The following is a 57,543-nucleotide window of genomic DNA, read 5'->3' as shown; positions in this document are numbered from 1 at the left end:
CTTCATCGTGTTTTTCATGTTGCGGTGCCTGGTGCAGTACGCCGTGGCGGTAGGGTTCGCGCTGGTGGTGGCCAACGTGATCCAGATCTGGTACCTGGCGGGACCGGCGGAGCGGAACGTGGAGCTCACGCTGTGGCTGGTGGATGCGACGCTGATCGGAGTGCTGGTTACGCTGGGAGTCGAGGTCATCTACTACTCGCTGCATCGCCGCGATGACCTGATCGATGGGCTGGACGCGCGGCTCGGCCTCCTTGAGGACCTGATGGACTGCTACTCCCGGGGCGGACCAGTGGCTGCGGCAACGAAGAGCAAGCTGGCGCAGTACGGGATTATCGGGGTGGGCGCGCTTCGCCGCCATGTAGCGCGCGGTAATTTTACGGCGGGGTTCCGCGCGAGGATGAGCGCGTTGGTGTCGCTGGTGGGGCGTTCGATCGACTTTGCCGCGGCGCTGGCGAGCACGTATCCGACGCTGCCGGTGGTGAACGAGGTGCGCTTTCGCCGCCTGCGAAGCACCATCGCGGAGATTCGTTCCTGCCTGCGGACGGCAGGTACGCCGTGCGAGGATGCGATCTTCGAGCCGAGCCCCACGGCCGGCACACCGCTGCTCTCAGAGATTGAGTCCATGGTGTCGCTGATGCCAGCGCTGTTCAGCAAGGACAGCACGCCGGATCCCGCGCTAAGCCTCATTGAAGATAGCAAAGAGGACAATCGCATCTTCATTCCGGATGCGTTCACGAATCCTGAGCATCTGCGTTACATCCTCGGCGGCACGCTGGCCGCGATGCTTTGTTACATCTTCTATACGGTGCTGGACTGGCGCGGGCTATCGACCTCGGTGACGACGTGTGTGCTGACTGCGGCGAGCTCGATCGGCTCCTCGCGGCAGAAGCAGATCCTGCGGGTGGCAGGATTCCTGCTGGGCGGCGTGGTGGCTGGGATGGGAGCACAGATTTTCGTTCTGCCGTACATCGATTCGATCACGGGCTTCACGGTGCTGTTCGCTTCGATGACGGGGGTTGCGGCGTGGCTTGCTACCTCCAGCACGCGGCTGTCGTACGCGGGTCTGCAGTTTGCGTTCGCGTTCTATATCGTGCACCTGAGCGAGTTCACGATCCAGACAAGTCTTACGGTGGCTCGCGACCGCGTGCTGGGTGTCTTTCTGGGCATCACGATGATGTGGCTGGTCTTCGAGCGGCTGTTTCCGCGTTCGGCGGCCGACGAGATGGTGCGCATCTTCATCGTCAACCTGCGTCTGCTGGGTGATCTCGTCTCCTGCAGTCCCGGAGCGGACGATCCCGCGAGCATTGTCGCTGTGCGTAAGCTGCGGCAGGATATCTATCGCCACTTCGGCGAAGTGAATGCGCAGATGGATGCGGTGCCGTTTGAGACGGGATCGGTGCGTGAGGGAGATATGGCCGCGCGTGATCGCATCCGGCGCTGGCAGGCCTCACTGAGGAGCTTCTATGTGCTGGAGCTGCCACTGCTGCAGTTCCGCGTCTTCGGCGATCTTGAATCGAAGACGAGAACATTTGCGGGCCTGGAGAATGAGGTGCGCCTGGGCTGCGCGCGCATCTTCAATGCAGTGGCTGACGACCTGCAGGAACAGATGACCTCGCGCGAGCATAAGCCGTCGACTCCGGTGGAGGTGCTGGAGCATCTGGAGGCAGGGATGCGCGGGCGCAATGTGGAGTTCTCCGAGCGGGAACAGGCGCTGATGCGCTTGACGCGCACGATCTCTCAGATCGTGGACCGGCTGCAGCATGAGGTCTCGACCGAAGGGCTGTATGAGGTGCGGCCGCCCGAACCCGCAGTGACGGCGCTGGTGGGGACCGAAAGCGTGTGAGGAGTTTGTCCGGAGTAGAGAGATTGGTGGGCAGTGAGGGATTCGAACCCCCGACATCCTGCTTGTAAGGCAGGCGCTCTAACCAGCTGAGCTAACCGCCCCGAAGGGTGCTTCCAGTGTACCTGAGGGAATGAGTTTCATGGCCCGACTTGTTTAGGATGGGGGCATGAAAGCTCATACCGAATACCTGACATTCAAGACAGCCGAGCGCTACGAGATGGTGCACATTACCGCGGAGGTTGAGGCGATTGTGCGCCGCTCCGGAGTCGATGACGGGTTGTGTTTCGTGTCTCCGATGCATATTACGGCTGCGATCTACGTGAACGACTTCGAGGATGGGCTGATCGAAGACATTGGGACGTGGCTGGAGAAGCTCGCTCCTCGTTGGCCGGGATATAAGCATCACCGCACAGGCGAAGACAACGCCGACGCCCATCTAAAGGCGCTGCTGCTGCACCACGAGACGACGTTGCCGGTGACACACGGCAAGCTCGACCTGGGAACGTGGCAGCGGGTGTTCTACGCGGAGTTCGATGGGCAGCGGTCGAAGCGGGTGATCGTGAAGGTGCTGGGGGTAGAGCGGTAACCGTCGGGATTCGTCAGAGCGAGATGATGTTTTCCGGTCTGTCCGTTTGTGCCTCGCGCGTCCGGGTTAGGCGTGCTGAGGTGGCCGAGAAAACGATTCCAGGGTGGTTACAGCGAATTCGCGGATTGAAATCTGCGAAGCATGATTTCGCTGTGATATAAAAATCCCGCATTTCATCTTGATGAAATCTTGCACCAGGCATCACGTTTCCTGGAGGATCGTTGATCCCGTTGAGTTTGCCTTCGCGAACAGTTCTTACTTTGTCTCTTGGCGCCATCTGCCTTTTGTACAGCGCGATTCAATGGGCACCCAGGGGCAGTGGGTCGCCGAACAGGATCTTCTCTCCGAAGCGAGTCGTGTCCCGGAGTTACTTCCTGGAGATGGTCTCGAGAGTCTCCGCGGTGGAGACTGCCTTTTGCGATTCCAAGGAATCGCATGTTGTTTTTTATGACGACTCAGACGTTGTTGTGCCTTACCTGGACGATGCATCGCTGCACTGCACGAGGATTCGGAGCACGGTAGTTACACCACTGTCCGCGGCTCAACTCAGCAGATGCGATGCTCTGGCGATACGAGAGTTACATCCGACCGGGATTCCCGTAACGCGCGAGGAAGCTCTTGGGCCTCCAGGCGATACGAATTCGCAATGGATTCAAGTTGCGAATTGGCTCTCTGATGACGGGGAGTTTGGATTCGCAGCGTATCGGCATCGTTGCGAGGCGGCGCAGGTCAGGGGGCAACCACAATGAAGAGAACCTGGGCCGATTATTCGTGGATTGCGCTGGGCGCGGGAGTCCTCGTCTTCACGCTCTCGATGTGGAACCGGCTGACGTTTCCAGTCCCCTGGAACGATGAGGCGCGCTTCTATGTTCCCGCCCTGTGGTGGGCGAATCACTTTAATCTTGAGCCTGCCAGCCTGAATGCTCCAATGGGGATCTTTTGGGTGCCGGATGGCTTCACCATACTTCTCGGATCAGGGTTGACTCTGTTCGGTAAGAGCATCTATACGGCGCGACTGATCTGCGAAGTCATGGTCTCGGTTTCCGTGGCTCTATGGAGCCTTTCTTTTCGGCGCATCGCTGGATCTTCCTATGTAGGAGCGCTCTGCACGATCCTTATTGTTTCTCCGTCCGTGGTCTTTGCCGCCAATATGGTCAGGATGGAAGCTCCACTTATGTTGCTCCTGGCCATCGTCGTTCTTGTGTATCTCAACGGGGCCCGTGCCGAAGCGCTGTCTCTTCTCCTGCTGAGTGTTCTGATCCATCCGGCTTTTGCCGTGGCGGCGTGTGCTTACCTGCTTAGCCTTCTCCTGCTTCCGAGACGCTCAAAGTCCAAGCTCGTGGAAGGCAAGTGGAGCTATATCTGCTTAGTCGCGACGGTCATTTTGTTCGCGTGTGAGGTGATTCGTTACGTTCATCATTACGATGTATACAAGCTGCATATGGCGTTTCAGGTCTCGCGCAAAGCTGGCCGCGACGTCATGACGGTAATGCTGTCAAAGGCGATGTTGGTGGATATGGGATATTTTGCCCTTGTCGCGGTGTCAATGTTCCTGGCTCGCGGAGCACGCTGGAGTCCCACGATTCTGGCGCGGCTCCCCATCGTTGCGATCGGCGTCGGCGTGATGCTCTATGCGGTTTTTGGCTTTGAGATAGCTTACGGAGTGTATAGCTTCGCGCTCGTCCCCGCGCTTTTTGTAAGCGTCGCCTCGGGGATCTATCTTGCCGGAGTCGATTCGACTCGAGGAGCTTCCGTTAGGAACGTCGCTGCCATGGATTGAGGTGCTGAGAGTCGTTCTCGCTCACAGGGCGATAGCCATCAGGCGTTGACGATCTCTTCTTCTAGCGATTGCTTCTCGAAGAGGTCGGCGTAGTAGCCGTTGCGGGCGATGAGATCGTCGTGGGTTCCGAGCTCGGCGATGCGGCCGTCTACGAGCACGGCGATCCGATCGGCGTTGCGCGCTGTGGAGACGCGGTGGGCGATGAGGATGGTGGTTCGGCCCTGCATCTTGTTCTGGAGAGCGTTGAGAATCTGCTCTTCGGTGTAGGTATCGACCGAGGCGAGAGCGTCGTCGAGGATGAGGATGCGGGGTTCGCGGAGGAGCGCGCGGGCGATAGCGGTGCGCTGCTTCTGGCCTCCGGAGAGCGTCATGCCGCGCTCGCCGACGACGGTCGAGAAGCCGCGGGGGAACTCGAGGATCTCGGCGCCGATATGGGCGGCTTCGGTGGCGGCGAGGATCTCGGCTTCATGGGCGCCTTCGACGCCGAAGGCTACGTTCTCGCGCACGGTCTCAGAGAAGAGGAAGGTCTCCTGCGGCACAAAGCCGATGGCGCGGCGCAGCATCTGGAGCGGGTAGTCGCGGATGGGGCGGCCGTCGAGGAGCACCATGCCGGGAGCGGCGTCGCTGAGGCGGGGGATGAGTGAGACGAGCGTGGTCTTGCCGCTGCCGGTGGGGCCGGTGATGGCGAGGCTTGAGCCCGCGGGGATCGTCAGCGAGATGTCATGCAGGATTTCGGAGCCGGTGGGGTACTGGAAGCTGAGGTGGTTGAAGGCGATCTCGCCATTAAAAAGGGGCTCAGGGTCCAGGGCCAAGGGTCCAGACTGCGATGGGGCGAGGTACACGGGCTCCGTGCCGACGCGTGCGGAATACAGGGGTTCCTCGCGCTGCTCGGAATGACGGTGCTGCAGGAGTGCCGGATCTGCTTCGCTGTCGTCGATCTCCGGTTTCTCGATCAGGATCTCGTTGATGCGGGTTACGGAGGCGGCTCCGCGCTGCACGAGGTTCACCACGTAGCCAACGGCGATCATGGGCCAGGTGAGCTGGACCATGAAGACGTTGTAGCTGGCGAACTGAGGCACGGTGATGTGGTGCAGCAGGACCTCGCGACCGCCGGCGAGGAGGGTGATCATCAGCGAGAGGCCGAGCACGAACTCGAGCGTGGGCCAGAGCATGGCCATCAGGCGAGCGAGCATCAGCGAGCGGCGGATGTACTCCTGATTGGCGGTCTCGAAGGAGGCGATCTCGGCGTCTTCCTGGGAGAAGGCGCGGATGAGGCGTGCGCCGGAGAAGTTCTCCTCTGCCTGGGCGGAGATGTCGGAGAAGCTGGCCTGGATGCGTTCGAAACGCTTGTGGATGCGGGCGCCGAAGTACTGCACGAGCACGCTGGCGATGGGCAGCGGGACGAAGGCGTACATCGTCAGGTGCGGGGAGATGCGCAGCATGAACGGCAGGGCCGCCGTGGTGAAGACGATGGTGTTGGCGGAGTACATGATCGCCGGTCCGAGGAGCTGGCGGACCGCGTTCAAGTCATTGGTCGAGCGTGCCATGATGTCGCCGGTGCGGTGGCGCTGGAAGAAGCTGGGCGGCTGCTTCGCGAGGTGCGCGAACATATCGTTGCGGATGTCGAACTCGATCTCGCGCGAGGCTCCGATGAGGATCTGGCGCATGAGATAGAGGAACGTTCCGGAGACGATGGCGACGCCGATGATGCGGGCGGCGTGGTACTCGACCTTGGAGGCCGAGAGGCCGGCCTGGATGTCCTTCACCGCCGCGCCGATGAGCAGCGGGATGATGACCTTCGACGAGTTGTAGATGAGCAGCGAGATCCCGCCCAGGGCGTAGCTCTTCCAGTAGCGACGGAGGTAGGGAAAGAGCGGACTGAGTCTGGGAAACATGAGGGCAGGGATTATGGACTAGGGATTAGGTGTTAGGAACGCGCGGGCCGCCGGCTCCGGTACTCGGAGTAGCGGCGGCCTGCTGGCGGAGAGTTAGGACTTGGGGGTGCTGGCTGGCGGGGGAGTTGTGCTTGCGGGAGGCGCACCTGCGCCGGCGGGTGGCGCCGAAGCGGGCTTGGCAGGCGGAGGCGGAGGGACGCGTACCGGCTCGGGGGCCTTGTCGCTCTGCGCGGCGACTTCGAGGTCGAAGATCAGCATGGCGCGAGGTGGGATGGGAGGCCGGCCGGCTTCGCCGTAGGCGATCTGGTAGGGGATGTACAGGCGGCGCTTGCCGCCCACGCGCATGCCTTCAAAGCCTGTGTTCCACGCCGGGATGACGCGCGCTGCGCCGTATTGCAGGGGGAACGGTTCGCCGCCTGGGTGGTCGTAGGAGCTGTCGAACTTGGTGCCGTCGGTGAGCCAGCCGGTGTACTTCACCGAGAGGAAGGCTCCCCGCTTTACCAGCGCGCCGGTGCCGACGGTGATCTCGCTGTAGAGGAGCGAGATGGTTTCCTTCTTGGGGCCAAGTGCTTCTGCGAGCTCCGGGCTGACCAGCGGCGAGGCGTACTCAAGATGGGTTTCCGGTGTGCGGGTGACGGTGTACAGCGTCTTGACGCAGGGCGTTCCGGCAGGCAGTGCGGGTATCTTCGGGGAGAGCCCAGGCGGCGTGACGCAGCCACCCGCAGGGGCAGCTGCGTGCGCGGGGGCGGCGTGGTGAACGGCAGTCGAGTGCGCGGGGGTGGGAGTCTGGGCCGCGAGGGTGATTGCGGCCGAGGTCATTGCCAGGAGTGTGAGGGTCTTCATATCCGCTCACAGTGTAGACCGTCGAGTTAGGTGGGAGTGCGAAGGAGGAGATAACTTCCGGCGATGGCGAAGAGGAGGTCCGGGGACCAGGCGGCGAGGACGGCGGGAAGGGTATTCACATCGCCGAGGTTTTCGAAGATGGCGGCCACCACCCAGAAGGCGATGGCGACACCTATGGCAGCGCCCATGCCGGCGACCGAGCCTCGTTTGCCGGCGGTGAGGGAGAGCGGAATCGCGACCAGTGCGAGGATGAGCGTCACCAGCGGGTAGGCGACCTTGCGATTAAGCTGGACGCGAAAGCGCACCGTATCGAAGCCGCTCTTGCGCAGGTCATTGATGTAGGCCGAAAGCTCGTTGTAGTTCATCTCCTGCGACTGGCGTACGTCCTTCTTGAAGTACGAGGGCTGCTCGCGGATCTCGGGGAAGGTCGAGAGGGTGAAGGGCTGGTAGCTGGAGATGGCCTCCCCGTTGAAGGTGCGCTGCCAGCCGTTCTCGAAGATCCAGGCCGAGAGGTGCTCATCCCAGTGCGCGCTGGAGGCATAGATGCGGCGGGTGAGCGCGAAGCTGCCGGGCTGGAACTCGAAGACGGTGAGGTTGCCCAAGACGTTCTGATCAGGGTCGAAGTACTGGTAGTAGAAGATGCGCGTGGGGCCGTTGTCGCCACTGGACTGCCCGCTCATCCACTGGCGACCGGGGCGAAGGAAGGTCTGTGCGGGTTTGCCTTTGATGATTGCCAACAGGGCGTCCTGCTGGCGGTTCGCGGAGGGCAGATAGACCTCATCGAAGGCGAACAGGCCGGCGGAAAGCAGCGCGGCGATGAGCAGCACCGGCGTGATGATGCGATAGAGGCTCATTCCGGTGGCTTTCATCGCGGTCAGCTCGCTGGAGCGGGAGAGCGAGCCGAAGGTGATGAGCACAGCGATGAGCGAACACAGGGGAGTGACGTTGTAAAGGATGAATGGGATGAGGGTGAACAGGTACTCACCGACCGTGACCAGCGGCGTTCTGTATTTGACGATGTCGCCGATCAGCTCGAAGAAGGTAAAGATCTCGAAGAGGATCGTGAAGCTGGCGAGTACGAGCACGAAGTTGCGCAGGAAGGCGCCCATGACGTACTCGTCGAGGATGAGCGGGAAGTTGATGCGTAGCGCCCGGCGCAGCCAGCGGATGTTGAAGCCGCCAGTGTGGCCGTTGTGGGAGGGCTCGCGACGCCTGCGCGTCAGGCGCTCGAAGAACTGCGCGATGTGTGTGCCTGTCCGTGCCGCGAGATCAAGCGCGTAGCCGCCTGAGGACATCTGCTGGATAAGCACCAGGCCTGCGCCGGCGAAGAGGATGTTGGCTCCCCAGATGCCGAGCAGCGGCGGAATCTTGTTCTGTCGCGCGAGGCCGAGGCCGATGATCCACAGGAAGTAATAGACGAAGACCAGCATCAGCGTGACGACGAAGCCCGCACCCTTGCCGCCACGGCGGGAGCTCATGCCCAATGGAACTCCTACGAGCATGAGCACGATGCAGGCGGTGGGGAAGGCGAAGCGGCGATGCAGTTCGATGGTGTAGATGCGGCTGTCGCGATCGTGCGCCTTGATGCGAGAGGTCAGCTCGTGCATCGTAAGCGCCTGGATGGGCGTATCGAGACGGCTGATGTGCGAGTCTTCCTGCTGGCCGGTCTGCACGGGCATCTCGGTGTCGAGGAAGGTGGAGATGTCGTACTCGGAGGGGTTGTTGACGGCGATGTCGTGGCGGCTGCCGTTGTTGAGTTCGAGGCGCAGAGCGTGCGGGCCGTCGCCGGTCACCATGGCCTCCCGCGAGGTGATGATGTGCGGGTTGGCGGGCTGGGTCAGATCGGCGAGGAAGACGTTGCGCCAGATGGCCGAGCCATCCGTGCCCGGCAGGGTGTCCTGCACGTAGAGGACGTAATTTTTGAGGTCTTCGTAGAAGACGCGGGGCTCGACCTGTACGGTGGCTTGCGAGGTCTTGCTTGCTTCTTCGTACGCGAGTAGTGCACTGGCTGCACGCGGTGCGATGTACAGCGAGTTCACGAGTCCGATGCCCCAGCAGGTGAAGGCCAGCATGCTGATGACGCGCAGGAAGCTCATCACGCCGAAGCCTGAAGCACGCATCGCGGTCACTTCGCTGTCGGCGGCGAGACGGCTGAGACCCAGCAGGATGCCCACGAGGACGGACATGGGGATGGTGAGCGTGAGGAAGCCGGGAAGCAGATAGCCGACCAGGCGCACGATGTCCGCGGGCGTGGCGACGCCGCGTACTGCCAGCTCCATGAGCGGCAGCAGGTAGCGCATGAAGAGGATGAACGTGAAGAGCACCCCGCCGAGGAGGGCGTAGGAGATGATTTCGCGGAGGATGTAGCGGGTAAAGATGCGCACAGAGATGGCCCGCGGAGTGCGGTGAATCCAGTGTAAAGGCTACGCGCGAGGTGTGCGCTAGACCTTGCGCATCTCTTCGCTGACGCTATGACCTTCGGGCGTATCCAGAGCGTCGAGACTGGTGATGACGCCCTCGCGATCGCGGGCTTCACGGTTCTGGCTGAGCTTCCATTTGCCTTCGAGGCGAGCGATGGGGAGCTCGAGGCCGACGATGCCGCGGATCATCGCAGCGATGTAGTCCGGAGGAGCGTCATCCATCGTCCAAGGCGCGGCGGAGGTCTGCTCGTGGAGGTGGGTGAGTGAGGCGAGGTGTGAGCGGAGCCAGGCTTCATCTTCCACGATGCGAAGGGGACCGTAGGCGTGGACGGCGATGTAGTTCCAGGTGGGAACGCTGCGATGATTTTCGGCCTTGGTGGGATACCAGGAGGGCGAGATGTAGTGATCGGGACCGGTAAAGATCGCGAGGGCTTCGACGGTGGGGTCGGGGTCGCGCCATTGGGCGTTGGCGCGCGCGAGATGGCCGCGAAGCGTCGGCGTTTCGGGGTCCTCGGTGTGCAACACCATCGGGATGTGCGAGGCGAATAGGCCCGAGGGGTGCAGCGTGACGATCGTCGCCAGGGGGTGCGCACGCATCATGGCGTGCATCTCTTCGGGGCGATGCTCGGCGTTGAACTTGGGGATGTACAAGGCGTCCTCCCTTTCAGCCTAAGGCATCAGGCGGGACGTCAGCCTCAGGCGCCGCGGAGGCGCAGCGAGTTGGCGAGCACGCTGACGGAGCTGAGGGCCATGGCTGCGCTGGCGAGCACGGGGCTCAGCAGCACATGGAAATGCGGATAGAGCACGCCTGCGGCGATGGGCAGGCCGAGCGCGTTGTAGGCCAGCGCCCAGCCGAGGTTCTGGCGCATGATGCGCGTGGTGTGGCGGGCCAGGCGGATGGATGCGGGCAGAAGCCGGAGGTCGGGATGCAGCAGGATGGCGTCGCCGGCTTCGCGGGCGAGGTCGCTGCCGCTGGCCATGGCAAGACCGGCATCGGACTGCGCGAGCGCGGCTGCGTCGTTGATACCATCGCCCACCATAGCTACTTTATGGCCCTGCTGCTGCATGGTGCGGATAGCGGCGAGCTTGGCGGCGGGCAGCAGGTGGGCCTGCACGTCGGTGATGCCGGCCTCGCGGGCGATGGGGGCGGAAGAGGATGCGATGTCTCCGGTGAGGAGCAGGGGCGTGACGCCAAGCGATCGCAGCGTGGAGATGGCTTCGGCGGCGTGCGGACGGAGCGTGTCCATGGCGTAGAACGCGGCTTGTAATGTGCCATCGAGGAGGAAATACAGTGGCGTGGCGTGCTCCAGTCCTGTCGGAGGTACTGGGGCTGGCGTGGTGCCAAGCAGCGACGCATTGCCCAAGGCGAGGCGATGCTCCTTTGCGCCAAGGGTGACGCTGGCTTCGAGCCCGATGCCGGGGAGCACGCGAAGGTCGGAGATCACGGGAGTGCTCGCGATGCTCTCTGCAGCTTTGGAGGCCGCGAAGGTTACGACGGCCTGCGCGAGCGGATGGGTGGAGAGACGTTCTGCTGCGGCTGCGATTGCGAGGAGTGCCTCGCGTGAAAGCTTCGATTCGGAAGCAAGAATCATTGCCGCGATGGCGGGCTTGCCTTGGGTGAGGGTGCCGGTCTTGTCGAGCGCCATCGTGTCGACGAGAGCGAGCCGCTCCAGCGCCTCGCCGCCTTTGATCAGCAGGCCGAGCTGTGCGGCGCGGCCGATGGCGACGGTGATCGCAGCGGGTACGGCAAGGCCCATCGCGCAGGGGCAGGCGATGATGAGCACGGCGATGGCGATAGCGAAGGGACGCGAGAAGCCTTGATGCAAGCCATGGGTATTGAGCGCGACGGCCCAGGCTGCGAAGGTGAGGCTCGCGAGCGCGAGCACCGAGGGCACGAAGATGGCGCTGGCGCGGTCGGCGAGCTGCTGCATGGGGGCGCGGCTGTTCTGGGCCTGCGCCAGGAGCCGCTGCATCTGGGCGAGTGTGGAAGCGGCGCCTACAGCAGTCGTCCGGAGGATGAGCGCGCCGTCGAGGTTCAGCGTGCCGGCACTGACGCGTTCGCCAACGCTGTGAGTGACGGGCAGGGGCTCGCCGGTGAGCATGGAGGCGTCGATGGAGCTGCGCCCTTGCACGATCTCGCCGTCGACGGGGATACGGTCACCAGGGAGGACGCGAAGCAGGTCGCCGGTCTCAATGGCGTCGAGCGGGAGGACGGTTTCGGGCAGCGAGGAATAGTCGGTTACGCCCACGGGCGGTGTGAGGAGGCGGACGTCCTTCGCTTCGAGGCGGGCGAAGCCTTCGAGGGCGCTGGTGGCGCGGGCTCTGGCTCTAGACTCGAGCCATCGGCCGGTGAGCAGGAAGGCGAGGATGAGGATGACGGCCTCGAAGTAGACATCGGCACCGACGCCGCGGTGGGCGAGGGCCTGGGGAGCGAGGGTTGCTGCGAGAGATGCGGCAAAGGCCGAAAGCGTGCCGATGGCGACCAGGGTGTTCATGTTGGTTGCACGATGCCGAGCGGCGCGCCAGGCGGCGGCGTAGATCTCAGGAGCTCCGAAGAGCATGGTTGCCAATGCAAGCACGGCCAGCACCCAGCGCACGGGCTGCGCGGGAAGATCCATGAGCCACATCGGCATCAGTGGATCGAGTATGCGGGCGGTGAACGCGAGGAGGGGATCGGAGCTGGACGAGCCTTGCAACGTGCCGGTCATTAGCGGCATCGAGAGTGTCATGGCCACGGCTCCCGCGATGAGCGCGAGGATGGCGCGGAGGACGAGATACTTTGCTGCGGGCTCCATGTCCATCGGGGCGTCGATGGAGGCGTCGTAACCGGAGGAGCGCACGGCGCCGATGAGGGTGTCTGGGGAGATGGGCGTTACCGAGGTGACCTGGGCGGTGTTTGCGAGCAGGTTGACGGTTGCGGAATCTACGCCCGGTACGGCGGCCAGGGCGTGCTGGACGTGCGACTGGCAGGAGGCGCAGGTCATTCCCTGGATATGCAGCTGCTGGATGGCGGGCCCAGGTGCGTCGTGTTGGACTTGCTCGGGCATCGCTATGCCGAGCGGGCTGGGTAGCCTGCCGCAGAGAGGGCTGCTGTTACTTCGACAGTGGGCGTATCGGTAGCCACGCGGGCCGCACCGATGCGGACCTCTTCGGCGTGGGTCCCGGGCAGGCCGTTCAACACCTGGGTCACGCGACGCACGCAGCTTCCGCAGTGCATATTTTCGATTTGAAGGTTCAATGTTGCCATTCCAATTAGATGCCTCCGCAGAGGGATCGTCGCACGCGGTGCGTGAAAGGGCCCGGCCAGTCCGATTACGGGACGAAGCGGTAGCCGACGCCGCGCACCGTGAGCAGATGGACGGGGTCGCCGGGCTTGGGCTCGAGGTAGCGGCGAAGGCGAACGATGAAGTTGTCGATGGCACGGGTGTCGGTGTCCTCGCGGACGCGCCACACGTTCTCGAGCAGCTCTTTGCGGGAGATGATCTTGTTGGGCCGCTCGAGCAGATAGCGGAGCAGGTCGCACTCCATCAGGGTGAGGTGCACGGTCTCCTCGGGCGAGCGGACCTGCAGCTCGGCGAGGTCGATGACGCGGTCGCCCAGCGTAACGGTGTCTTCCGGCTCTTCGAGAGACGGCGCGGGTGCGGAGCCTGTTGGTGACGGTTTCTGCCAGTGCATGCGACGCAGCAGGGCGCTGAGGCGAGCGAGGAGCACGTTCAGCTCGAAGGGCTTGGGGAGGTAGTCGTCGGCTCCGGCGTCGAAGCCTTCGACGATATCCTCGGTGCGGCCCCGCGCTGTCAGCAGCATGACAGGAAGGTATCGCCCGGCCTGGCGCAATGCACGCACGATGGAGAAGCCGTCCTGCTGGGGCAGCATCACGTCGAGCAGCACCGCGGCGGGGGCCTCGGGCGTGGTGGTGAGCCAGTGGAGCGCGGCGTCTCCTTCGGATTCGTGGTGGGTGCGGTAGCCTTCGGCCTCGAGGTTGAAGATGAGCGCCTGGGCGAGGTGGTCCTCGTCCTCGATGACAGCGATGAGTGGAGCTTCAGCCTGGGTGTCGTTCGCCATCATGGCCTCCTCGGACGCAGACGTCAGGATACGCTTCCGTGAGATGCAGCTGAGACAGCTTCGGTGTTTGCGCCAGACTGCGCCCGCTTATCGCTGGGTGTCCAAGGGGAGGGATAAGAACATCGTGGTGCCCTTGCCTGCCCCTTCGGAAAGCGCACGGACATTGCCGCCGTGCTGCCTGGCGATGGTGTGCACGAGGAAGAGGCCGAGGCCAGTGCCCTTGATCTTCACCTGGTCGTTGCCGCTGGCGCGGTAGAAGCGCCTGAAGACGCGCTTGAGCTCGCTGGGGTCGATGCCGATGCCTGTATCGGAGATGGAGAGCACCGCCCAGGTGTACTCCTCGATGCCGAGGTGGCAGCGGACGTGGACGCCGTCGGGAGAGTACTTCACGGCATTGTCGAGGAGGTTGAGGACGGCGGTGCGGAGATCTTCAGGATTGCCCTGGACGAAGAGCTTGACGCCGCCGGGAACCTCGTCCAGCAGGATGTCTTCTGTGGGAAGGCGGTTGCGGCGACAGACGACGGCGACGCATTCGGCAACGAGCGGGTAGAGCTCGATGCGGGTGTAGGCGGAGCGCTGGCGATGGCCCAGCGTGCCGGCCTTGAGCACGGTCTCGACGGTGGCGAGGAGGCGGTCGGTATCGGCCCGCATGATGGTGTAAAAGCGCTGGCGCTGGGCTTCGTCGAGGGGGCGGCGCTCGAGCGTTTCGAGGTAGAGGCGGATGGACGCGATGGGGGTCTTGAGTTCGTGGGTGACGGCGTTGAGGAAGGAGTCCTGGCGCTCGTTGCGGCGGATCTCGCGGACGAGGAAGACTGTGTTGAGGACGACGCCGGCGATGAGGATGGCGAAGACGATGAAGCCGATGACATCGAGCGCGAGCCTTCGTCCGCTGAGGTGCACGAAGTAGATATTCAGGATCGCCAGCAGGCCGATCAGGCACGACCCCATCACGATGAAGAACGCTGTGATGCCGCGCCGGCGGGTAAGGTTCATGGGAGAACGTTAGCAAATCCGGGGGCTGAGGTGGGGAAGAAGGAGAATGTGCAGGAACATGGAGTTTTTGCGGAAGCTCATCGATGAGGACGGGGGCTGCCTCGATAATGAGAATCGAACGCACGGCAAGCGACCCCAGGAGGACGAATGGCAGACACGAAGAAAACAATTGAGCAGGCATACACCGCGTTCAACGAGCGGGACATCGACCGCGCTTTGGCACTGATGACCGAGGACGTGAGCTGGCCCAAAGCTTCAGAGGGCGGCAAGGTTGTCGGCAAGGAAGAGATTCGCGCCTACTGGACTCGGCAATGGGGTGAGTTCGATCCGCGCGTCGAACCGCTGGCGATGACCGAGGACGATGGAGGCAAGGTCCACGTGCAGGTGCACCAGCTGGTCAAGAGCCTGCAGGGGGATGTTCTTGCCGACGGCGAGGTGGTTCACGTGTTCACGATGAGCGGCGGTCTCATCGCGGCGATGGATCTCGGGGATAAGGCGGAGGCAGCTGCGGGTCCGTCGGTGGCGTTTGCACATCGATCCTGACGGGCTTATGACCTCAACGCAGAAGGCCGCCCTCACGAGGAGAGCGGCCTTTGTGCTTGCTAGGATTTGAGTGCTACGCCATGTAGGAGCCGGCGGGCTTGGGGTTTTCGCGATCGAACTTCGCGATTTGAACTTTCTTCGCGAGGCCGAGCTTTTCCATGACCCAGATGCCGTAGTAGTTGATGTCGAACTCGTACCAGGTGAGGCCGTGGCGCGCGCTCACCGGGTGAGCGTGGTGATTGTTGTGCCAGCCTTCGCCACCGGTGAGGAGAGCGACCCACCAGCTGTTGCGCGAGTCGTCCTTGGTCTCGAAGCGGCGCGAGCCGAACATGTGCGTCGCCGAATTGACGAGCCAGGTGGCGTGCAGGCCGAGCGTCACGCGGAGGAACGTGCCCCAGAGGACCATGCCGGCGGCGCCGACAACGCGGTGACCTTCGGGAGCAAGCGCGGCGCCGAGAGCCATCTGGAAGAAGCCGACGAGGGTCAGCGGCAGCCAGTGGTACTTGGAGAGCCAGACGTGCATGCGATCACGGGTAAGATCCGGAGCGTAGCGGCCCAGAAGAGCAGTCTCTGAGTGGAGCGAGCGGCCGGAGACGATCCATCCGGCGTGAGCCCACCATGCGCCATCGTGCGGCGTGTGCGGATCGCCTTCGTCGTCGGAGTTCTGGTGGTGCACGCGATGCGTGGCGACCCAGAAGATCGGTCCGCCTTCCAGGGCGAGCGTGCCGCAGAGGGTGAGGAAGTACTCCATCCAGCGGGGGACGCGATAGCCGCGATGGGTCAGCAGGCGGTGATAGGTCATGCCAATGCCGACATTGATCGCGAAGAAGTAAGTGATGACGGCGGCTGCGAGGTTCTTCCACGACCAGAACATGGGCAGCAGCGCAACAATGGCCCCGACGTGGAAGGCGCCCATGAAGATCGCGGTGATCCAGTTCACGCGGCCTTCCTGGTACTGGCGTCCCATGCGGAGGTCTTCCTTGATGCGGCGGGCGTGCTCACGGGCTGCTTCAAAGCCCAGCGGCGACGTGGTCGCGCGGGTGGTTTGGGTGAGCGTGGATTCCTTCGCGGTGGGGGGCTGCTCGAGTGATGCGTTCATAGTGATGTCGGACCGACCTCGTATACTTCGTTACTGTCGTCCAAGGTACGCCCTGAGGTGAGAGCTGGTGTGTAACAGTTTTGTAAGTGAGCGGAGCCGTGTGTTTCCGGGACTTTATGGGGTTTGTGGAACCCTTTCGATCGTACGCGCGCGACGCTCGTTTGCAGGGATTGCGATGCTTTCGATTGCCGGGATGGTGGCCCTTACGGGCAGCGGCTTAGCGCAGCAAGGCACAGTGAACCTGCCCAGCGGAAAGATCCTGCAGACTCCTACGCCTGGATCTCCAGCTCGCGTCAATAGCCTTCCGCTATCGCTTGCGGTCTCGCCGGACGGCAAGTATGTGGCATCCATCAACGCGGGCTATGGCACCTTTGAGTCGAAGTATCGCCAGTCCATCGCGGTGATGAATACGGTGACGGGAGAGGTGCGGGACTTCCCGGATGAAAGGTTGGGTCAGCGTGCGAAGGAGACCTACTTCTCCGGTCTGGTCTTCAGCCCGGACGGAACGAAGCTGTATGCCAGCATGGCCAGCATCACTGCGGCTGAGGGAGGAAGCGCGAAGACGCCGGGCAATGGCATCGCGGTGTACTCCTTCTCCGAGGGAACGCTCAAAGCGCAGGACTTCCTCTCGCTGCCGTTGATTACGTTGGCAGAGGGCCGCACGTCGCTGGTGCGCAAGGGGCACACGACTGAAGGCGTACCGTATCCCGCGGCGATTGCGGCGGTGCCGGGCACGACGCAGCTGCTGGTGGCGGAGAACCTGGCGGATTCAGTGACGCTGCTGGATACGGCGACGGGCAAGGTGGTGCGCAACATCGATCTCTCCGCGGGCGAGATTGTGCCTTCGACTTATCCGATTGCTGTTGCGGTCACGGCGGATGGCAAGCGGGCGTTTGTCGCGTTGTGGAATGCGAGTGCCGTGGCGGAGGTGAGCCTGGCAACAGGCGCGGTGCTTCGCGAGCTGCCTTTGCTGAAGCCGGCGAATCCGATCGATCCAGGTACGCATCCGTGCGCTCTGCTGTTGGATGAAAAGGCCGGCACACTGTATGTCGCGCTCTCGAACCGCGATGCTGTGGCGGCGATTGATATCGCGAAGAACCAGTTCGCGGTGAAGGGCTACTTCGATACGCGGCTTCCGGGGCAGAGCTACTTTGGCGCTGAGCCGGATGCGCTGGCAATGAACGCCGATGGTTCGCGACTGTATGCGGCCAACATGGGCACGGACTCGATTGCGGTGCTCGATCCACACAAGATGCGCAGCATGGCGAAGGCCAAGGGGATGATCGAGCCGCTGGGGTTTGTGCCGACGGAGATGATGCCGATGGCGCTGGCGGAGAGTGGCGGCAAGGTCTTCGTTGCGACGGGGCGGGGCAAGGGGACGGGTCCGAACAACATGCCGCAGCGGGCTGCGCCGGGAGCTCCGACGTCGCGCGACAAGGCGGACTCTACCTATGCTCCGACATTGGACTACGGTTCGCTGGCGAGCATCAGCGAGAGCTCCGTCGAGGGCAATCTGAAGGTTTCGACGGATGCTGTGCTGGGCTCCAACCGCATGAAGGCTGCGCAGCAGCCAATTGAGTTTGCGGGTGGGAAGAACCCCATCAAGCACGTGATCTACATCATCAAGGAGAACCGAACCTACGATCAGGTCTTCGGCGACCTGATGAAGGATGGGCAGAAGGTGGGCAACGGCGATCCGTCGTTGACGATGTATGGTGCGACGATTACACCGAACCAGCACAAGCTGGTGCTGCAGTTCGGCGTGCTGGATAACTTCTTCGACTCGGGCGAGGTCTCGGGCGAAGGACATGTGTGGTCGAACGCGGCGATCGGCTCGGACTACATGGAGAAGACCTGGCAGATCAACTATCGCAGCGCGGAACATACGTACGACTACGAGGGTGTGGTGGCCAATGGCGATCCGCTGCTGCAGCACATCCCGGACCTTGCGGAGCCTTCGAGCGGCTACCTGTGGACGAACTTTGCGAAGCACAACATCAGCCTGTTTCATTTCGGCGAGTACATCAGCTCGACGTTTTGCACGAGCGCGGGCGATGCAATGCCCGGCGACCGCACGATGAACCCGCGCGAGGGCGCAATGACCGGTGGATCGCGGCCGTGCGATCCGGCGTTCATCCGGCCGGGCGAGGAGATCCCTGCGGCCTGGGGCGGCGGAAAAAGCCTTTTCCCGTGGGCGATTCCGCGGCTGGCGCACAATCAGGCGACCAAGCCGGAGCTTGAGGGCCATTACTCGAAGGTCTATCCGGACTTCAATCTGATGGTGCCTGACCAGATTCGCATCAACGTGTTTCTGGAGCAGCTGAAGCTGTGGGTGGCGCAGCGCGAGTCGGGCAAGGACGAGATGCCTTCGTTCATCGAGGTGCGCCTGGGCAACGATCACACGGCGGGCACGCGGCCTGGTTCTCCGGCGCCGAAGGCCTCGGTGGCGGACAACGATCTGGCCATCGGTCGCGCGGTGGATGCGATCTCGCACTCGGCGTATTGGAACGACACGGCGTTCTTCATCCTTGAGGACGATGCGCAAAACGGCGCGGACCATGTGGACGCGCATCGCTCGCTCGCCGTGGTGGTCTCGAAGTATGCTCCTCATACCCAGCCAGCATTTGTGGACAGCACGTTCTACTCGACCGTGAGCGTGATCCGCACCATGGAGACCCTGCTCGGCGCTCCTCCGATGAACAACAACGATGCCTTTGCGCCGATGATCGCTTCGCTATTCACGGGTCCGGGCGATCAGCCGGCGTTCGATGCGGACTACTCCAACCGCGACAACCACCTGATCTACACGATGAACGAGAAGACCGCGCCAGGTGCGAAGGCGTCGCTGAAGATGGACTTCTCGCGCGCGGACCATGCCGACCCGATGAAGCTGAACCTCATCCTGTGGCAGGACGCGAAGGGCAATACACCGCCTCCGGCGATGATCCTCGAGAAGCACAAGAAGACGAAGGACGATGATGATAATTAGTTAGTGAATAGTGAATAGTGAATAGTGAGTAGTGAATAGTGAGTAGTGAGTAGTGGAAAAGGACTTGCGAAGGCGGGTCTTCTCGTTGGGGATGAGGTGACAAACAGCAGATCCCCTTTGGGAATGACAACAAGAAGAGCAACCGCGAGTGCGAGCCTCGAAGGCAAGTTGGAGCTACGTCAGAACTGGAAGTAGAGGAACGACTTTGTATCGCCGAGGTTGGCTAGCACGGCGAAAAAGAGCACCGCCATCGCAAAAGCCCAGCGGAGGTTGGGTGTCCAGCGCATGTGGTTGAACCAGGGTGTGGGTGCGGTGGCTCCTGAGGGCTCTTCGCCGAGGATCTGCTGGGTGTTGGGCAGGTACCAGACGATAGGGAAGAGAGCGAAGCCTGCGGCAGCATCGAGCAGGCTGCTGAAGTGCCCGGCGCCGTGCAGGAAGAACAGCGAGCCCAGCATCGAGGTCGCGGCATGCAGCGTGTCGGCGCGGAAGAAGACCAGCGCCAGCGCGACCTGCAGGTAGACCCCGATTCGCATCAGCAGGATGGTGAACTCGCTGCGGACCTTCTCCGGCATGGTTTTGTCGCGCTGTCGGAAGCTGCGCCACGCGAGGTTCGCCGTGAGATAGAGCCCGTGCAAGAGACCGAAGATGAGGAACTTTGCCCCTGCGCCGTGCCACAGCCCGGTGAGCAGCATGGTCACGAGGGTGGGATAGGCTGCCATTGCGACGAAACCTTCGGGTGTGGCGAGCGCCTTGCGCGAGACTTTCTTGCCGGCCAGGGTGCGCTTGCGCTGCACGTGCAGCAGGATCGGGTTGTAGAGGTAGAGCGTGATGTAGCGGGTCAGCGTCATGTGCCAGCGCTGCCAGTACTCGGTGACGCTGGTGGCTTTGAAGGGGGAATCGAAGTTGAGCGGGAAGCGGATGGAGAAGATGCGCGCGAGCCCCAACGCCATGTCGGAGTAGCCGGAGAAGTCGAAGTAGAGCTGCATGGTGTAGAGCACGAGGCCCCCCCATGCGGAGGTTGCGCCCTGGGCTCCGGCGCGTGCAAATGAGGCATCAGCGCCTGCCGCGAGGTAGTCCGCGATGAGCACCTTCTTGCCCAGGCCCATCAGGAACCAGGTAAGGCCGAGCGAGACATCGGCTGGTACCATGCGGTACCGCCGGCCGGGAGCGAACTGCGGCATCATCTCCTTGTGGTGGAGGATGGGCCCCATGATGAGGTGCGGGAAGAAGGTGACGAAGAGCACGTAGCTCAGCAGATCCTGCCGCTCCGCTTGTCCTTGCGAGAGGTCCACCAGATACGAGATCTGCGTGAAGGTGAAGAAGCTGATGCCCAGCGGAAGCAGGATGGGATGGGCTTCGGGAGCAGGAACATGCAACGCGTGCAGCAGGATCAGCGTGCGATAGAGGTACTTGAAGTAGAACAGCGCACCCAGATTGAGCGCGATGCCGAGCACGAGCATGCGACGGCGCGTGGAGGAGCACTCCGGCGCCCTGGCGATGGCCGCTGAGACCGCGTAGTTGACCAGGATCGATGCCAACAGGAAGAGCAGGAAGATGGGCTTCCACCAGGCATAGAAGACCAGCGAGCAGAGCGAGAGCCAAGCAATGACCGGTCTTCGCCCCAACCTCCCCAGCAGGTGGAAGCCCGCCATCGCGATGGGCAGAAAAACGAAGATGAACCGGTAGGAGTTAAAGAGCATCGTGAGTGTCTGCGCAGGGCCGGGTCTAAGGAGCCTGCCGCTTCTCTGACGAAGAGAACGCGGCGGAAGACGGTCGAAGCGAAGCGGGCCGCAGCCATGCACCCGAAGCCGTGGGCGTGTAGCTGCCGGATGAGCTTACGGAAGGGTCAGCAATCCTGAAGCGCTCAGCAGGGCGACACCGTCGATTGGCTTCTTCGCCGTGCGAGATGCGGTTCTGGCTCCGGGAGGCAGGCTGTCGCCAACCTCGATGAACCGTGGAGACTCCCTCCGGGTATTGATCTCCGGACGCTCCAAGGCAACCTCATTCAGCTGTTGCGAGAGCCATCCACTGACCATTCGCGAGCCGTCCGCGGTGTAGTGGCGACCGTCGTTGAAGGCGGCGATGGGAAGAGCGTGGAGCGGGTTCGAGGTGATGCCTTCGAGCTGTGTGGCGTAGGCCTGCAGGTTGCTATCGCACGAAGGAATTGGGGCGACATCGACCAGGACGACGGCGGCACGGTCCGCGTAGCGTCGACGAAACTCATCGGCGAGCGCCCGGGAGAATGCGCCCTGGGTGGGATCGGTGAAGGGGGCGTCGGTCTCGCAGTAGGTTCGGGCCGGGGAGGGCGGCGTGAAAAAGGTGGTGTCGGTACGAAGCTGCAGGCGGTCTTCCTCCGGCTGAAGGTGGGTTGCGTGGAACCAAGCGTCGCGGAGGGCATAGTAGGCGGTGAACCCTGCGGCATAGCCGGCAAAGTTGGCGGCCTCGTGGGGGTGCGAGATGAGAACGCGGCGGGCTTCTTTCGGCTGTCCGTGCCGGAGCAGTTCTAACAGGCCCTCGGCGTAGATGGTGTGGTGCCAGACACGGTTCGCGGCCTGGAAATCATCAGGAGAGAGCTGGACGACCAGTACCTTGGGCCGCTCATTCTGGGCGAGAAAACGGTCCAGCGTGAGGTTGCCGGTCACTGCCAGCACGGCGTTGGTGACGGCGATGTTGCAGGTATGAAAGCCGGTTTCATTTTCGACCACGGCCGGATCGACGCCTGTCATTGCAGTCGAGTCGCCAAAGACAACGACGTCGCAGTGGCGATCCTGCATGTTGAAGACGGCGTCGTTGGAGCGCACCCAGAAACTGGCGCCATGATTCATGAAAAAGTTGGATCGACCGAGCCCGATGAATGCCGGGATGGCCAGCAAGGGAAGCACCATCATCGCAAGGCAGTACACCACTGAGGGGTCCAGGGCTGGCCTTGGCAACTGCTCCGGTGTTGGTACAGGGGTCGTCTCGTTACGCTCCAAAGCAGCACTCATGCAGGGGTGTGGGAAGTGAGGTCATTCTATGGGAGCCCTTGTCGGGGTCAGTGTTCTAAACCGCTCAAATATCGAAAGATATTGCAACTTAACCCTTAGTTTGCGAATCGTCGCGCGTTTCGCGTGATCCGTCACTGGGCAGTTAGACGCGAAGAGCCGGCGCGGGATTACCGGAGTCCCGCAAGCAAGGTCTGGAAAACTCGGGGATACTTTGGGCGGATCAAGATTGCCCGGATGGGCACGGGAGGGCGTTTCTCTCAGGGGTGGGTGAGAGGAGAGGTTCGGCGTTCCAAGTGGGGCTATTTTAGGTTTTGCGGGGGGTGTTGCGAGGAGCGCGCACGAGCGAAGGTGTAGGAACGCTTCAGTTCCAGTGCCGATGCGGGAGTGTGGACAGGCATTGATGTGAGCCTCCAGGGCAGAGGGCTTAGGTCAGCGGGAAAATCGCTGGCTTGAGACCTCTGCCCTTTTGACAGCCAAACGTCGGCGCTGGTTAGGTACCAGTGAGCGGTTAGCGGAGGAAGACGCTGAGTTCGGAGGCAGCGGCGCGCAGGGGCGGCAGGAACCGCGTCTGCATCTCCAGCATCGGCATCCGTGGCGCGTGACCGCTGAGATTGACGGTTGCCACGACACGGCCGTTTCCGGCGAAGACCGGAACCGCGATCGAGCGCAGACCGACTTCATACTCCTGGTCGCAGAGGGCATAGCCGTTGCGGCGCACGTTGCGCAGGATCAGCCGCAGCTTTTCCTTGGAGTTGACGGTGCGCGGGGTGTACTGGACCAGCTGCAGGCGAGCGAGGAAGTGTTCCAGCTGATCCTGAGGCAGGTAGGCCAGCAGGACCCGGCCCATGCTGGTGCAGAAGGCCGGCAGGCGTGAGCCGATGTGCAGGTCGACGCTCATCACGCGGGTCATGGTGGTGCGCGCGATGTAGACGATCTCCTCGCCGTCCAGCGTGGCGACGGAGAAGCTCTCCTTGAAGGTCGCGGACATGCGTTCCAGGATGGGCTGCGCGGCGTTGGCCAGGGTGCTGGAGGCGGTGTAGGTGTTGGCCAGGGTGAGCATCTTGGGCCGCAGGGAGTAGCGCTGCGTCTCGTCAGCCCCGGCGAAACCCAGCTTTACCAACGTATAAAGGCAGCGCCGCACGGCGGCACGGGAGAGCCCGGTGCGCTGGCTGAGCTGCGAGATGGTCATCTGCGGCGACTGGGGCGTGAAGGCCTCGATGACGACGAGCCCGCGGGCCAGGGAGGCCATGAAGTTGGGATCGCCCGAATAGGTCTCCAGCGCGACACCGGGGAGCACGGGCTTGCTGGAGGGTGATTTTTCTTGAGGCGGGAGCAGAGCGGCGGGAACGGGAGCGGCCAGCGATGACAAGGTACGGATCCTCCGACACGGGAGCGGCGCGGTCCCGGTGATGACCGATTGCCGCTCTGTACTCACGATAAACGCACGAGGAGCCGAAGCGCAAGAAGGGGGCCGGAGGGAGACTCCCGGATTGCGGAAGCTCGTCGGTTGAGGCCGCAGGAATGCTGGAACGCGGGTGCTTTGTCTATCTGCCTGGAGTCGGCCTATTGCCGCAGCTCCCACAGCTCCTCGTTGCTTGAGAAGCGATGGATGAGGGTGTAGTGGGATTCTACCCAGGAGTAGAGGGGATCGAGATCGTGCTGACCGGTGGGGTTCGTGATGGGGTCGTTTACGGGAAGGAGGGTGATGTAGCGGATGTGGTTTTTCTGGACTGCCCGGATAGCATCGAGGAGGAACTCAGGCCGGGTCAATGGGGCCATCCGAAGAAAATCCATGTATGCAGGGCTGTCTAAGCCGAGAGGAAAGTAAAGATAAGCTGCATCTGCCTGGAAAAAAGGTTCTCCTGGGTGCGTGAGCCGGGCGAGGTATGTGAGTTCCTCCGCATCCTGTGGTAGGAGTGCGAACCTGCCAGTTGGCAGAGAGACGATATCGCTGTAGGCAGCGCGACGGAACATCGTCTGCCGGATGGCGACGACGATGGTGGCAGACCACAGCGCCGCGAGGAGGATGCGGGCCAGACGAGGCCGCGCAGTCAATGCCCGCGCAAGGACCGCGACGAGGACGATGAGAGAAGGCAAAAAGGCCGCATAGAGGCGTATCCAGGTCGGACGAGCGGTGACTTCGGCCATGAGCAGAAGACCGACGGTTGTGAGCAGAAACAGAGGTGTATGGTCCGTGTGCGGCTTTGCCCGATTTTGCCGGTGCTTCCACAAGAGGACGCCGAGAGTTACAGGTGTTACGGAGATCAGAAGCAGATAAAACAGGGCGTTTTCCACGCCGAGGAATGACATCGCATGCGGGAAGGCATGCAGCAAGGTTCGTATAGGATTTTTGAACGGCCGAAGCTCGTAGCGCTGCGGAAAGATGACCTGAAAGTACCAGAGCGTATGCCAGCCTGCGTGCCAAAGGGTGGATGCGCTGAGAAGGAACCAGGTGAGTGCGGCGGAGAGAAACAGGCTTGCCTGCTTCCGCAGCATGGAATCATGAGGGGCTGCCGGCTCACGCGCATAGTAGAGTGCGCTCGCGAAGGCAAACCATGCAGCGGCTCCGGCCATTTGTGTGAAGAAGGTCGCCAGGCCAATGAGGGCGCCTGCCATGGCCATGCGCGCGGGAGAGCGGTCCGTCCAAAGCAGGAGGATGGCAGCGAGGATGGCAAAGAGGCTGAACCAGTGATGTGTGGCGTTTAACCATCTGGGGTAGAGGACAGCGGCGAAGAGGACGGTGGTGAGATCGGCCCAGGAGCGAGGCATGATGCGGCGGTTGAGATGGAGGGTCAGCCAGGACAACGCGGTGCCCATGAGAAGCGTGACGAGGTTGGGAACCCATGCGCGTATGCCGAATAGTTTGAAGGCAAAGAAGAAGACGTAGTCGATGCCGGGGGCGTTGAACTGAAAGAAGTCGCGGTAGATCCATCGGCCAGCGCCCATGCGCAGGGCGTCCAATGCAAAGAGGCCATCATCGGCGACGATGTAGTGAGGAATGCCGTGCAGGGTGAAGAGATTGAAGAAGAGGTAGACGGGAATTGCCAGGACGAGAAGAGCGTCGTAGAGACGCTGTGCCGGTGTGACGTTGTGCTGGTTGTCTGCGACGGCCTCGTTGCATGTGGGGACGATCATTATGGAATCACAGTAGCTTCCGATAACGATGGAGTTGTCACGTGTTTGTAAGAATTCTGGCGGGTACTGTGTTGCAATGCGTGCGGCCGCAGCGCAAGAGACGGGTGATGGCAGAAAGAGAGAGATCGTTTGCCACCGCACAAACGATACCCCACCCTGTCTGGCGATCAAGCTGCCAGCCGAGGATGGGGCACCCCGTTTTGCAGGGGTTATTTGTGGCTGCGGTAGAGGTTGATGAGATGGGTGGTGGAGGTGTCGTGGGCTGTGGGTGGGTCGGTGGGGGATTCCATTTCACCCAGGATCTTTGTGGCGAGGACTTTGCCGAGCTCAACACCCCATTGGTCGAAGGAGTCGATGCCCCAGATGACGCCCTGGGTGAAGACGGAGTGTTCGTAGAGGGCGATGAGCGTGCCGAGGGTGCGCGGGGTGAGACGGTCGTAGAGGAGGGTATTGGAGGGGCGGTTGCCTTCGAAGACTTTGTGCGGGACAAGGGCTTCGGGGACGCCTTCGGCGCGGACTTCGGCGGCGGTTTTTCCAAATGCCAACGCTTCGGCCTGCGCGAAGACGTTGGCCATCAGGATGGCGTGATGCCTGCCTAAGGGGTTTAGGCTCTTGAAGCCGCCGATGAAGTCGCAGGGGATCAAGCGCGTGCCCTGATGGATGAGCTGGTAGAAGCTGTGCTGGCCGTTGGTACCGGGCTCTCCCCAGTAGATGGGGCCAGTCTCTGCCTCGACGTGCGTGCCATCGAGGGTGACGTGCTTGCCGTTGGACTCCATGGTGAGCTGCTGGAGGTAGGCGGGAAAGCGTTTGAGGTACTGCTCGTAGGGCAGGATCGCGACTGTCTGGGCGTCGAAGAAGTCCGTGTACCAGACAGTGAGCAGGCCCATGAGGACGGGCAGATTTTTCTCCAGCGGCGTGGTGCGGAAGTGGACGTCCATGGCGTGGAAGCCGTCGAGCATCGCCTGAAAGTTCTTCGGGCCGATGGCAATCATGGTGCTCAGGCCGATGGCGGAGTCCATGGAGTAGCGGCCGCCGACCCAGTCCCAGAAGCCGAACATATTGGCGGTGTCGATGCCGAACGCTGCCACCGCCTTCTCGTTGGTGGAGATGGCGACGAAGTGGTTGGCGATGGCTTCGGTCTGCTTGAGCGTGGCCAGCGTCCACTCGCGGGCGGAGTGCGCGTTGGTCATGGTCTCGAGCGTGGTGAACGTCTTGGAAGCGACGAGGAACAAGGTCTCTTCGGGGTCGAGGTCGTGGACCGCTTCGACGAAGTCGGTGCCATCGACGTTGGACACGAAGCGGAAGGTGAGATCGCGCTGGGAGTAGTGGCGGAGCGCCTCGTAGGCCATGACGGGGCCAAGGTCGGAGCCGCCAATGCCGATGTTGATGACGTTGCGTATGGGCTTGCCGGTGTAGCCGAGCCACTTGCCGGAGCGAACCTTGTCCGCGAACGCGGCCATTTTATCGAGGACCTCGTGGACGGCTGGGACAACGTCCTCGCCGTCGACGACGATGGACTCCGACTTGGGCGCGCGCAGAGCGACATGCAGCACAGCACGGTTCTCGGTGGTGTTGATCTTCTGGCCGGTGAACATCGCTTCCCTGTGCTCGGCGAGTCCGGATTCCTTCGCGAGCTGCAGGAGGAGCTGGATGGTCTCTTCCGTGATGCGGTTCTTGGAGTAATCGAGGAAGATGCCTTCGGCTTCGGCTGTGAAGCGCGTGCCGCGCTCGGGGTCAGCGGCGAAGAGCTCGCGGAGGTTCTGCTTGAGAGTGGCGGCGTGCGCGGTGAGGGCCTTCCAGGCCGGGCGCTGGGACAAAGGGGCAATTGTGTCGCTCATACAAACTCTCCTTGGGGATGCGGGCCGGGGGTATTCCGCAGCCTGCGAAAGTCATTAGACCATTGTTCCGTGCACACAGATGCAGTCCCTTAGAGCCGTTGGCGCAGGCTGGCGAGGAACTGGTCGACGGGTTTGGTGTTGATGAGGTCCTGGGCGGTGAGCCAGGCGCGGCGGCATTGGACGATGCCGTAGTCGATCTGATCGAGCTCGTCGGTGGAGTGGGCGTCGGTGTTGACGATGATCTTGCAGCCGAGCTCTTTGGCGCGGCGGAGATGGATATCGCAGAGATCGGCACGGGCGGGCGCGGCGTTGTGTTCGACGGCGACGCCCAGCTTCGCTGCCAGGGGCAGAAGTTCAGCAAGGTTGATCTTGTACGGCTCGCGGTGCAGCACCTTGCGGCCGGTGGGATGGCCGAGGATGTGCACGAAGGGATTCTCCGCAGCTCGCATGACGCGGGCGGTGCATTCCGCCTCGGTCTGGTTGAATCCGGAGTGAACACTGGCGACGACGACGTCGAGCTGCGCAAGCGTGTCGTCTTCGAGATCCAATGCGCCGTCGAGGAGGATGTCGACCTCGATGCCGGCGAGGATGCGGAAGGGGGCCGTCGGCCTGGGGTTGGCGGCATCAGGCTCACCGGCTTCGACGCGCTGCTTGTAGCGTGCCCATTGCGGGCCTCGGCCTTCGGCAAACTCGGCAGCGAGGCGGTCGGATTCTTCACGGATGCGGGCTGCGTGCTTCAGCGTGCGCTTGTCGTCCATGCCGTTGGTCATGGCGAGCGCCTTGGAGTGGTCGGTGATGGCGATGTACTCGAGACCACGCGCGATGGCCGCCTCAGCCATTTTGCGGATGGAGTCTGTGCCATCGGACTCGGTGGTGTGCATGTGGAGGTCGCCGCGGATGTCGTTGCGGACGATTAGCTTCGGCAGGGTGTGTTTTTCGGCCGCTTCGATCTCGCCGTTGTTTTCGCGGAGTTCGGGTGGGATGTAGTCGAGGTCGAGGGCCTGGTAGATGGCTTCTTCGCTCTCGGCGGCGACGATGGTGTTGTCAGCGAGGCGGAGCAGGGCGTACTCGCTGAGCGTAAGGCCACGCTTGATGGCGCGCTGGCGCAGTGCGACGTTGTGGTGCTTGGAGCCGGAGAAGTACTGCAGTGCGGCGCCGTAGCTGGCGCGGGGCAGCAGGCGGACGTCGACCTGCAGGCCGTTGCGAAGGTTGAAGCTGACCTTGTTCTGACCCTTAGCGAGGAGCTTGTCGATGAGGGGCAACGTCGCAACGTGTTCGACCGCGGCAGCAACGACGTTGGGCTCACAGGCTGGGCCGGTGACGAGCAGGTCGAGGTCACCGACGGATTCTTTGCCGCGACGAAGGGAGCCAGCGGGCGTGATGGTCTCGATGCCGGGGAACCGGCGGATGAGCTCGCTGACCCGCAAAGCGTGCTCGCGGGCGACGTCCACGCGGAAGCGCGAGGCGTTGCGGCGATGGTCTTCGATGCCCTTCAGGAGCTTGTCGGTGAACTTCTGCCCCATGCGTGGGAGTTCGAGCAGGGCGCCGCGCTTGGCGGCTTCCTCCAGCTCGTCGATGTTGCTGATCTGCAGCGCGGAGTGCAGCAGGGCGACGGTCTTGGGGCCCATGCCGGGGAGCTTCAGCAGCGTCAGCATGGTGGGTTTGTACTTGGTCAGCAGCTCTTCACGCAGTCCGGTGGTACCGGTGGTTACCAAGTCTTTGATGGTGCCGGCGATGCCTTTGCCGATGCCGGGAATGGCGAGCAGACCCTTGGTGTCGCCATCGGGCGTGATCAGAGAGCTGACAGGTGTCGTCTGCTGCTCGATCGTCTCGGCGGCGCGGCGGTAGCTGCGGATGCGGAAGGGATCGGCGGCGTCGATCTCGAGCAGGGCGGCGGTCTCGTCGAGGAGCCGTGCGAGGGTGATGTTGTCCATAATTTCGGTCGGAGCCGAAGACAAGATCGCCCGCGGCCACGCATCGATTGTAGATGCGCAGCACGCGGGCAAGTTCTTGGCGGTGGGTCCCAGCCAGCGAAGGCCTGAGCGCCCGGTTATCGTTCCCTCAGGCGCTCTGGATGCGAGTGACCTGATCTGCCTGCGGACCCTTACTGCCTTGGATCACATCGAACTCGACCTGGTCACCCTCTTTCAAACTCTTGTATCCGTCCAGCTGGATGGAGCTGTAGTGGACGAATACATCTGGCCCGTCTTCCCGACCAAGGAAACCGTACCCCTTGGCATTGTTGAACCACTTCACGACACCCTTGTACTGTGCCATTTGTCTTTCCCTTGCACGTTTGACAGTCCCGCCGCACTACCTTGCGACGGCGTGGCTGACATCTATGACGAGGGAGAAAGGGAATCAGATGGCTGAGAACAGGAGGGAAATTGCAGACGCAAATCACAGATTCCTCAGGGCTTCGAGGGGGTAACGCGAATGTCGATGTCATCAAAGTTCTGACATTTCTTTTCGCCGCAGGCAACGCGGTCCGCGGGATCAGGGCCGTGTGGCGCGGCGCTGCTCTTCGTAGAGCAGCACGGAGACGAGGGTCTTGCCATCGAGGATCTTTCCGGCTCGGATCAGGGCCAGCACCTCGGACAGGGGAGTCATATGGATCTCGATCTTCTCGTCGTCTTCGGGTGTGGCTTCGCCCAGGGTGAGGTCCTCGGCGAGCAGGACATTCATGGCCTCGGAGAGGAAGCCGGGGCTGGCGAAGTAGCGGACGTGCTTCGACCATTTCTTTGCCCGGTAGCCAGTCTCCTCAATCAGCTCGCGCTTGCCGGCGGGGATGAGCTTTTCACCCGGCTCGATGCGGCCGGCTGGGAGCTCGAGCAGGAACTGGTCAGCTGCGTGACGCCACTGCTTGATGAGCAGGATTCCAGGATCGGAGGGGTTGGTTGCGGTATCGACCGCCAGCACGACCACGGAGCCGTTGTGGCGGATCACGTCTCGGCGGGCGGTGACGCCGCCGGGTTCCTGGACCTGGTCGCTGGTGACGGTGAAGACGTTGCCTTTGAAGACTGTCTTCGAGGAGAGAGTGCGGCCCTTGCCGCGCAGCTTCAGCGGCTTGGTTGGGGATGCGGCTTTGGCGCTCGGCGTGGTCTTCGGAGTCTTCTTTGGGGCAATCTTCTTGCGGGACGTCGACATGCACCAAGGGTAAACGAGCACAAAGGATGGGGGATGCCCCGAAAATCTCAGATCGGGTCACGGGGAGTTTTCCTTGCATCGGGGAGTTCTGCGGCGCATCCAAAAGGCTCGGAGAGTTGACGGCCTTTTGGAGGGTTGCGCCTGCGCGCAATTCTTTGCGAACTTCGGCCGCCAGTGGCCCCAACGGAATGAGAGACTGCGGAAGACGATGACGACTGAGTGTTTGCCGATCTCGAGCCTTCCCGGAACCAGCGCGATCTTCCGCGACTACGCGGAATCGGGCGCGCTGACCGGAGCGGGCCACGTGACCGACGCCAGGGATACGGCGCTGTTGCGCCGCTGTTTTCCCGCGGATCCGTTCTCCTACAGCTGGGCGAAGGGTGCGCCGGAGCTTGGCGTGGAGCATCGGAATCGCCTCGCGGCGGAGCTGCTGCGACAGGCTGAGGTGCAGGGAGCGGGCGAGTCGGCGAAGGCTGCGATCGGCAAGCTGCGGGATGGGGCCGCGGCTGTGGTGACGGGTCAGCAAGTCGGACTCTTCGGCGGACCGCAGTTCTCTCTGTTGAAGGCCGCGACGGCGATTCGGAAGGCGCAAGAAGGGACGCGCATCAGCGGACGCGAGCATGTGGCCATCTTCTGGCTCGCGACCGAAGACCATGATCTCGCCGAGGTCGATATGGTCGATCTACCGACCAAGACCGAGATCGAGGAGCTGAAGCTTGGCTTGAAGGCCGAACGGCCAGTTCCCGTGGGTGGGATCCGTCTCGATTCTGCCGGAGCTGAGACGCTGGATGCTGCGATTGAGCGTGCCAGCGAGCTGATTGCGTGGGGACCCGTCGCTGAGCTGCTGCGCGAGTGTTATGCGGCTGAAGGAGCGACGTTGGCGTCCGCGTTTGGCCGCTTCATGGCGAAGGTATTTGCCGAGTTTGGGCTGATTGTTGTCGATGCGGCGAGCCGCGAGCTTCATGCGTTGGGGGCGTCGACGCTTCGTGCTGCGATCGAGCAGGTGGACACGCTGGAGACGGCGCTATTGCAACGGACGAAGGAGCTGGAGGCTGCGGGGTATCACGCGCAGGTTCTGGTGACTCCGGGACATTCGCTGCTTTTCCTGATCGACGAGAATGGTGCGCGTCTGCCGCTGCGGCGTGTGGCGGACTCTGAAGGCGTGCTGCAGTGGAAGGCCGGCAGCAAGGTCTTTGCAGCCAGTGAACTACTGGCGATGCTGGAAGCAACGCCTGAGCGTTTGAGCCCGAACGCTTTGCTTCGTCCGGTGATGCAGGACACGATTCTGCCAACGGCAGCGTACGTGGGCGGCCCGGCGGAGATTGCGTACTTTGCGCAGAGCGCTGTGGTCTACGAGGCGGTCCTCGGTCGGGTCACGGCGGCGCTGCCGAGGCTTTCGGCGACGCTCATCTCTCCGGAGATCGGCAAGCTGCTGGACACACACGAGGTCGATTTTCTGCAGATTGTTGCGGCGAAGACGATCGACGACCTGGCACTGCGTCTGGGGGCGCGGGCGATGCCCATCGAAGGCAAACGGAAGATTGCCGCCGTGGGCAATGCGATGGAGACCGAACTGACCGCGCTGATCGACTACATGACGGCGATGAGCGCCGACCTGGGGCGCACAGCGGGCGTTTCGGCCAGCAAGATGCGCTATCAGATGGACCGGCTGCGTCGCATGGCAGCTCGTTTTGAGCTCGAGAAGGAGACCTCGCTGCACAAGCATGCGACGGCCATCATGCTGGAGCTGCTGCCGAAGGGCCATCTGCAGGAGCGCGTCCTGGGCGGCATCTGGGCACTATCGAAGTTCGGCGAAGAGCTGCCCGGGATCCTGGTTGAGCACGCGAGCCAGGAGTGCCCGGGGCATAGAGTCATCCGCTTCTAGCCAGTGCCGTGGCCTGGCTCTTCAGGCGAGGAGCTTCTTCTCGAACCATCCCTTGAGAGGCGGCGTGTTCAGGAACCAGAGCAGGTATCCGCCAAAAACCGCCTGCACCGCGCTGAAGACGGTCTTTGCGGGGTAGAGCGACCAGTGCATGAGCGTGATGAAGAAGCCCAGGATGTACAGGACGCTGAACACCATGATGACCCAGCGCGCCCAGTTCTCGCCCTTCGAATAGAAGAGGATGATGACCGCGCCGATTGCGGCAGAGACGAGCGCGGCGATGACAGCGATGCCTTTGGCCATGGCCATAAAGGCTCCGGCCTGACCCGTGGGCGGCATCGGCGCTGCAATCTGCATAATGACGGACAGGGCAAGGAACACCCACAACACGATCACAGTGAGGGAGAAGCCATTGGGCTTGGGCATGGTGGCGGAAGTGTATCGCGGCGCCTGCGCGGCGGCCAGAGGATTTTTAGGGCGGCGGGAGGGCGCAGTCGACCGCTAGGGAACCGGGCAGGGACCGTCCACGTATGAAGGATACGGAGGGTTCGTTCGATGCATCTCCTGTTCGTACTTTTTCTTCTTCCTTTTGGCGCGATTCACTTTCTCCCGGCCATCGTGGCGGCGCTTCGCCACTCGCGGCATACCGCCGCGATCTTCCTCATCAACCTCTTCCTGGGCTGGACGATCATTGGCTGGGTCATCGCGCTGGCGTGGGCCTTCACCAGCGAGACGCAGTATGAGTTTGCGTACGCGCGGGGTTATCGCCGCTGGTAGGGAGCTCCGCTCCTTTACGTCTCATGCATCGCTGCGTTTCGCGCACCTCGTCCCGGACTAGAATGTCCGAGGCGAGGTGTTGTGTATGGGATTGAGCGATCAGCCGTTTGAGGTGTTGTGTCCGGACTGCGGGGCGATGATCAAGGTCGACCCGGTAACGCGGCAGATGATCTCGCACACACCGGCGCAGCGCAAGAAGACCTTCGAGGACTTCAGCCAGGCGGCCAAGGCGCTGAAGGAGTCCGACGCGCGCAGGGAATCCATCTTCGCGCAGTCGATCGAGGCGCAGAAGAACAAGGACGATCTGATGGCGAAGAAGTTCGCCGAAGCGGTGAAGAAGGCGAAGGAGTCGCCGTTGAGCGGCAAGCCGCTCAGAGACTTCGACCTGGAGTAGCCGGATGTGGGAAGAAGAGCAAGCGAAGGTTCCCCGCATCGTGGAGTGGTTGTGGTTCCTGTTCCGAGGGATGGGGCTTTACTTTGTGTCCTTCGTTCTCTGTTTTCTGACCGCGCGGATCTTTCCCGCAGCGCCGTACCTGTTGCGCTTTGCCTACCTGCCGGGTTTCTACACCGCGAGAGTGCTGCTTTGGCCTTTTCTGGGGTCAAACGACTGCAGAGAGTCTTGCGGGCTGATCGGTGGGCTGCTTTCGCTGCTTTTGTCCGTGGTCCTGAACTTGCTGATCTTTTCGACGCTCTTTGGCTACCTGTATGTGCTCTGTCGACGAATGTGGCGTCCGGAGCCAATAGACTAGAGGTGTATGCCTCCGATTCTCAACGCCCAGGGCGTCTCGAAGCGCTTTGGCGCTGTACCTCTTTTTCAGAACATCTCTTTTGCCGTTGAAGACGGTGACCGCATTGGCCTGATCGGCCCGAATGGTGCGGGTAAGTCGACGCTGCTGGCTGTGCTGGCGGGCGAGCATGAGCCCGACACCGGCGAGCTGGCGGTGCGCCGGCGCGCGCGTGTTGGCTATGTACACCAGATCTCAGCCTTTGAGCCTGGCGATACCGTGCGCAGCGTGGTGGAGCGGGCGATGGAGCGCGCGGGCGTGGAGCCAGGGCTGCGCGAGCAGCAGCTGCGCGAGACGCTGGGGCGTGCAGGCTTCGTCGAAGGCGGCGACGGCCAGCAGGTGAGCATGAGCGCCGAGGCCGCGAGCCTGTCGGGTGGATGGAAGAAGCGGCTGGCGATCGCCGAGCAGATGGCGGTCGATCCCGACGTGTTGATGCTCGATGAGCCGACAAACCATCTGGACCTCGAAGGGATCGAGTGGCTGGAGGGGATGCTGCGCGCGGCGAAGTTCGCTTCGGTGGTCATCACGCATGACCGCACGTTCCTTGAGAACGTGGCGACGCGGGTGGTCGAGCTGAATCGGGTGTACGCCGAAGGTCTGTTGTCTACGCGGGGGAGCTATTCGCGCTTTCTCGAAGACCGCGCGGTGTACATCGAGTCGCAGGCAAAGATGCAGGAGTCGCTGCGGAACCGCGTGCGCACGGAGATTGAATGGCTGCGACGTGGACCCAAGGCCCGCGCGACCAAGGCCAAGGCCCGCATCGATACAGCGCACGCCATGATCTCGCGGCTGGCGGATGTGGATTCGCGCACACGCTCCAATTCGGCGAACTTCGACTTCGCAGGCACAGGCCGGCAGACCAAGCGGTTGATCGAGCTGGATGGCGTTGGCGTGACGCTGGGTGGGCGGGAGATCCTGCGCGACGTCAACGTGGCGCTGATGAACGGTGTGCGGCTGGGCCTGGTGGGGCCGAACGGCAGCGGCAAGACCACCATCCTGCGTGTGATGAAGGGCGAGCTGGCGCCGACGGTCGGCGAGATGAAGCGTGCGCCGACGCTGCGCATTGTGGCGCTGTCGCAGATGCGCGAGATTGATGAAACCCTAACGCTGCGGCGGGCGCTGGCGCCGGACTCGGATGCGGTGGTGTACCAGGGACGCGTGGTGCACGTGGCCAGCTATGCGTCGCAGTTTCTCTTTACGAGTGAGCAACTGAATCAGCCGGTGGGCAGGCTCAGCGGAGGCGAGCGGGCGCGTGTGCTCATCGCGCGGCTCATGCTGGAAGAGGCTGATGTGTTGATGCTCGACGAGCCGACGAATGATCTCGACATTCCGACACTGGAGATTCTCGAAGACGCGCTCAATGAGTTCAAGGGCGCGCTGGTGCTGGTGACGCATGATCGCTACCTCCTGGACCGCGTGACCAACGTGGTGCTGGGGCTCGATGGCCTGGGCAACGCTGCGTTGTTCGCGGATGTGGCGCAGTGGGAAGAGTGGAAGGACGCGCAGGTTTCAGGGGCCAGGGGCCAGGGCTCAGCGAGCGCAGGGGAGAAGAAGCCGGTGGCCGGCGCGGAAGCTTCGAAGGGCTCGAAGAAGAAGCTCAGCTACATGGAGCAGCGTGAGTTCGATGCGATCGAGGAGCGGGTGGATAAGGCAGATAAGCGCATGGCCGCGGCGCATGATCTGCTGGAGGATCCTGCCGTGGTCACGAACTCAGACAAGCTGACAGCAGCACTGGCCGAGATGGAAGCCGCGCAGGCCGAGCACGACGCGGTGTATGAGCGCTGGGCGGAGCTGAGCGAGAAGGCTGGCTGAGGGCGTCGTCGGGTCCTATTTGTTTCGCAGTACCTCGCCATTCTTCACCACGAAGCTGGGGTGTTCGAGGACTTTGATGTCAGTGAGCGGGTTGCCAGGGACGGCGATGATGTCCGCATAGAAGCCGGGCTTGAGTTGGCCGATCTCGTTCGCCCAGTCGAGTAGCTTCGCTCCGTTGATGAGTCCCGAGCGGAGGACATCAGTGGGGCTCATGCCATTCTCGACCATCAACTCGTACTCGCGAGCCTGGGTGCCATGCGGGAAGGGGCCGACGTCCGAGCCGACGGCGAAGGGAACGCCAGCGGCCATCTGCTTCTTGAACTCCGCGGCGTGATAGGCGATGAGTTGCTTCTCGCGTGCTGCGGCTGCGGGCGAGGCGGCATGGTCGGCGAAGTACTCGCTGATGGCGAAGGTGGGCACGGCGAAGATCTCGCGCTCGCGCATCAGGCGCATGGTCTCGGGCGAGAGCTGGTAGGCGTGATCGATGCTGACGACGCCGGCCTCGGCAGCGTAGAGGGTGCCGGGCTCGCCGGTCGAGTGAACCGCGACGCGTGAGCCGGTGCGATGGGCTTCGGCGACGGCGGCGGCGAGCTCCTGCTCGGTGTATTGGTAGGGCGTGTGGAACGCGCCATCCTTCACGCCATCGTGGCCGGTCTCGTAGATCTTGAGGAAGTCGGCACCGCCCTTGCGCTGGTCGCGAATGACGGTGATGAGTTCGTCGCGATTATTGGCATAGTCGGCGTTGGAAAGCACGTGCTGGTCGGGGTTGTAGCCGATCGCGTCTTCGTGTCCGCCTAGGATGCTGATGGCGTTGCAACTGACGCGCATGCGCGGGCCGGGGATGAGGCCGTGGTTGATGGCGTTGCGCACGGCGACGTCCGCGCACTTCGCGCCCTCGGTCCCCATATCCCGCTCGGCGGTAAAGCCGGCCATCACGTCGGCTTTGGCGGCAGAGGCCGCAAGCAGCGTGCGCTCAGGCACGGACTCCTGCACGGTCTGCAGGTCCTCGGCGCCGGGATGGAGGAAGAGATGCGTGTGGACGTCAATGAGGCCGGGCATCAGCGTGACGTCGCCGAGGTCGATGAACTCGGCGCCTTCAGGCCGTGCGACGTGGCCGCCGACGGCCTTGATGCGCTCGCCCTCGACGAGAACTTCTGCCGGTGACAGCAAGCGGCCGGCCTGAACATCAAGCATGTGCGCGGCGTGCAGGACGTAGGGCGTCGGAGTCTTAGGTGTCACGGTGGATAACGGATTCTGCGCGGCGAGCGGAAGCGTAGCGGCGAGGACGAGCGGAGCGCAGCGTCGGGTCAGCTTGGAGATCATGGTGAGGAGAGGATATCCCAGATGCGATTCCTGACCTGCGGCTACGCCTGTGGGCGCAGGGCGTGCCGGCTGGTGACGTGACACCACAAGAGCCGCGGAACCATGAGAGCGGAAGCGTACACGAGCGCATTGAGGAATACGGCAACGACCAGGATCCAGCCCTCGGGCGTGACGTAACCGTTGGCATCACCGGCCATCAGCCAGACCGTGTAGAGACCGGGCGAGAGGGCCACGCGCAGCGGTTCGAGGAAGCGATCCGGATTCATCAGCGCGAGATAGGTAAGGTTTCCGGCCGCGACGCCCGCCACTCCCGCGAGGAAGAAGGTCGCCAGGTCGGCGGCGGCGAGTTGTGCCTTGGGCGCGGACACAGGTCCAGCATCGCGGAAACGACCAGGAGCGCGCCATACCGCGACGCGCTCCTGGTATTCAACGATGGTGGGATGCTGTTAGATTCCGGTCACGTTGAAGCCGCAATCGACGTAGGTAACCTCTCCGGTGATGCCGCTTGCGAGGTTGCTGGCGAGGAAGAGGGCGGTGTTGCCGACCTCGGCCTGTTCGACGTTCCGGTGGAGCGGTGAGCGGGCGGTGAAGGCATCGAGGATCTGCGCGAAGTCCCCGACGCCGCGGGCGGCGAGGGTTTTGATGGGGCCGGCGGAGATCGCGTTCACGCGGATGTTTCTGGCTCCCAGCGACACGGCGAGGTAGCGCACCGTTGCCTCGAGGGCAGCCTTCGCGACGCCCATGACGTTGTAATTCGGGAACGTCTTGGTGCTGCCGTAATAGGTCAGCGTGAGGACGGAGCCTCCCTCCGTCATAAGGGGAGCGGCGGCGCGCGTGACAGCGATCAGCGAATAGACGCTGACGTCGTGGGCGATGCGGAAGTCTTCACGCTTGGTGAGAAGAAAGTCATTCTTGATGGCATCGGCTGGAGCAAAGGCTACGGAATGCACGAGGGTGTGGATGACGGGGAATTCGGCGGCGATCTGCGCGAAGGCGGCGTCGATCTCTTCGTCACGCGAAACATCCATCTGGATGGCCTTGCCGGTGCCGGTCTGGCCGAGCGATTCGAGCAGCTCTTCCGATTCGGCGCGCAGGCGCTCGCTCTGGTAGCAGAGGACCAGGGTGGAACCGGCGGCGGCGAGCTTCTCGGCGATCGCATAGGCGATGCTGCGCTTATTGGCAACGCCGAGGATGACGGCGACCTTGCCCTTCATGTCGATCATGATGCGGGGACTCCTTGTAGCGTTCCGTTCAAGAGTCTACCAGCGCGGCGCGTGCGGATGTGCGGCGCTGCCCCTCATCCTTTACCCTTGAAGCTGTATGTCCGACGCGATTCCAAGCACGATGAAGGCCGCGGTGTACCGTGCGGTCGATGATGTTCGCCCTGAAATGATCGATGTCCCCTCCATTGGACCCGGTGAGGTGCTGGTCAAGATCGACACCTGCGGGATCTGCGGCACGGACCTGAAGAAGATCCATACCGGCTCGCACTCGGCTCCGAGAGTCTTCGGCCACGAGATGGCGGGGACGGTCGCCGCCATCGGCGAGGGTGTGAACGGCTTCAAGGTAGGCGACCGCGTGATGGCGTTCCACCACATCCCTTGCGGGCAGTGTTTCTATTGTCGTAAGCAGACCTTTGCCCAGTGCGAGCGCTACAAGCTGGTGGGAACGACGGCGGGGCTGGGTGCGGCGGCGGGCGGTGGTTTTGCGGAGTACATCCGCGTGATGGACTGGATTGTGGGAGACGGGACGACACCTGCGGGCCTCATCCACGTGCCGGACGACATTCCGTTTGAGCAGGCCGCGTTCATCGAGCCGGTGAATACGTGCTTCAAGGCGATTCAGCTGCTCAACCTCGAGCCGGATGACACGGTGCTGGTGATCGGGCAGGGAAGCATTGGCATCCTGCTGGCGGCGCTGGCGCACCGGACGGGAGCGACGGTTCTGACGAGCGATATGTATCCCGAGCGGCATGCGGTGGCGGCGCAGTATGGGCTGGAACATCCGCTGGACGCGCGGGGGGACGTGGTCGCGGCTTGCAAAGATGCGACCGAGGGTCGCGGTGTGGACGTGGTGCTGGTGGCCGTGGGCTCGGACAAGCTGATCCAGCAGGCCATGGACGCGCTGCGGCCGGGCGGACGCGTCGTGCTGTTCGCGAGCACACAACATGGCGAAGCGCCGTTCGATCCGGCGGCCGTGTGCATGGATGAGAAGACGCTGATGGGGTCGTATTCGGCGTCTGTGGCGATTCAGCAGGAGGGCATCGACCTGGTGTACGAGGGATATCGCTCCGGCACGCTGGATCTGACGAAGCTGATCTCGCACCGGTTCTCGCTGGACGAGTGCGCGGAGGCCGTGGATCTGGCGTCGCATCCGGTGGCGGACTCGCTGAAGATAGTCTTCAAGTGCGGACGGTAGAGAGTCGAACGGAACGAAGAAGAGCCACGGTTTCTGCCGAGGCTTTTCTTTCACTGTCTACTGTCTAGCCTCTAGTGTCTCGCGCTACGTCGTGTTATTCGGAATCAGCATCGCCTTTGTAAGGCCGGCGGAGATCTGCTTGAAGATGTCAGAGAGGCTCGTGACCGGTTGCGATTGCGAGTAGCAGGTGCTGTTCGAGTTGGACTGTTTCCAGTCGGAGAAGAAGTACTGCGGCGCCGAGGCCATGTCCTCCATGGTCTGGCAAGGCGTGATACCGGCATAGGTGCCGGAGGTGTCGGAGGCGCAGCCGCTGGTGGGAGAGCCGTAGGCTACGGTGTAGACACGAGTACCTGCTGCTGCCGCAGCCTTGGCAGCGACAATACCCTGGCTGCATTCATTCGCATAGGATGGGTAAACGCCGCCTCCGTTGGCTGGGGAGGGCATGGCCGGATAGGACGAGCCCCCCGGGCTGTTCTGTGGATCTGGCGCTGTGGCGTTACCGTCGGAGAGCAGGATGATCGCGTTCTGCGTTCCTGGGTTTGCGGCCTTCTGTGCAGTGAGGGCGGCCTGGGCCGCATAAATGACACCGGCGTAGTACGTTCCGTAGTCGCCGTCGTAGTTGGGGATGCCCAGGCCATTGCAGCCTGTCGAGGACGCACCACCTGCGGCTTTCACCAGGGTGGAATTCGTGTTCAGCGGTGCGCCCACCGTGGGCGTGGTCTTGTAGTCACTCATGAAACCGGTTATCTGATAGGTTCCGGTGTTGCTTCCGGACGGGGAGTAACTCGTAGCCGTTGCGCTGGGGTAGGTATAGCCCGTAGCCGACGATACGCCGGGGTAAGGCGGCTGCCCCTGTACTGTGTAGTAACCCCAACTGGAGCTAAGGTACGCAGACGTGTATGTTGGCTGTCCCCTCGAGTTGGTTCCGGTCTGCCACTGTGATGGAATCGGCGTGGTGCAGTTGCTGTCGATGCTCACTGTTCCGACTGTCACGTTGGGGAAGGTGAACAGCGCCACGCTATCCACTACGTTGGCCGATTGACCATTGGTGATGCTGCATTGTGTGAGGCCGGAGGCGCAGGGAGCGAGCTCATTCAATAGCACTTGCACGCCGTTCAGCGCACAGGCCAGCTGCGTCATGCTGCAGTCATCGTCTGCCTCGGCCATGGAAAGCGTGGTATCGACGATGATGGCCACGTTGTAAGGAGTGGCCGCCGCGCCCTGCGGCGCCGCGGTGGAGGTTGCGGTCACGGTCATGTTGGGGTGTCCGAAAGTGAACAGCCCGGCGAAGTTGAGGTGGGTGGACATCTGCAACCGCACCTGTACGGCATTGGCGTTAGCGGGAGCGCTGCAGGCCGCGCCCTGATTCTTGATCGTCGTGAGGCAGAGCAGCTTGGGATAGCCGGCGGCCATGGTTGTGCCGGCAGTGTCGCTCTGCGCGTTGTATTGGCTGGCGACGGCGCTGTACTGGGTGGCGACGGTGCTCGCCGTGGTGTTCGGAAGTGCCTGCGCGCCGGCCAGCGCAGCTGCATCGGCGGCGTTCTGGAGCTGCTCGTAGTTCAACATGGCGTGGCCCATGTCGACGGACACGGCCGCCATGCCGAGGAAGCCCACCAGCATGATGGCGGAGATAGGTAGCACCTGCCCGCGATCCTCGCGGAAGAAGGCGCTTAGCCGGCGACGGATGAGCGCACGCAGGCCGATGGAGGGTGCAGGAGTCCTCATTGCACAAGCTCCGTAGTGCTGGCGGAGAGCTGGCAGCCCGGCGCGAGATTCACGCGAAAGATCGCCAAGCTACAGGGATAGGTAATCGTGATTTGAGCCGGCGTCCCTTGCGCTTTCGTGAGGACTCCGGCGGCGCCGGTGGTGAGGCTGGAGCTTGAGCAACTGGCGCCCGAGTAGGAGTTTCCGTTGAGGTTCCATGAATACGTGATGTTGTTGGAGTTCAACATCACGGCGGCCTGGGCGACAACGGTGGACGCGTAGGAGCAGGGATCGGTGGTGTTGCCGCGAGTGATCGCCAGGGCGCGGCCGCCGGCGCCGACCGCGTTGGTGAGGATCAGGTAGTTATTGAACGCGAGGCCGAAGCTCAGGATGCCGGTGAGGATGATTAGTAGCACAGGGAAGACCAGGGCAGCTTCGACCAGCGACTGCCCCTGCTCGCCGGCCCGCAGCCGGGCCAGAAGGCCGTCTTCATGACGCAGGTTGCGCTCCAGGTTGAGAGTTCCTTGATCCCACATACGCACTCCTCGATGGATCCGATGGATCGCTCAATGGAGCGATGGTAGGTTGCGCCGCGTGGCAGTCGGAATCCCACGGGAGGGTTACGCGGGTCACGCGCATGGCGGTTACTGCTGGTTACGGAAGGGGTGGGTCGTGCTATTCTGCGCGGCCACCTCGTGTGTCCGGTCTCGACTGGAGCGGTCCGGAACACGGCTGCAGCGGCAAAACGGAGGGTTCAGCGCTCGCGGCGCAGGAGCCAGACTCCGCCGAGAAACAGTGCGGTAGCGACGCCGGCCATCAGCTCAATCGCATGACGGTAGCCGGCCTGCACGGAAGGTGGTGTTGCGCGTGTCTGGTCAAGACACTGCGAGCAACCCTGGGCCCGCGCGATAGGAGTGCAAGCGAGAGCGGCGGTGAGCGCTGTGATGAGTGCCGCAAAACGGAGGGACGGCTTTGCCGTCACTGGCCGAACTCGAGCAGGAGATAAAGGAATATCCACAGAAGGCCCATTGTGTGCCAATACCACACGGTGCAGTCGACGAAGACCTGACGGGTGGCGAGCGCGCGTGACCTCTGCAGCACGGCGAGCGCCGTGATGAGCGCGAGGATGCCCATCGCGAGGTGGATGGCGTGGGTGATGGTGATCAGGTAGAAGAAGTGGCTGCTCTGCGTCATGCGATAGACGCGGGCGGCGGCCAGCTGGCCCCATGCGACCCATTGTCCGGCGAGAAACGCCGCTCCCATCACCAGCGTGACCGAGAGCCAGAGCGTGGCGCGCCGCGTGGTGGGCTTGCCCATGCCGATCCACTCTTCCATCACGTCCTGCTCGCGGAACATGCCGCGTCGCGCAAACTCCGCGGTGAGGGAGCTGACCAGCAGGATGACAGTATTGATGGCGAGGATGCGGGGAATCGTGACCGGGATCCAGTCATGGACCCACTGGCCGTACTCGTTGAAACGCCCGCTGGCCTTGGTGACGAAGAAGACGCTGACCAGGGCGACGAAGAACATCAGGTCACCGGCGAGGGCGAAGAACAGGCCGATGCGCGCCCGGGAGAGGCGCTCGCGCGGCCCGCGCCGGCCTTGTTGCCGATGCTCCCAGTTGTCGCCGTCGCCATCCCCATTGCCGCCGGTGCGCTTGTCGGTGGGCGGACGCCGACCGGAGCCGTTATCGCCTTCAATGGGACGGCGATTGCGGCGATCGATCTCCGGCGGTGTGAGGATCGTGGGCATGTGGGCTGAGAGAGGGAGCCAGCGGACGGCCCGGAGCGAACGGGACGACCGTCGAGGTTCCTACAGCTTACTCCGGGGCCTGGTTACTCTGCACCCTTGGATGCCGATCAGGAGGAACCTGGCGCGGCGAATTCGATGCTGCTGGAGAAACTGCCTGCGGAGTCAGTGCGCCTCGGTGTCTTCGTCCCATTGCGGGTCGAAGCGGTCGCCGTCAGGCGAGTAGGCGCATGGCTCTCGGAAGACCCTGCGCGCGGTTCCGGGCTCGAGCGCAGGTGCCCATTCCAGTGTGGTCGCAAACCAGGGGTTTTCGTCGTCGCGCTCGGCGGGGTCGCGACGGGCCTGCCAGGCGCGAAAGACGGTCCAAAGGAAGGGGATTTGCGCGAGTCCCAGCAGCAGCGCCGAGACCGTGATGTGGCGTTGCAGGCCGAGCGCTCCCTGGAAGAGATGGCCTGCGGGGCCGGTGGTGGGGAGCTCAGCGTAGTGGCGCGGCTCGCCGCCCAGGCCGACGAGGTACATGGGAAGGAAGGTGCTATAGGCGAAGACCAGCGTGGTCCAGAAATGGATGCGGCCCAGGCGCTCGTCCAGCTGCCGCCCGAAGAGCAGCGGCGCCCAGTAGTACGTCGCGCAGAACAGTCCGAAGACCCCAGCCATCGCCATGATGAGGTGAAAGTGTCCGACGACAAAGAAGGTGTTGTGCAGGTACTCGTCGAGGATGGGTTGCGCGAGGATGGGGCCGGTGAGGCCTCCGGCGATGAAGAAGGAGACCAGGCCCAGGGCGAAGAGGAACGCTGTCGTGCGCCGCGGCCTCCCGCGCCAGACGGTGGTCATCCAGCTGAGCACTTTCGCGGCGGAGGGAATCGCGATGGCCAGCGAGGACGCTCCGAAGACCGTGCCCGCGAAGGGATTGAGCCCGGCGACGAACATGTGGTGGCCCCAGACGAGAATGCCGAGCAGGCCGATCAGCAGCGTGGTGGCGATCATCATCTTCCACGCGAAGACGCGGCGGCGGGAGAAGTTTGCCAACACCATCGACGTGAGACCCAGGCCTGGGAGGATCGCGATGTAGACCTCTGGGTGGCCGAAGAACCAGAAGAGGTGCAGCCAGAGCAGGGGCGAGCCGGTGTCATGGGTGAGCAGCGAGCCATTGGAGGCCGTGGTGGAGACGGCTCGCACCAAGGTCCCATTGATGAGGTCTCCGGCCGGAAGGAAGAAGCTGGTAGCGAGGTGGCGGTCGCAGAAGAGCAGCAGCAGCGCGGCGAGCAGCACACTGAAGGCAAGCACGCTGAGGAGAGCGGCGGTGAACCAGCTCCAGACGGTGAGAGGCAGCCGATCCCACGTCATGCCTTCGCATCGGAGCTTGACGATGGTGGTTAGCGTGTTGACCGCACTGAGCGTGGAGGCGAGCGAGAAGAGCACGAGGCTCGTGAGCCAGATGTCGAGCCCGAGGCCTTGACCGGGGCCAGCGAGCGCAGAAGCAGAGAGCGGAGGATAGGCGGTCCAGCCGGAGATGGGAGCACCTCCGGGGACGAAGAAGGCCCCGAGCAGCACGATCAGAGCGGCGGCTGTGAGGATGAGACCGAGCAGGTTGAGGCGCGGGAAGGCCATGCGATCCGCGCCGATCTGCGCAGGCAGGATGAGGTTGCCGAAGCCCGACTGCGGAGCGACGGTCAGCACGAAGAAGAGCATCAGCGTGCCGTGCATCGTCACGAGCGCGAGGTATTCCTCGGGCAGGATGGGGCCGTGGAGCGGAAGCTTCCATGCCGGCCAGCTGAGGTGCGTGCGCATGAGCAGCGAGAGAACGGCTCCGACCACAACCGCTGCGAGTGAGACGCCGAGGTAGCCAAACCCTACGGTGCGGTGCCCGGTCCAGCGGGATAGGTTGGGGAGCAGCGGTTTGCGTTGGGGCTTCGGAGGATTGGGGGCCTTCAGTTTGGCGAGCTGAGGTGCTGGGGTTGCAGCTGGGGCTTGGGTGCGGTTTGCAGCGAGAGGCGGCATGGGTGCGGGCGCCGCTAGCGGTCGAGGTGTCGGCAACGGAGACAGCTTCGGACCAATGACGGGTCGCAGCTTCCTTGGAAGCTCTGGAGTTGCTGGGAGGGGCGCGGCGGGCGGCGTTGCTGGAGGCGGCGTTGAAGGCGCATCCGCTGGCGGCCGAATGGTCTTGGGTACGGCCCGCGCGTCCATTGGACGGAGTGGCCGCAGTTTGGAGACGCGTGGCGGTGGGGTCGCAGCGGGCTCCTGCGGCTCGGGGTTCTGCTCGTCGCCGGGACCGGCGCCGTTCTCAGGAGGCTTCATCGCAGACCTCCGAGCAGTGCGCTCGCTCGCGCGGCCTGTTCACGCTTGATCAGCCAGGTGTCGAACTGCTCTTCGGGTAGCACGCGCAGGGTCGCGAGCATTCGGTAGTGGCCGAGGCCGCAGACCTGCGTGCAGAGGATCGCGTAGTCGCCAGGAGCTGTTGGTGTGAAGTGGATGTGCGAGGTCATGCCGGGCGTGGCGTTCTGCTTCAGGCGAAGCTCGGGCACGCTGAAGCCGTGGATGACGTCCTGCGCGTGGAGCGTGACATCGACCTCCCGGCCTGCGGGAAGGACGAGCTGGCTGGAGACGAAGTCATCCACGCCGTGCGGGTCCTTGGGGTCGAGGCCGAGGGGATTGCCCTCGCCGGGTGCAACGAGTGTTGGAGACGTCGCGCCGAAGGCCTCGTCCTCGCCGGGATAGCGGAAGTACCAGGCGAACTGCACGCCGGTGGCTTCCACCTGCAGAGCCTCGGGAGCGGCGCCGGTGTAGCGCTGTGCGGCCCAGAGCTGCTGCGCGCGTACGCCGAGGCCGAGGAAGAGCACGACCAGCGCGAACAGAGGACCGTACTCGAGTGCGAGATTGTCGCGGGTTCTCGTCTCGCGGTTCTTCCACAGCACGCCGGCGATCAGCAGGCCGTGCGCGAGCAGCAGAAGGAGGAAACCGATCCAGAGGTTGAGGCGAAGGTGCGCGTCCAGCGCAGGACCGTGCGCAGCGGCGTCCGCAGGGAGCGGCCACATGCGAAGCACAGCGAGCATCAGTGCGGAGGGCACGACTTGATTGTAGAGCCGCGCTGGTCGCACCCGCGCCAACGAGTCACAGCGGGGAAACTAGACGTCGATTCGCGTTCCCTGGTGGAAGAGACATTGCCAGCGACTCTTGCGCAGCACCCAGATGGAACTGCGAAGAGCGTGGCGCGTGAAGCTCGTGCCGTTCGCCTCTGCCGCGTTACGGGTCGTTCGCGAGGAACGATAGGTTACGAGCGCAGCGTCGGGCGCGAGGCGCGTGCACTGGAAGTCCGTCAATGCCAGCTCGGCGGCGGCTTCGTTGGCGAGGTCGTCGAGGATGGACTGGAGGGAGAACTCGCGGCCGGAGCTGCCGAACTCGCGGAAGTCCGAGGCCAGGCGGGCACGGAGCGCGCTGGGATCGCGACGCACGGCTGGCGACAGCAGATCCAGCTCGAGCGTCAGCAGATGGCTGGAGAGTTCCGCGTCGGTGAGTAGAAGGCTCATCCGCGCGCGGTGCGTGCTTTGTCCTCGAGCACGATGTCGACGAAGAGCTGGTGGACACGGAGGTCCTGGGTGAGCTCGGGATGAAAGGTTGCGGCGAGGATGCGGCCCTGCTTGACGAGCACCGGATCGCCGTCCCGCTTCGCGATGACTTCCACATTCGGGCCGATCTCGGCGATGCGTGGGGCGCGGATGAAGACCATCTCCAGTGGACCGCCGGGAAGCGTGGTGTCGGCGTTGAGGATCATGGAGTCGTTCTGGCGGCCGTAGAAGTTGCGCTCGACCGCGACATCGAGCACGCCGAAGCTGGCCTGCGAGGGGTTGCGGACTTCCCTGGCGATGAGGATGCAGCCAGCGCAGGTGCCGAAGACTGGCCTGGTGTGCACGAACTTGTCGAGGACATCGTAGAAGCCGACACGCTCGAGATTCTTGAGGAAGGTGGAGGACTCGCCACCTGGAATGACGAGACCGTCGAGGCCCTCGAGGTCCTCGGGCTTGCGCACCAGCCGCGTCCGCGCGCCGAGCTCAGAGAGGCGTTTGGCGTGGACATCGAAGGCACCCTGCAGGGCGAGGACACCGATCGTCGGAAGGGTGGAAGTGTCAGAAGCCATCACTCTTCAGGTTAGCATTTGGGCTTTAGCCAAGGTCTCGTACACTGGCGTGACAACAATCCAGAGGACAGGTTTGCTGATGCTAATGATGCGTACGAATGCTTTTCGCTTTCTCGTGATGGCGGCGCTGTTTGCAGGCAGCGTGGACGCCCTCTCTGCCACGGAGATTCAGATCGCCGATGCGGGCTCGCAGCCGGAGAGTATGACGGTGGGGCCGCATGGGGAGCTGATTGTCGGCAGTGCGAGCTCGCCATTTATCTACCGCATGAAAGCGGCAGCGGCGAGTGTGGAGAAGTTCGTCGATGCCAGCTCAGAGCCGGCGGGAACGTTCTTCTTCGGCATGCTGGCCGATGCGGCCACGAAGACGCTGTGGGCTTGCCAGCTGACGCCGGTGGCGGGATCGAGTCCGGTGCGGCGGCAGACGGCGCTGCGTGGGTTCGACCTCGAGACGGGAGCGCCGAAGCTGCGTTGGAACCTTCCGGGAGAGAACAGCACATGCAATGACTTTGCCATTGGTCCGGACAAGGCGCTGTATGTGACCGATACGGCGAATGCGAAGATCTACCGGCTGGCTGCTGGGATTCAGGTTCCGGAGCTATGGTTTGAGAACCGCGCGTTGATGGGTGTCGATGGCATTACGTTTCTCGACGGTGTGATGTATGTCAACAATGTGTTCTTTAGCAAGCTGTACCGCATTCCGGTGGACGCGGCGGGGAAGCCGGGCGCTCCGGTGGACATCTGGATGGATGCTCCGGTGCGTGGGCCCGACGGCATGCGGGCGGCGCACGGCAAGCTGTTCGTCGCGGAGAATGCGAACGGGAAGATTTCCATGCTGACGGTGGATGGCGATCGAGCGCATGTGACGGTGATCCGCGAGGGGCTTAAGACACCGACGGGCGTCGAGCCGGTGGGGGATGTGCTGTGGTTCACGGAGCGCGGGACGGGTAAGGTGTTCTCCGTGCCACTGCCGAAGTAAGGTCCGGCTCAGTTCGGCGTTGGTCGGTCGATGTGGTCGACGAGGACGGCATCTACTTCGGCCTTTGTGGCTTCGAGGCGAAGGCCTAGCTGTTCCTGCATGGCGGTGAAGAGGGACGGCGGCTTTGTGTCGCCTGAAGCCGGTTCGGTTAGATTGCTGAGTTCGTCGGGTGTCCAGGTGAGGTCGAAGTCGTAGTGGGCCTTCAGGCCGGTCTGGTCGACGACCTGGCGGTCCAGGTTGATTTTGCTGAGCATGTAGAGCATTGCTTCCATCGGGACGTCGTGACCGCGGAGGTGGCCGTTGGTCTGGGTGATGTCCCAGCCGTCGGGGTGTCCCTCGAGACCGGGTGGGGGACTGGGGTGCATCTTCAGGCCGGATTTGGCGACGACCAGAGCGTAGACGGGGACAATCTTCCTGCCGGTGTGGGCCTGGAGGTGGCAGCGGTCGCGGAGGATGTCCTGCAGGAGCGCGGACTGATGCGCGAAGTCCAGCGACTGGAAGGCGGGGACGCTGTCGTCGGCGATGGTGGCCTGGAGGTCCCAGCGCTGCTGGCGAGCCCATTCGGGAAGGCCGTCTATGAGGTCGCTGCGCTGGCGTCCGAAGGCGAAGCCGATGAGCCGGAACATGGGGACGTTGACGGCGACGATGCGATGGCCAGCGGGCTGGATCTCGAGGATGCCGCGCTCGTCTTCGGAGAGGTTTTCCTTGAGGGAGATGACGTCGAAGTGGATCTCAGGCGTCTGGCCGGGTTGTGCGGTCATGCTCCCTGGCAAGAGGAGAAGACAGGCTGCTGCGAGAAGGCGGAGCATGGCGGGAGTATACGGGTCACCCACCCCCCTCCCCCCTGTTTCCGCAAGTGTTCATTGCAAAGCAGTTGGGAGGGTACCTTGTAAAGTCTTTCGCGGCAATGAGTTAGACGTAAAGTCCAGATTATGTGCGACTTGCGTGCCCTGGATCATCTGACATGGCTTGCCTTACTCTTCAGGGTAGCAGGGCCAGAGGGCTGATTCGGCAGGCTCTAGCTGGCTTGTTTTGTTATGGTTCGGCGCGGATGGGACTTGACGGGCCTAGACGCTCGGTGAGCCCGAGCCGGGTTCGAGGCGGCCAGTTCCCAGATGCCAGCTCGCCAGTTCCCAGCGAGTGTCGGTCCGTTCGGACTTTCGGTTAGAGGATGCTTCGAGCCGCGAGTTCTGCACGCAGGCGCTGGTTTTCGGCCTGCAACTCGCGAAGGCGGTCGCCGACGCTGCTTTCGAGGATTTCGTCGGAGGTCCAGCGGGGCGTGATGCCCTGGGGACAGTTCCAATCGAAGCCCTCGACGCGGAGGGTGACGAGGCGCTCGGGCCGGGCGTTGGGTCCGAGGGCGAGAGCGTTGCGAAGGTCTTCGGGAGCTTCGGTCCAAGGCGTTGTGGTCGCGTGGGCGAGGATCTTGAGGCGGGTGCGGTGGGGATAGTCCATGAGGAACAGGGCTACGCGATCGTCGTTGGCGAGGTTGCCGGTGGAGATGTACTGGCGGTTGCCGGAGACATCGGCGAAGGCGAGGGTGTGCTCGTCGACGACGTGGAGAAAGCCCTTGGGGCCGCCGCGATGCTGGATGTAGGGCCAGCCATCCTGGTTGGCGGTGGCCATGTAGAAGCTGTCGCGCTCGGCGATGAAGGCGGCTTCGTCCTCGGTCAGGGACTCGGGCTCGTCGGGCGAGAAGCGGAGACGGTTGGCGGCGTTGCTGCCCATCTTCTGCTGGATGGCGAGGACGGAGGGTGTGTAGGTGAGCTTGGCGAAGCGGCCAGTCGACATGGGAAGGCTGTCCAAGGAGCCGTCTATAAGGACGCTTTGGCGGAGGGCTTCGATGCAGGTTCTTTGAGTGGGTGCTGAAGGAGCAATTTCTTGCGGGGTGGGACTGCGGGGCTCGGTCCCAATGAGCGAGGCTGGCTCAATAGACTCTGATCGGTGCAGGGAAGCCGACTTCTCGGTACTAATCAAGCTGGTCGAAGATTGATGGGTTCGATCTAATCAGATACCCTCCAGCTGAGGTATTCTCATGCGCCTTTCGCAAGTTTGTTGTGCAGCAGTCTTCCTCTTCTGCGCGGTTCCGGCTTGGTCACAGCAGTCCGCTGGACAGATTCAAAGCGTTGATGTCGCGAGCGCTGATCTTCCTCGTGAAACACTCGAGAACAAGCTTGCAGGCCTTTCGGCCGGTGCAGAACATGACTTTGTTGCAGGCATTCTTGCAACACGAGCAGGAGATGACGACGAAGCTGTGCATCTTTTCACCCAAGCGATACCCGAGCTCAGGCATATCCGGCCCAACGAGGCAGCTATGGCTCTCCGCCTGCTCGCGATCACGGATGATCGGAGAGGTCGCTTCGCGGATTCCGATCCTGCCTACGACGAACTAAAACATTCCGGACTATTAAAGACGCTACCCGACATCTACCGCGATGGCGTCACGGACGATTCTGAACTGGCGCATGTGCTCAGCGCATCACCGGTGCAAACACTTACCTGGACGGGCCCCGTGCACCTAGCCACGAGCCGGCAAAATCCTCTTGGAGTGGTCACGACAGAGCTTTCTATCCATGGTGTCCGATCAGCATGGATCCTTGATACTGGCGCCAATCAGTCTGTCATTAGCCGCACTCTAGCCGATCGGTTGCAATTGGCAATGTTGCCGGGAATCGCCCACACCGCGGGTGGCGTGACCGGCATTGAGAATCCCATCCGGTTGGCGCTCCTTCCTGAAATGCCGTTAGGTGGGGCGACAGCACATAATGTCCCTTTGCTTGTGCTCGACGATGCGAACCTTACGATCTCCATGGGCAAGGGTCGGACCTATCGTATAGCTGGAATTATCGGCCTTCCCGTGCTTCGCGCGCTTGGTTGCGTTACCTTTCATCACGAGGGTGGTTTGGATGCGACGAAAACCTGTGACAGTGCCGCTGAGGGTTCGCGTCTTGAATTCCATATGCTGACGCCTGTTGTGCTGCCCGCCGTTGAAGGGCAAATCCTGCCATTCACGCTTGACACGGGAGCAGACGGAACATCGCTTTCGATCCGCTACTACAAACGATTCGCTTCGGAGAAGCCGACCTGGAAAGTATCAAAGACGATCAATGGCGGTGCAGGCGGCAATATCGTCACAAACACGTTCCTTGTCCCTGCGGTTACCTTTGCCATAGGTGGTCAAACGGTAACGACGCACAATCTTGCAGTCTTTCCCAAGAAAAAGCATGCTGACATCGACGCGCTCTTTGGAAACATGGGGGAAGATGTATTGCAGTCAGTTTCAAGCTTCACGCTAGATTTTCCGCGCATGCGGTTCGTCATGGGAACGAATCTCCCTAATCAAAGAAAGTAAGTCCTGATAAACGCGCTTATCGCCAGCTTAGCGGCCGCAGCAATAAGTCGCGCCTTCAGCGCTCGGGCGGTGGTGGGCGTGCACCTGGGGTGCCCCAGGCTGGTATGGGACGGGCCTTTGGCCCTCTTTGCCCTGGGGCGGATGAAGGATGGTGGCTGAAGGCTCGATCTGCCGTTCGTGTTCGGGCTGCTTGCGGGGAAGCTGGCATTCTGCGAACCCACGTCTCAGAAGCGAGACGTGGGGCACCCGGCACCTCGCAGACGGGAGCTATCATTCTGCGAACCCAGGTCTCAGAAGCGAGACGTGGGGCACCCGGCACCTCGCAGACGGGAGCTAGCATTCTGCGAACCCACGTCTCAGAAGCGTGACGTGGGGCACCCGGAGTCTTGCGAGGCGCGATGGGGTTAGGGAGTTACCAGCCGCGGTCCTGCATGCGGTCCTGGGCTTCGATGGCGGCGGCTGCGAGGCCTTTCATGCTGCCGAGGACAGCTTCGGAGGCTTCGGCGAGGATTTTGGCGTCGCTGAAGTGGGTGGCGGCGATGACGATGGCCTTGGCGCGGGAGACGGCTTCGTCGTACTCGTCGGGCTCGCTGGGCTTGCCGACTTCGGCGGGTTCGCAGAGGCCGATCTCGGCGTCTTCCTTGGTCCAGAGGGAGACGTTGAGGGGGTTGGCTCCATCCTTCATGAAGATGCCGGAGCCTACGAAGATGGTCTCTGCGCCGAGCTGCATCATGAGGGACGCGTCGGCCGGAGTCGCAATACCACCTGCCGAGAAGTTGGGGACGGGGAGCTTGCCGGTCTTGGCGACGAGGCGGATGAGCTCGTAGGGTGCGCCGTGGACCTTGGCGGCGTTGTAGAGCTCCTGGTCGGAGAGCACGGTGAGGCCCTTGATCTCGCGGGTGATGGTGCGCATGTGGGTGACGGCGTGGACGACGTCGCCGGTGCCGGGCTCACCCTTGGTGCGGATCATGGCGGCACCTTCGGCGATGCGGCGGAGGGCTTCGCCGAGATTCTTTGCGCCGCAGACGAAGGGGGTGGTGAAGGCGTGCTTGTCGACGTGGAACTGCTCGTCGGCGGGGGTGAGGACCTCGGATTCGTCGATGAAGTCGACGCCGAGGTGTTGCAGGATCTGGGCTTCGGCGAAGTGGCCGATGCGGACCTTGGCCATGACGGGGATGTTCACGGTGGCCATGATTTCTTTGATGAGCTTGGGATTGGCCATGCGGGCGACGCCGCCTTCGGCGCGGATCATGGCGGGGACTCGCTCGAGGGCCATGACGGAGACGGCGCCAGCTTCTTCGGCGATCTTGGCCTGCTCGACGTTCATGACGTCCATGATGACGCCGCCCTTGAGCATCTCGGCGAGGCCGGTCTTGAGCCTGAGGCTGCTGCCGGTTCCATTGCTGGTGGGGTTCATGGGGTGCTCCTTCCACTACGCATTGGCCGGCGTGCTCGGAGGCTCGCCACGCACATATGCTTTGAACCTTCAGTTTATCAGCTTGGGTCGGTGCGATTCGGGGCATCTCGAAATAGAAGGCAGCGCGTGGGACGAGGTGCGGGATGACGCTTGCCGAGGCGTCGCGTAGGATGTCCGAGCGTTAGAGACCTTGGGCGGGTTACGACTGTGTACCGCATTCGGTTACGGATGCGGGTTGCACAATCGATGGGGCTAAGGAACAATTCGATCACCCTCTATGCGCCTATCTCTCCGGCAAAGACTTCTGGGTCCCGCGGTCGTCGCCGCACTGTCGGTATCAGGGCCCGTATCAGGTTTCTCTCAGGTCGCGGATTCTCTGCGCGCGGCTGTATTGCCTGCAGGTGCGGCCGATCTTGGCGCGCTGCCGGCGGCGCAGGGCCTTACGCTGACGGTTCATCTTGCGCCTTCGGAGGCGCATGAGGCCGCGCTGGAGCAGTTTGTCTCCGATGTAGAGACGACGGGTTCGGGTTCGTGGCACCGGTGGGTGACGCCGGCGCAGTTTGCGCAGAGTTATGGGCCGGATGCGAGCGCGATGGCCGCGGTGACGGCGTTTGCGCAGGCGAATGGGCTGACGGTGAGTGCGGTGTCGGCTTCGGGCACGCGGATTGCGCTGAGCGGCACGGTGACGCAGGTGGAGGCGGCGTTTGCGGCTTCCGTGCACGGCTATGCGGTAGCCGGAAATGCGGGCAGCAGTGCAACGTATTACGCGAACAGCACGGCGGTGACGATTCCGGCGGCGTTGCGGTCGGCGGTGCTAACGATTGATGGATTTTCGACTGCGCCCAGTGCGTATCCGCTGACGCTGACGGCAGATGGTGAGGCTTCGACGGCGAACGATGTGCTGGCGGCGTTGACGACGGTGGTGGAAGCGAACACGGCGCGGATCGTGACGCTGGATACGGCGGCTTGCGCGGAAGATTTCGATACGCCGACGCGGTCGGCGATGGAGCTGGCGCTGCGCGAGGCAGTAGCGCAGGGGATTACGGTGCTGGCGGCGGCGGAGTGCGGGACGCGCGGCGCGGCGGGATTGCCGTCGATCTTTCCGGAGGTGACTTCGGTGGCGCTGGGGTCGGGGTTGACTCCGACGACGAGCACGGATGCGCTGAGCGACTATGCGGAGCTTCGGCCGAGCTGGCAGATGGCCACGGGGCTGCCGCTGGACGCGTTGCGGCATGAGCCGGACGTGACGGTGAGCTCGCTGGCGGACTTTGCCACGACGATGCAGACGATCCTGGCGCGGGAGCCGGCGAATCCTGACGGGACGCCGGCGCGGCTGGGCAACATTGCGCCGACGATGTATGCGCTGCGAACGATTCCGGGACTTTATACGCAGCCGGATGCGGCGAGCGTGACGGGTGCTGCGAAGAACAGCGCTGTAACGGCGGCGGATGCTAGCTCGGCGAGCTCCGCGAGTTCCAGCTCGGGCACAGCTTCGGGGAACTGGGAGGCTGCGACGGGGCTGGGCGTGGTTTCGATGGCGAAGCTGGCGAAGGCGTTTCCAGCGGGCATCGCGTTGAACAATGTTCAGATCACCATTGATAACCCGGGCGCGACGCATGGGCAGAACATCACGTTTACGGCGAATGTGACGAACATCTCCGGCAACACGTCGCTGCCGACGCCTACGGGAACGGTCAATTTTGCGCTGAATACGGGGCAGAGCGCGGGTTCGGGGAATCTGACGAACGGCACTTATGCGCTGACGACGAATACGCTGGCGGCGGGGAATTACTCCGTGGTTGCGCAGTACTCGGGCGATGCCAACTATGCGCAGGCCAATTCGGTGACGGATACGTTCTCGGTGTCGCCGGAGGCTTCGACGGTGAGTGCGAGTGCGCCGGGTTCGACCGCGGTGGGTCAGATGATTGCGTTCAGCGTGTCGGACAGCTCGCCTTCGGGCGTGGGGACTCCGAGCGGCACGGTTACGGTGATTCCGCAGTATCTTGCGACCCCGCCGACTTACACGGGGACGCTGAGTGGCTCGGGCGGAACGGCGACGGCGACGGTGCAGGTTCCGGCGACGCAGGCGGGATACCTGGCGTTCAAAGTGAACTGCGTGAGCGCGGATCCGAGCTTTACGTGCTACAACCCGATCAATGTCTCGGCGAATGTGATCAAGGGGACGTCGACGATGGTGGCGTCGGTGAACCCGACGACTCCGGTCACGGGCCAGTCCGCGACATTTACGGCGACCGTTTCAGGTGCGGGTGGGGTGTATCCGGTACCGACGGGCAGTGTGACGATTTACGACTACGCGACGGCGATTGGCACCGAGCCGCTGAACAGCAGCGGCGTGGCGACCATCACGGTCAACAGCATTACCGGCTCGTACCACAGCTTCTCGGCGAACTATACGGGCGACGGCAGCTACAACGGATCGAATGCGAATATTGGGAGCACCAGCGGGGCGACGGCAACGTCGACCGCGATCAACGTGAGCCCGAATCCTCCGATCAACGGCAGCACGACCACGCTGACGGCGACGCTGACGTTTACGTCGGGTGGCACGGCTCCAACCGGCACGGTGGGCTTCTATGAGGACGGTGTGTTGTTGGGCTCTCCAGGGCTGAGTGGGTCGACGGCGACGTATATGTCGACGACGATCAGCGGCACGGCGGCGCACACGTTCTATGCGCAGTACTCGGGCGATGCGAACTACCAGGCGAGCGCTTCGCCGACGTTCACCACGTCGGCTTCGAGCACGAGCGGCAACGCGACGACGGGCACACTGACGGTGAACCCGAACATCCCGGTGGGAGGCACGACGACGACGCTGGTGGACACGATCCACTACACGAGTCCGCAGGGGACTTCGACCACGCCTTCGGGGACGGTGACGTTCTATGAGGATGGTGCGTCCATTGGGACCAATGGGGTGAACAACGGGACGGCGACGTTTACCTCGACGAGCATCAGCGGCAAGACGGCACACTCGTTCTACGCGATCTATGCGGGGGACAATACGTTCGGCGGCAACACGTCGAACACCGCTAGTACCGCGGCCTCGACGGCCTCGACGTCGGTGACGGTGACGGCGAACCCGACGGTGGTTTCGACGGGCTCGACGACGACGCTTACGGCGGTGGTGAACTCCAATATCGGCGGCACGGCTCCGACGGGGACGGTGACGTTCTCGTCCTCACTGCAAGGGACGCTGGGTACGGCGAACCTGGCGGGCAACACAGCGACATTGACGCCGACGTTGACGACGGCGGGCACGCAGAGCATCACGGCGACGTATAACGGCGACGGAAACTATAACTCGCAGGCGAGCACGGCTTCGGCGAGTGTGACGGTGGGGCCGGCGTCGTCGGTGACGATTACGGTGGCTCCGACGACGGCGAGTTATGGCCAGACGGTGACGATCTCGGCGACGGCGACGGGCACGGCGACCTCGGGCACTGGGCCGAGCGGGACGCTGAACCTGACGCTGTACGGAAGCACGACGACGACGGCGACGATTCAGCTTGCGGCGGCTTCGAGCACGACGGCAACGGGGAGCACGACGGTGACGGCTCCCGCGCCGGGAAGCTATAACGTGCAGGCGACGTGCACGGGCGCGACCTTCAACTGCACGAACCTGCAGATTGCTCCGGCGCAGCTGACGATTACGAAGGCGAATACGACAACGACGCTGGCGTCGAATCCTTCGGCTCCGACGGCGGGGCAGTCGGTGACGTATACCGCGACGGTTGCGAGTGCGAATACGAACTCGACGGCGACGGCTCCGACGGGGACGGTGACGTTCTCGAACGGCACGACGACGACTACGGTGCAGATGACCGGCAACGTGGCCACGTGGACGACCACTGCAGTTGCCGGGGCCACGGTGACGGCCACGTACAACGGCGATGGCAACTACAACACCAGCAACTCGACGGGTGGCGGAGGAACACCTCCAGCTGCGCCTCCGGTGGCGACGACTACAGCCCTGATCTCGAGCACGAATAGCGGGCTGGCGGACACGGTGGTGTTGCTGACGGCGACGGTTACGGATGCGCCGACGACGGCGAATCCGACGCCCGGTGCGCCGATGGGGACGATCACTTTTTATGACACTCGCAACGGTGTGACCGTGGCACTGGGGACGGTGACGGCGGTGACGACGGGGACGAACACGGCTTCGGGCCAGCTGAGCACCACGGGGCTGGGCTCGGGCTCGCACTCGGTGACGGCGAACTTCTCGGGTGGAACGAACACGACGGCCTCGACTTCGAATGTGGTGCTGATCGGCTTCTCGGATTACACGCTGAGCTTCTCACCGAGCTCGCTGACGTTGGTCGGCGGCAAGAGCGGCAGCGCTACGCTGACGGTGAGCGCGATCAATGGCTTCAACGGCACGGTGGCGCTGGCCTGCGCGGCTCCGTCAGGGTCTTCGACGAGTTGCAGCTTTACGCCGTCGGCGGTGAGTGGGTCGGGTGTGTCGACGCTGGTGATCACGACGCAGCAGAGCGCGGCGATGGGCGGCGAACTTCAGGCGGAGCTGGAGCGGCGCATCGGGGGCATTGCGGCAGCGGGATTGCTGCTGGGCTGCCTATTGCCGGGGGTGCGACGCCGGCGTCCTACGCTGTTCGTCGCGGTCCTCGCGTTTGTGGCCAGCATTGCGATGCTCTCGGCGACGGGATGCACCTCGCTGACGGGCGCGCCAAGCGGCGGAAGCGGACTGGGCGGCGGGACGCCGACGGGAACGCTGAGCTTTGTGATCTCGACTACGGGAACGCAGAATGGGGCGTCGACGAACCACGACACTACGTTTTCGGTGACGGTGACGGAGTAGCGGCTTGGCGTCGCAATGGTGATGGGGCGGGCCTTTAGCGCTTTTGACCCTCAGAGATGCGGGATGATCGTGAGGGGGTGTTCGTTTCCTCGCGGGCATGCCTCAGCGGCTTCTATGAGACGGCTGTTGGAGTCAAGGCTTTGTTGTTTTCTGTGGGTGTTTTGGGTTCATCTCGGGCTTCTATACGCACTCGGAGGGGTTCGTTTTGAACCTGGTGCT

At 63.0% G+C, this 57,543-nt stretch carries 46 protein-coding genes and 1 tRNA gene (1 of these 47 only partly in view); 14 read left to right on the top strand and 33 right to left on the bottom strand.

Annotation, left to right across the window (positions count from 1 at the left end):
* On the top strand, window positions 1-1,843 hold the 3' portion of the coding sequence (locus AC5E6W_RS07150) for a hypothetical protein (RefSeq protein WP_491751585.1). Its footprint begins 362 nt before the window's first position; 1,843 of the gene's 2,205 nt are visible here — the last part of the coding sequence; its start codon lies off the left edge, out of view; its stop codon occupies window positions 1,841-1,843.
* A gap of 24 nt (window positions 1,844-1,867) precedes the next feature.
* On the opposite strand, the gene AC5E6W_RS07145 is transcribed toward AC5E6W_RS07150, so the two are convergent.
* Window positions 1,868-1,944, bottom strand: a tRNA-Val gene (locus AC5E6W_RS07145).
* 65 nt (window positions 1,945-2,009) lie between these two features.
* On the opposite strand from AC5E6W_RS07145, the gene AC5E6W_RS07140 reads away from it, so the two are divergent.
* Window positions 2,010-2,429 (top strand): secondary thiamine-phosphate synthase enzyme YjbQ, encoded by a 420-nt coding sequence (locus AC5E6W_RS07140; protein ID WP_491751584.1) that lies wholly within the window; start codon window positions 2,010-2,012, stop codon window positions 2,427-2,429.
* Between the two features lie 745 nt (window positions 2,430-3,174).
* Window positions 3,175-4,209: a hypothetical protein gene (locus AC5E6W_RS07135; protein ID WP_491751583.1), complete on the top strand. Its 1,035-nt coding sequence runs from the start codon at window positions 3,175-3,177 to the stop codon at window positions 4,207-4,209.
* 38 nt (window positions 4,210-4,247) lie between these two features.
* Here the strand turns inward: AC5E6W_RS07135 and AC5E6W_RS07130 are convergent, their stop codons facing one another.
* The 8 genes from AC5E6W_RS07130 to AC5E6W_RS07095 form a co-directional block, all read right to left on the bottom strand.
* Entirely contained in the window at window positions 4,248-6,104 is a 1,857-nt protein-coding gene (locus tag AC5E6W_RS07130; protein ID WP_491751582.1) for an ABC transporter ATP-binding protein, read from the bottom strand.
* 93 nt (window positions 6,105-6,197) lie between these two features.
* Window positions 6,198-6,947, bottom strand: coding sequence for an FKBP-type peptidyl-prolyl cis-trans isomerase (locus tag AC5E6W_RS07125; protein ID WP_491751581.1), 750 nt, complete (start codon window positions 6,945-6,947; stop codon window positions 6,198-6,200).
* A gap of 26 nt (window positions 6,948-6,973) precedes the next feature.
* Window positions 6,974-9,331: an LptF/LptG family permease gene (locus AC5E6W_RS07120; protein ID WP_491751580.1), complete on the bottom strand. Its 2,358-nt coding sequence runs from the start codon at window positions 9,329-9,331 to the stop codon at window positions 6,974-6,976.
* A gap of 57 nt (window positions 9,332-9,388) precedes the next feature.
* A complete protein-coding gene (locus tag AC5E6W_RS07115) occupies window positions 9,389-10,018 on the bottom strand; it encodes an FMN-binding negative transcriptional regulator (protein ID WP_491751579.1) in 630 nt (209 codons plus the stop codon).
* A gap of 44 nt (window positions 10,019-10,062) precedes the next feature.
* Window positions 10,063-12,414 (bottom strand): heavy metal translocating P-type ATPase, encoded by a 2,352-nt coding sequence (locus AC5E6W_RS07110; RefSeq protein WP_491751578.1) that lies wholly within the window; start codon window positions 12,412-12,414, stop codon window positions 10,063-10,065.
* Between the two features lie 2 nt (window positions 12,415-12,416).
* Window positions 12,417-12,614 carry a heavy-metal-associated domain-containing protein gene (locus AC5E6W_RS07105; protein ID WP_491751577.1) on the bottom strand — a complete coding sequence of 66 codons (198 nt, stop codon included), beginning with the start codon at window positions 12,612-12,614 and terminating at the stop codon, window positions 12,417-12,419.
* Between the two features lie 65 nt (window positions 12,615-12,679).
* On the bottom strand, window positions 12,680-13,432 hold the full coding sequence (locus AC5E6W_RS07100) for a response regulator transcription factor (RefSeq protein WP_491751576.1): 753 nt from the start codon (window positions 13,430-13,432) through the stop codon (window positions 12,680-12,682).
* A gap of 84 nt (window positions 13,433-13,516) precedes the next feature.
* Complete coding sequence (locus AC5E6W_RS07095; protein ID WP_491751575.1) at window positions 13,517-14,422, bottom strand: sensor histidine kinase; 906 nt, start codon at window positions 14,420-14,422, stop codon at window positions 13,517-13,519.
* 147 nt (window positions 14,423-14,569) lie between these two features.
* On the opposite strand from AC5E6W_RS07095, the gene AC5E6W_RS07090 reads away from it, so the two are divergent.
* Complete coding sequence (locus AC5E6W_RS07090) at window positions 14,570-14,965, top strand: nuclear transport factor 2 family protein (protein WP_491751574.1); 396 nt, start codon at window positions 14,570-14,572, stop codon at window positions 14,963-14,965.
* A gap of 73 nt (window positions 14,966-15,038) precedes the next feature.
* On the opposite strand, the gene AC5E6W_RS07085 is transcribed toward AC5E6W_RS07090, so the two are convergent.
* Entirely contained in the window at window positions 15,039-15,932 is an 894-nt protein-coding gene (locus AC5E6W_RS07085; protein ID WP_491751759.1) for an acyl-CoA desaturase, read from the bottom strand.
* Window positions 15,933-16,239: 307 nt separating this feature from the next.
* On the opposite strand from AC5E6W_RS07085, the gene AC5E6W_RS07080 reads away from it, so the two are divergent.
* Window positions 16,240-19,053 (top strand): bifunctional YncE family protein/alkaline phosphatase family protein, encoded by a 2,814-nt coding sequence (locus tag AC5E6W_RS07080; RefSeq protein WP_491751573.1) that lies wholly within the window; start codon window positions 16,240-16,242, stop codon window positions 19,051-19,053.
* 179 nt (window positions 19,054-19,232) lie between these two features.
* Here AC5E6W_RS07080 and AC5E6W_RS07075 read toward each other — a convergent pair whose 3' ends face one another.
* The 8 genes from AC5E6W_RS07075 to AC5E6W_RS07040 all read right to left on the bottom strand — a co-directional run bounded on the left by AC5E6W_RS07075 (window position 19,233) and on the right by AC5E6W_RS07040 (window position 30,160).
* The gene (locus AC5E6W_RS07075) at window positions 19,233-20,753 is read right to left on the bottom strand and encodes an MBOAT family O-acyltransferase (RefSeq protein WP_491751572.1); all 1,521 of its coding nucleotides are present in this window, start codon (window positions 20,751-20,753) and stop codon (window positions 19,233-19,235) included.
* A gap of 135 nt (window positions 20,754-20,888) precedes the next feature.
* The gene (locus tag AC5E6W_RS07070) at window positions 20,889-21,986 is read right to left on the bottom strand and encodes a hypothetical protein (RefSeq protein WP_491751571.1); all 1,098 of its coding nucleotides are present in this window, start codon (window positions 21,984-21,986) and stop codon (window positions 20,889-20,891) included.
* A 562-nt stretch (window positions 21,987-22,548) separates the two neighbouring features.
* Window positions 22,549-23,409 carry an IclR family transcriptional regulator domain-containing protein gene (locus AC5E6W_RS07065; RefSeq protein ID WP_491751570.1) on the bottom strand — a complete coding sequence of 287 codons (861 nt, stop codon included), beginning with the start codon at window positions 23,407-23,409 and terminating at the stop codon, window positions 22,549-22,551.
* A gap of 194 nt (window positions 23,410-23,603) precedes the next feature.
* Window positions 23,604-25,175, bottom strand: a complete 1,572-nt coding sequence (locus tag AC5E6W_RS07060; RefSeq protein ID WP_491751569.1) for a glycosyltransferase family protein — start codon at window positions 25,173-25,175, stop codon at window positions 23,604-23,606.
* Window positions 25,176-25,384: 209 nt separating this feature from the next.
* Window positions 25,385-27,013, bottom strand: a complete 1,629-nt coding sequence (gene pgi / locus AC5E6W_RS07055) for a glucose-6-phosphate isomerase (protein ID WP_491751568.1) — start codon at window positions 27,011-27,013, stop codon at window positions 25,385-25,387.
* Between the two features lie 89 nt (window positions 27,014-27,102).
* Complete coding sequence (locus AC5E6W_RS07050) at window positions 27,103-28,947, bottom strand: DNA polymerase/3'-5' exonuclease PolX (protein ID WP_491751567.1); 1,845 nt, start codon at window positions 28,945-28,947, stop codon at window positions 27,103-27,105.
* Window positions 28,948-29,074: 127 nt separating this feature from the next.
* On the bottom strand, window positions 29,075-29,290 hold the full coding sequence (locus AC5E6W_RS07045) for a cold shock domain-containing protein (protein WP_491751566.1): 216 nt from the start codon (window positions 29,288-29,290) through the stop codon (window positions 29,075-29,077).
* Window positions 29,291-29,509: 219 nt separating this feature from the next.
* On the bottom strand, window positions 29,510-30,160 hold the full coding sequence (locus tag AC5E6W_RS07040; RefSeq protein WP_491751565.1) for an NUDIX hydrolase: 651 nt from the start codon (window positions 30,158-30,160) through the stop codon (window positions 29,510-29,512).
* 208 nt (window positions 30,161-30,368) lie between these two features.
* On the opposite strand from AC5E6W_RS07040, the gene bshC reads away from it, so the two are divergent.
* Complete coding sequence (gene bshC / locus AC5E6W_RS07035; RefSeq protein WP_491751564.1) at window positions 30,369-32,045, top strand: bacillithiol biosynthesis cysteine-adding enzyme BshC; 1,677 nt, start codon at window positions 30,369-30,371, stop codon at window positions 32,043-32,045.
* Between the two features lie 21 nt (window positions 32,046-32,066).
* Here bshC and AC5E6W_RS07030 read toward each other — a convergent pair whose 3' ends face one another.
* Window positions 32,067-32,468 carry a hypothetical protein gene (locus tag AC5E6W_RS07030; RefSeq protein WP_491751563.1) on the bottom strand — a complete coding sequence of 134 codons (402 nt, stop codon included), beginning with the start codon at window positions 32,466-32,468 and terminating at the stop codon, window positions 32,067-32,069.
* A 129-nt stretch (window positions 32,469-32,597) separates the two neighbouring features.
* On the opposite strand from AC5E6W_RS07030, the gene AC5E6W_RS07025 reads away from it, so the two are divergent.
* From AC5E6W_RS07025 to AC5E6W_RS07010, 4 genes are all read left to right on the top strand, one after another.
* Window positions 32,598-32,819, top strand: coding sequence for a superinfection immunity protein (locus AC5E6W_RS07025; RefSeq protein WP_491751562.1), 222 nt, complete (start codon window positions 32,598-32,600; stop codon window positions 32,817-32,819).
* Window positions 32,820-32,904: 85 nt separating this feature from the next.
* Entirely contained in the window at window positions 32,905-33,213 is a 309-nt protein-coding gene (locus AC5E6W_RS07020; protein WP_491751561.1) for a hypothetical protein, read from the top strand.
* A 4-nt stretch (window positions 33,214-33,217) separates the two neighbouring features.
* Entirely contained in the window at window positions 33,218-33,568 is a 351-nt protein-coding gene (locus AC5E6W_RS07015) for a hypothetical protein (protein WP_491751560.1), read from the top strand.
* 6 nt (window positions 33,569-33,574) lie between these two features.
* On the top strand, window positions 33,575-35,416 hold the full coding sequence (locus tag AC5E6W_RS07010; protein WP_491751559.1) for an ABC-F family ATP-binding cassette domain-containing protein: 1,842 nt from the start codon (window positions 33,575-33,577) through the stop codon (window positions 35,414-35,416).
* A gap of 15 nt (window positions 35,417-35,431) precedes the next feature.
* On the opposite strand, the gene AC5E6W_RS07005 is transcribed toward AC5E6W_RS07010, so the two are convergent.
* From AC5E6W_RS07005 to AC5E6W_RS06995, 3 genes are all read right to left on the bottom strand, one after another.
* On the bottom strand, window positions 35,432-36,739 hold the full coding sequence (locus tag AC5E6W_RS07005; protein WP_491751558.1) for a metal-dependent hydrolase family protein: 1,308 nt from the start codon (window positions 36,737-36,739) through the stop codon (window positions 35,432-35,434).
* Between the two features lie 41 nt (window positions 36,740-36,780).
* A complete protein-coding gene (locus AC5E6W_RS07000) occupies window positions 36,781-37,107 on the bottom strand; it encodes a hypothetical protein (RefSeq protein ID WP_491751557.1) in 327 nt (108 codons plus the stop codon).
* Window positions 37,108-37,185: 78 nt separating this feature from the next.
* Entirely contained in the window at window positions 37,186-37,962 is a 777-nt protein-coding gene (locus tag AC5E6W_RS06995) for an enoyl-ACP reductase FabI (protein WP_491751556.1), read from the bottom strand.
* Window positions 37,963-38,059: 97 nt separating this feature from the next.
* Here AC5E6W_RS06995 and AC5E6W_RS06990 point away from each other — a divergent pair, with 97 nt between their 5' ends.
* Window positions 38,060-39,157: an alcohol dehydrogenase catalytic domain-containing protein gene (locus tag AC5E6W_RS06990; RefSeq protein WP_491751555.1), complete on the top strand. Its 1,098-nt coding sequence runs from the start codon at window positions 38,060-38,062 to the stop codon at window positions 39,155-39,157.
* 84 nt (window positions 39,158-39,241) lie between these two features.
* Here AC5E6W_RS06990 and AC5E6W_RS06985 read toward each other — a convergent pair whose 3' ends face one another.
* From AC5E6W_RS06985 to pdxT, 8 genes are all read right to left on the bottom strand, one after another.
* The gene (locus tag AC5E6W_RS06985; protein ID WP_491751554.1) at window positions 39,242-40,882 is read right to left on the bottom strand and encodes a pilus assembly protein TadG-related protein; all 1,641 of its coding nucleotides are present in this window, start codon (window positions 40,880-40,882) and stop codon (window positions 39,242-39,244) included.
* Window positions 40,879-41,397: a TadE/TadG family type IV pilus assembly protein gene (locus AC5E6W_RS06980; RefSeq protein ID WP_491751553.1), complete on the bottom strand. Its 519-nt coding sequence runs from the start codon at window positions 41,395-41,397 to the stop codon at window positions 40,879-40,881. The genes AC5E6W_RS06985 and AC5E6W_RS06980 overlap by 4 nt, the downstream gene beginning before the upstream one ends.
* A 218-nt stretch (window positions 41,398-41,615) precedes the next feature.
* The gene (locus tag AC5E6W_RS06975) at window positions 41,616-41,843 is read right to left on the bottom strand and encodes a hypothetical protein (protein ID WP_491751552.1); all 228 of its coding nucleotides are present in this window, start codon (window positions 41,841-41,843) and stop codon (window positions 41,616-41,618) included.
* A complete protein-coding gene (locus AC5E6W_RS06970; protein WP_491751551.1) occupies window positions 41,840-42,613 on the bottom strand; it encodes a cytochrome c oxidase subunit 3 in 774 nt (257 codons plus the stop codon). The genes AC5E6W_RS06975 and AC5E6W_RS06970 overlap by 4 nt, the downstream gene beginning before the upstream one ends.
* Window positions 42,614-42,775: 162 nt before the next feature.
* Complete coding sequence (locus AC5E6W_RS06965) at window positions 42,776-44,608, bottom strand: cytochrome c oxidase subunit I (protein WP_491751550.1); 1,833 nt, start codon at window positions 44,606-44,608, stop codon at window positions 42,776-42,778.
* A 293-nt stretch (window positions 44,609-44,901) separates the two neighbouring features.
* Window positions 44,902-45,675 carry a cupredoxin domain-containing protein gene (locus AC5E6W_RS06960; RefSeq protein WP_491751549.1) on the bottom strand — a complete coding sequence of 258 codons (774 nt, stop codon included), beginning with the start codon at window positions 45,673-45,675 and terminating at the stop codon, window positions 44,902-44,904.
* 57 nt (window positions 45,676-45,732) lie between these two features.
* Entirely contained in the window at window positions 45,733-46,134 is a 402-nt protein-coding gene (locus tag AC5E6W_RS06955) for a nuclear transport factor 2 family protein (RefSeq protein ID WP_491751548.1), read from the bottom strand.
* Window positions 46,131-46,742, bottom strand: a complete 612-nt coding sequence (gene pdxT / locus AC5E6W_RS06950; RefSeq protein ID WP_491751547.1) for a pyridoxal 5'-phosphate synthase glutaminase subunit PdxT — start codon at window positions 46,740-46,742, stop codon at window positions 46,131-46,133. Before pdxT ends, AC5E6W_RS06955 begins: the two co-directional genes overlap by 4 nt.
* Before the next feature lie 85 nt (window positions 46,743-46,827).
* On the opposite strand from pdxT, the gene AC5E6W_RS06945 reads away from it, so the two are divergent.
* Entirely contained in the window at window positions 46,828-47,718 is an 891-nt protein-coding gene (locus tag AC5E6W_RS06945; protein WP_491751546.1) for an SMP-30/gluconolactonase/LRE family protein, read from the top strand.
* An 8-nt stretch (window positions 47,719-47,726) separates the two neighbouring features.
* Here the strand turns inward: AC5E6W_RS06945 and AC5E6W_RS06940 are convergent, their stop codons facing one another.
* Together AC5E6W_RS06940 and AC5E6W_RS06935 are read right to left on the bottom strand one after the other, a co-directional pair.
* Entirely contained in the window at window positions 47,727-48,479 is a 753-nt protein-coding gene (locus tag AC5E6W_RS06940; RefSeq protein ID WP_491751545.1) for a TIGR03435 family protein, read from the bottom strand.
* 403 nt (window positions 48,480-48,882) lie between these two features.
* Window positions 48,883-49,509 (bottom strand): pyridoxamine 5'-phosphate oxidase family protein, encoded by a 627-nt coding sequence (locus AC5E6W_RS06935; RefSeq protein WP_491751544.1) that lies wholly within the window; start codon window positions 49,507-49,509, stop codon window positions 48,883-48,885.
* 244 nt (window positions 49,510-49,753) lie between these two features.
* Here AC5E6W_RS06935 and AC5E6W_RS06930 point away from each other — a divergent pair, with 244 nt between their 5' ends.
* A complete protein-coding gene (locus AC5E6W_RS06930) occupies window positions 49,754-51,070 on the top strand; it encodes an aspartyl protease family protein (protein ID WP_491751543.1) in 1,317 nt (438 codons plus the stop codon).
* 412 nt (window positions 51,071-51,482) lie between these two features.
* Here the strand turns inward: AC5E6W_RS06930 and pdxS are convergent, their stop codons facing one another.
* The gene (gene pdxS / locus AC5E6W_RS06925; protein WP_491751542.1) at window positions 51,483-52,487 is read right to left on the bottom strand and encodes a pyridoxal 5'-phosphate synthase lyase subunit PdxS; all 1,005 of its coding nucleotides are present in this window, start codon (window positions 52,485-52,487) and stop codon (window positions 51,483-51,485) included.
* Between the two features lie 391 nt (window positions 52,488-52,878).
* On the opposite strand from pdxS, the gene AC5E6W_RS06920 reads away from it, so the two are divergent.
* Complete coding sequence (locus tag AC5E6W_RS06920) at window positions 52,879-57,324, top strand: Ig-like domain repeat protein (protein WP_491751541.1); 4,446 nt, start codon at window positions 52,879-52,881, stop codon at window positions 57,322-57,324.
* Window positions 57,325-57,543 lie beyond the last annotated feature (219 nt).

This window comes from Bryocella sp. (assembly GCF_058498515.1).
This window is presented reverse-complemented; position numbering and strand designations above follow the sequence as displayed.

What these genes read in the sequence shown, in the direction of transcription:
- pdxS (WP_491751542.1), bottom strand. Translation starts at nt 52,487, where the DNA reads ATGAACCCCACCAGCAATGGAACCGGCAGCAGCCTCAGGCTCAAGACC.
- pdxT (WP_491751547.1), bottom strand. Translation starts at nt 46,742, where the DNA reads ATGGCTTCTGACACTTCCACCCTTCCGACGATCGGTGTCCTCGCCCTG.
- AC5E6W_RS07080 (WP_491751573.1), top strand. Translation starts at nt 16,240, where the DNA reads ATGCTTTCGATTGCCGGGATGGTGGCCCTTACGGGCAGCGGCTTAGCG.
- AC5E6W_RS07105 (WP_491751577.1), bottom strand. Translation starts at nt 12,614, where the DNA reads ATGGCAACATTGAACCTTCAAATCGAAAATATGCACTGCGGAAGCTGC.
- AC5E6W_RS06930 (WP_491751543.1), top strand. Translation starts at nt 49,754, where the DNA reads ATGCGCCTTTCGCAAGTTTGTTGTGCAGCAGTCTTCCTCTTCTGCGCG.
- bshC (WP_491751564.1), top strand. Translation starts at nt 30,369, where the DNA reads ATGACGACTGAGTGTTTGCCGATCTCGAGCCTTCCCGGAACCAGCGCG.
- AC5E6W_RS07125 (WP_491751581.1), bottom strand. Translation starts at nt 6,947, where the DNA reads ATGAAGACCCTCACACTCCTGGCAATGACCTCGGCCGCAATCACCCTC.
- AC5E6W_RS07075 (WP_491751572.1), bottom strand. Translation starts at nt 20,753, where the DNA reads ATGCTCTTTAACTCCTACCGGTTCATCTTCGTTTTTCTGCCCATCGCG.
- AC5E6W_RS06980 (WP_491751553.1), bottom strand. Translation starts at nt 41,397, where the DNA reads ATGTGGGATCAAGGAACTCTCAACCTGGAGCGCAACCTGCGTCATGAA.
- pgi (WP_491751568.1), bottom strand. Translation starts at nt 27,013, where the DNA reads ATGAGCGACACAATTGCCCCTTTGTCCCAGCGCCCGGCCTGGAAGGCC.
- AC5E6W_RS07135 (WP_491751583.1), top strand. Translation starts at nt 3,175, where the DNA reads ATGAAGAGAACCTGGGCCGATTATTCGTGGATTGCGCTGGGCGCGGGA.
- AC5E6W_RS07085 (WP_491751759.1), bottom strand. Translation starts at nt 15,932, where the DNA reads ATGGGACGCCAGTACCAGGAAGGCCGCGTGAACTGGATCACCGCGATC.
- AC5E6W_RS07140 (WP_491751584.1), top strand. Translation starts at nt 2,010, where the DNA reads ATGAAAGCTCATACCGAATACCTGACATTCAAGACAGCCGAGCGCTAC.
- AC5E6W_RS06990 (WP_491751555.1), top strand. Translation starts at nt 38,060, where the DNA reads ATGTCCGACGCGATTCCAAGCACGATGAAGGCCGCGGTGTACCGTGCG.
- AC5E6W_RS07045 (WP_491751566.1), bottom strand. Translation starts at nt 29,290, where the DNA reads ATGGCACAGTACAAGGGTGTCGTGAAGTGGTTCAACAATGCCAAGGGG.
- AC5E6W_RS07005 (WP_491751558.1), bottom strand. Translation starts at nt 36,739, where the DNA reads ATGATCTCCAAGCTGACCCGACGCTGCGCTCCGCTCGTCCTCGCCGCT.
- AC5E6W_RS07110 (WP_491751578.1), bottom strand. Translation starts at nt 12,414, where the DNA reads ATGCCCGAGCAAGTCCAACACGACGCACCTGGGCCCGCCATCCAGCAG.
- AC5E6W_RS07095 (WP_491751575.1), bottom strand. Translation starts at nt 14,422, where the DNA reads ATGAACCTTACCCGCCGGCGCGGCATCACAGCGTTCTTCATCGTGATG.
- AC5E6W_RS07030 (WP_491751563.1), bottom strand. Translation starts at nt 32,468, where the DNA reads ATGCCCAAGCCCAATGGCTTCTCCCTCACTGTGATCGTGTTGTGGGTG.
- AC5E6W_RS06970 (WP_491751551.1), bottom strand. Translation starts at nt 42,613, where the DNA reads ATGCCCACGATCCTCACACCGCCGGAGATCGATCGCCGCAATCGCCGT.
- AC5E6W_RS07015 (WP_491751560.1), top strand. Translation starts at nt 33,218, where the DNA reads ATGTGGGAAGAAGAGCAAGCGAAGGTTCCCCGCATCGTGGAGTGGTTG.
- AC5E6W_RS06940 (WP_491751545.1), bottom strand. Translation starts at nt 48,479, where the DNA reads ATGACCGCACAACCCGGCCAGACGCCTGAGATCCACTTCGACGTCATC.
- AC5E6W_RS06935 (WP_491751544.1), bottom strand. Translation starts at nt 49,509, where the DNA reads ATGTCGACTGGCCGCTTCGCCAAGCTCACCTACACACCCTCCGTCCTC.
- AC5E6W_RS06985 (WP_491751554.1), bottom strand. Translation starts at nt 40,882, where the DNA reads ATGAGGACTCCTGCACCCTCCATCGGCCTGCGTGCGCTCATCCGTCGC.
- AC5E6W_RS07130 (WP_491751582.1), bottom strand. Translation starts at nt 6,104, where the DNA reads ATGTTTCCCAGACTCAGTCCGCTCTTTCCCTACCTCCGTCGCTACTGG.
- AC5E6W_RS06995 (WP_491751556.1), bottom strand. Translation starts at nt 37,962, where the DNA reads ATGATCGACATGAAGGGCAAGGTCGCCGTCATCCTCGGCGTTGCCAAT.
- AC5E6W_RS07050 (WP_491751567.1), bottom strand. Translation starts at nt 28,947, where the DNA reads ATGGACAACATCACCCTCGCACGGCTCCTCGACGAGACCGCCGCCCTG.
- AC5E6W_RS07090 (WP_491751574.1), top strand. Translation starts at nt 14,570, where the DNA reads ATGGCAGACACGAAGAAAACAATTGAGCAGGCATACACCGCGTTCAAC.
- AC5E6W_RS07025 (WP_491751562.1), top strand. Translation starts at nt 32,598, where the DNA reads ATGCATCTCCTGTTCGTACTTTTTCTTCTTCCTTTTGGCGCGATTCAC.
- AC5E6W_RS07020 (WP_491751561.1), top strand. Translation starts at nt 32,905, where the DNA reads ATGGGATTGAGCGATCAGCCGTTTGAGGTGTTGTGTCCGGACTGCGGG.
- AC5E6W_RS07100 (WP_491751576.1), bottom strand. Translation starts at nt 13,432, where the DNA reads ATGATGGCGAACGACACCCAGGCTGAAGCTCCACTCATCGCTGTCATC.
- AC5E6W_RS06965 (WP_491751550.1), bottom strand. Translation starts at nt 44,608, where the DNA reads ATGCCGCCTCTCGCTGCAAACCGCACCCAAGCCCCAGCTGCAACCCCA.
- AC5E6W_RS07040 (WP_491751565.1), bottom strand. Translation starts at nt 30,160, where the DNA reads ATGTCGACGTCCCGCAAGAAGATTGCCCCAAAGAAGACTCCGAAGACC.
- AC5E6W_RS07060 (WP_491751569.1), bottom strand. Translation starts at nt 25,175, where the DNA reads ATGATCGTCCCCACATGCAACGAGGCCGTCGCAGACAACCAGCACAAC.
- AC5E6W_RS07010 (WP_491751559.1), top strand. Translation starts at nt 33,575, where the DNA reads ATGCCTCCGATTCTCAACGCCCAGGGCGTCTCGAAGCGCTTTGGCGCT.
- AC5E6W_RS06945 (WP_491751546.1), top strand. Translation starts at nt 46,828, where the DNA reads ATGATGCGTACGAATGCTTTTCGCTTTCTCGTGATGGCGGCGCTGTTT.
- AC5E6W_RS06955 (WP_491751548.1), bottom strand. Translation starts at nt 46,134, where the DNA reads ATGAGCCTTCTACTCACCGACGCGGAACTCTCCAGCCATCTGCTGACG.